This is a genomic window from Mogibacterium timidum ATCC 33093 (genome assembly GCF_000525775.1).
Lineage (GTDB): Bacteria > Bacillota > Clostridia > Peptostreptococcales > Anaerovoracaceae > Mogibacterium > Mogibacterium timidum.
The window spans coordinates 1-57,671 of sequence record NZ_JALU01000003.1; the positions used below are offsets into that span (position 1 = coordinate 1).

At 47.6% G+C, this 57,671-nt stretch carries 44 protein-coding genes and 1 tRNA gene; 9 read left to right on the plus strand and 36 right to left on the minus strand.

What is annotated here, in order from left to right; all coding sequences use genetic code 11:
* Positions 1-201: 201 nt before the first annotated feature.
* From ahpC to HMPREF0581_RS00605, 3 genes are all read right to left on the minus strand, one after another.
* Positions 202-765 carry an alkyl hydroperoxide reductase subunit C gene (gene ahpC / locus HMPREF0581_RS00595; protein ID WP_009643793.1) on the minus strand — a complete coding sequence of 188 codons (564 nt, stop codon included), beginning with the start codon at positions 763-765 and terminating at the stop codon, positions 202-204.
* A 478-nt stretch (positions 766-1,243) separates the two neighbouring features.
* Positions 1,244-2,419 (minus strand): hypothetical protein, encoded by a 1,176-nt coding sequence (locus HMPREF0581_RS00600; RefSeq protein WP_009643815.1) that lies wholly within the window; start codon positions 2,417-2,419, stop codon positions 1,244-1,246.
* A 44-nt stretch (positions 2,420-2,463) separates the two neighbouring features.
* Positions 2,464-3,039: a peptidylprolyl isomerase gene (locus HMPREF0581_RS00605; protein WP_009643832.1), complete on the minus strand. Its 576-nt coding sequence runs from the start codon at positions 3,037-3,039 to the stop codon at positions 2,464-2,466.
* Positions 3,040-3,537: 498 nt separating this feature from the next.
* On the opposite strand from HMPREF0581_RS00605, the gene HMPREF0581_RS00610 reads away from it, so the two are divergent.
* From HMPREF0581_RS00610 to HMPREF0581_RS00620, 3 genes are all read left to right on the plus strand, one after another.
* Entirely contained in the window at positions 3,538-4,278 is a 741-nt protein-coding gene (locus HMPREF0581_RS00610; protein ID WP_009643830.1) for a helix-turn-helix domain-containing protein, read from the plus strand.
* Between the two features lie 500 nt (positions 4,279-4,778).
* Positions 4,779-5,840 (plus strand): NAD(P)-dependent alcohol dehydrogenase, encoded by a 1,062-nt coding sequence (locus HMPREF0581_RS00615; RefSeq protein ID WP_009643837.1) that lies wholly within the window; start codon positions 4,779-4,781, stop codon positions 5,838-5,840.
* Positions 5,841-5,926: 86 nt separating this feature from the next.
* Entirely contained in the window at positions 5,927-6,877 is a 951-nt protein-coding gene (locus HMPREF0581_RS00620; RefSeq protein ID WP_051426858.1) for a GTP-binding protein, read from the plus strand.
* Positions 6,878-7,160: 283 nt separating this feature from the next.
* Here HMPREF0581_RS00620 and thiC read toward each other — a convergent pair whose 3' ends face one another.
* The 24 genes from thiC to pdxR all read right to left on the minus strand — a co-directional run bounded on the left by thiC (position 7,161) and on the right by pdxR (position 37,891).
* Positions 7,161-8,474 (minus strand): phosphomethylpyrimidine synthase ThiC, encoded by a 1,314-nt coding sequence (gene thiC, locus HMPREF0581_RS00625; protein WP_036379407.1) that lies wholly within the window; start codon positions 8,472-8,474, stop codon positions 7,161-7,163.
* 35 nt (positions 8,475-8,509) lie between these two features.
* Entirely contained in the window at positions 8,510-9,400 is an 891-nt protein-coding gene (gene thiD / locus HMPREF0581_RS00630; protein ID WP_036379409.1) for a bifunctional hydroxymethylpyrimidine kinase/phosphomethylpyrimidine kinase, read from the minus strand.
* Entirely contained in the window at positions 9,393-10,169 is a 777-nt protein-coding gene (gene thiE, locus HMPREF0581_RS00635) for a thiamine phosphate synthase (protein WP_051426859.1), read from the minus strand. Before thiE ends, thiD begins: the two co-directional genes overlap by 8 nt.
* Before the next feature lie 225 nt (positions 10,170-10,394).
* Entirely contained in the window at positions 10,395-12,284 is a 1,890-nt protein-coding gene (gene trmB, locus HMPREF0581_RS00640; protein ID WP_084645289.1) for a tRNA (guanosine(46)-N7)-methyltransferase TrmB, read from the minus strand.
* 23 nt (positions 12,285-12,307) lie between these two features.
* Positions 12,308-13,105 (minus strand): energy-coupling factor transporter transmembrane component T family protein, encoded by a 798-nt coding sequence (locus HMPREF0581_RS00645; protein ID WP_009643835.1) that lies wholly within the window; start codon positions 13,103-13,105, stop codon positions 12,308-12,310.
* Position 13,106: 1 nt separating this feature from the next.
* Positions 13,107-13,967, minus strand: a complete 861-nt coding sequence (locus HMPREF0581_RS00650; protein ID WP_036379411.1) for an energy-coupling factor transporter ATPase — start codon at positions 13,965-13,967, stop codon at positions 13,107-13,109.
* Positions 13,958-14,794 carry an energy-coupling factor transporter ATPase gene (locus tag HMPREF0581_RS00655; protein WP_036379414.1) on the minus strand — a complete coding sequence of 279 codons (837 nt, stop codon included), beginning with the start codon at positions 14,792-14,794 and terminating at the stop codon, positions 13,958-13,960. The genes HMPREF0581_RS00650 and HMPREF0581_RS00655 overlap by 10 nt, the downstream gene beginning before the upstream one ends.
* A gap of 366 nt (positions 14,795-15,160) precedes the next feature.
* Complete coding sequence (locus HMPREF0581_RS00660; protein WP_036379416.1) at positions 15,161-16,147, minus strand: ornithine cyclodeaminase; 987 nt, start codon at positions 16,145-16,147, stop codon at positions 15,161-15,163.
* Positions 16,148-16,259: 112 nt separating this feature from the next.
* Complete coding sequence (locus HMPREF0581_RS00665) at positions 16,260-17,450, minus strand: endonuclease/exonuclease/phosphatase family protein (protein WP_051426860.1); 1,191 nt, start codon at positions 17,448-17,450, stop codon at positions 16,260-16,262.
* Positions 17,451-17,643: 193 nt separating this feature from the next.
* Entirely contained in the window at positions 17,644-18,837 is a 1,194-nt protein-coding gene (gene tuf, locus HMPREF0581_RS00670) for an elongation factor Tu (protein ID WP_036379418.1), read from the minus strand.
* A 37-nt stretch (positions 18,838-18,874) separates the two neighbouring features.
* Positions 18,875-18,951 (minus strand) — tRNA-Thr (locus tag HMPREF0581_RS00675).
* 269 nt (positions 18,952-19,220) lie between these two features.
* Positions 19,221-20,366 (minus strand): butyrate kinase, encoded by a 1,146-nt coding sequence (gene buk / locus HMPREF0581_RS00680; RefSeq protein WP_009643366.1) that lies wholly within the window; start codon positions 20,364-20,366, stop codon positions 19,221-19,223.
* Between the two features lie 269 nt (positions 20,367-20,635).
* Positions 20,636-24,343, minus strand: a complete 3,708-nt coding sequence (locus tag HMPREF0581_RS00685; RefSeq protein ID WP_036379422.1) for a phosphoribosylformylglycinamidine synthase — start codon at positions 24,341-24,343, stop codon at positions 20,636-20,638.
* A gap of 255 nt (positions 24,344-24,598) precedes the next feature.
* Positions 24,599-25,924, minus strand: a complete 1,326-nt coding sequence (gene purD, locus HMPREF0581_RS00690; RefSeq protein ID WP_330371633.1) for a phosphoribosylamine--glycine ligase — start codon at positions 25,922-25,924, stop codon at positions 24,599-24,601.
* On the minus strand, positions 25,861-26,457 hold the full coding sequence (gene purN / locus HMPREF0581_RS00695) for a phosphoribosylglycinamide formyltransferase (RefSeq protein WP_036379424.1): 597 nt from the start codon (positions 26,455-26,457) through the stop codon (positions 25,861-25,863). The genes purD and purN overlap by 64 nt, the downstream gene beginning before the upstream one ends.
* A gap of 197 nt (positions 26,458-26,654) precedes the next feature.
* The gene (gene purM, locus HMPREF0581_RS00700; protein WP_009643396.1) at positions 26,655-27,704 is read right to left on the minus strand and encodes a phosphoribosylformylglycinamidine cyclo-ligase; all 1,050 of its coding nucleotides are present in this window, start codon (positions 27,702-27,704) and stop codon (positions 26,655-26,657) included.
* Position 27,705: 1 nt separating this feature from the next.
* The gene (purF, locus tag HMPREF0581_RS00705; RefSeq protein WP_084645290.1) at positions 27,706-29,172 is read right to left on the minus strand and encodes an amidophosphoribosyltransferase; all 1,467 of its coding nucleotides are present in this window, start codon (positions 29,170-29,172) and stop codon (positions 27,706-27,708) included.
* Between the two features lie 35 nt (positions 29,173-29,207).
* The gene (gene purE, locus HMPREF0581_RS00710) at positions 29,208-29,699 is read right to left on the minus strand and encodes a 5-(carboxyamino)imidazole ribonucleotide mutase (protein WP_009643355.1); all 492 of its coding nucleotides are present in this window, start codon (positions 29,697-29,699) and stop codon (positions 29,208-29,210) included.
* Positions 29,700-30,190: 491 nt separating this feature from the next.
* Positions 30,191-31,819 (minus strand): sensor histidine kinase, encoded by a 1,629-nt coding sequence (locus tag HMPREF0581_RS00715; protein WP_009643365.1) that lies wholly within the window; start codon positions 31,817-31,819, stop codon positions 30,191-30,193.
* Positions 31,819-32,514, minus strand: a complete 696-nt coding sequence (locus HMPREF0581_RS00720) for a response regulator transcription factor (protein ID WP_009643471.1) — start codon at positions 32,512-32,514, stop codon at positions 31,819-31,821. The genes HMPREF0581_RS00715 and HMPREF0581_RS00720 overlap by 1 nt, the downstream gene beginning before the upstream one ends.
* A gap of 406 nt (positions 32,515-32,920) precedes the next feature.
* On the minus strand, positions 32,921-33,343 hold the full coding sequence (locus HMPREF0581_RS00725; protein ID WP_009643383.1) for a potassium channel family protein: 423 nt from the start codon (positions 33,341-33,343) through the stop codon (positions 32,921-32,923).
* Between the two features lie 369 nt (positions 33,344-33,712).
* A complete protein-coding gene (locus HMPREF0581_RS00730) occupies positions 33,713-34,939 on the minus strand; it encodes an MFS transporter (RefSeq protein WP_036379428.1) in 1,227 nt (408 codons plus the stop codon).
* A 161-nt stretch (positions 34,940-35,100) separates the two neighbouring features.
* On the minus strand, positions 35,101-36,477 hold the full coding sequence (gene surE / locus HMPREF0581_RS08165; protein ID WP_051426861.1) for a 5'/3'-nucleotidase SurE: 1,377 nt from the start codon (positions 36,475-36,477) through the stop codon (positions 35,101-35,103).
* Positions 36,470-37,891 (minus strand): MocR-like pyridoxine biosynthesis transcription factor PdxR, encoded by a 1,422-nt coding sequence (pdxR, locus tag HMPREF0581_RS00740; protein WP_009643349.1) that lies wholly within the window; start codon positions 37,889-37,891, stop codon positions 36,470-36,472. The genes surE and pdxR overlap by 8 nt, the downstream gene beginning before the upstream one ends.
* A 139-nt stretch (positions 37,892-38,030) precedes the next feature.
* On the opposite strand from pdxR, the gene HMPREF0581_RS00745 reads away from it, so the two are divergent.
* From HMPREF0581_RS00745 to HMPREF0581_RS00765, 5 genes are all read left to right on the plus strand, one after another.
* A complete protein-coding gene (locus HMPREF0581_RS00745) occupies positions 38,031-38,633 on the plus strand; it encodes an ECF transporter S component (RefSeq protein ID WP_036379430.1) in 603 nt (200 codons plus the stop codon).
* A gap of 284 nt (positions 38,634-38,917) precedes the next feature.
* Positions 38,918-39,751: a pyridoxamine kinase gene (locus HMPREF0581_RS00750; protein WP_036379432.1), complete on the plus strand. Its 834-nt coding sequence runs from the start codon at positions 38,918-38,920 to the stop codon at positions 39,749-39,751.
* A gap of 48 nt (positions 39,752-39,799) precedes the next feature.
* The gene (locus HMPREF0581_RS00755) at positions 39,800-41,296 is read left to right on the plus strand and encodes an MFS transporter (protein WP_036379434.1); all 1,497 of its coding nucleotides are present in this window, start codon (positions 39,800-39,802) and stop codon (positions 41,294-41,296) included.
* 86 nt (positions 41,297-41,382) lie between these two features.
* The gene (locus HMPREF0581_RS00760) at positions 41,383-42,159 is read left to right on the plus strand and encodes a glycerophosphodiester phosphodiesterase (RefSeq protein ID WP_009643494.1); all 777 of its coding nucleotides are present in this window, start codon (positions 41,383-41,385) and stop codon (positions 42,157-42,159) included.
* Complete coding sequence (locus HMPREF0581_RS00765; RefSeq protein ID WP_009643459.1) at positions 42,149-43,237, plus strand: alpha/beta fold hydrolase; 1,089 nt, start codon at positions 42,149-42,151, stop codon at positions 43,235-43,237. The genes HMPREF0581_RS00760 and HMPREF0581_RS00765 overlap by 11 nt, the downstream gene beginning before the upstream one ends.
* Before the next feature lie 268 nt (positions 43,238-43,505).
* Here the strand turns inward: HMPREF0581_RS00765 and HMPREF0581_RS00770 are convergent, their stop codons facing one another.
* Both HMPREF0581_RS00770 and HMPREF0581_RS00775 read right to left on the minus strand, forming a co-directional pair.
* Complete coding sequence (locus HMPREF0581_RS00770) at positions 43,506-44,876, minus strand: MATE family efflux transporter (protein WP_009643416.1); 1,371 nt, start codon at positions 44,874-44,876, stop codon at positions 43,506-43,508.
* Positions 44,877-44,959: 83 nt separating this feature from the next.
* Positions 44,960-45,529 carry a TetR/AcrR family transcriptional regulator gene (locus HMPREF0581_RS00775; protein ID WP_009643512.1) on the minus strand — a complete coding sequence of 190 codons (570 nt, stop codon included), beginning with the start codon at positions 45,527-45,529 and terminating at the stop codon, positions 44,960-44,962.
* Between the two features lie 469 nt (positions 45,530-45,998).
* Here HMPREF0581_RS00775 and HMPREF0581_RS00780 point away from each other — a divergent pair, with 469 nt between their 5' ends.
* The gene (locus tag HMPREF0581_RS00780) at positions 45,999-47,771 is read left to right on the plus strand and encodes a hypothetical protein (protein ID WP_036379436.1); all 1,773 of its coding nucleotides are present in this window, start codon (positions 45,999-46,001) and stop codon (positions 47,769-47,771) included.
* Positions 47,772-48,080: 309 nt separating this feature from the next.
* On the opposite strand, the gene HMPREF0581_RS00785 is transcribed toward HMPREF0581_RS00780, so the two are convergent.
* The 7 genes from HMPREF0581_RS00785 to HMPREF0581_RS00815 form a co-directional block, all read right to left on the minus strand.
* Complete coding sequence (locus HMPREF0581_RS00785; protein WP_036379438.1) at positions 48,081-48,860, minus strand: basic amino acid ABC transporter substrate-binding protein; 780 nt, start codon at positions 48,858-48,860, stop codon at positions 48,081-48,083.
* A gap of 378 nt (positions 48,861-49,238) precedes the next feature.
* A complete protein-coding gene (locus HMPREF0581_RS00790; protein WP_036379442.1) occupies positions 49,239-50,180 on the minus strand; it encodes an AEC family transporter in 942 nt (313 codons plus the stop codon).
* Entirely contained in the window at positions 50,180-51,376 is a 1,197-nt protein-coding gene (locus HMPREF0581_RS00795; protein ID WP_036379443.1) for an isocitrate/isopropylmalate family dehydrogenase, read from the minus strand. The genes HMPREF0581_RS00790 and HMPREF0581_RS00795 overlap by 1 nt, the downstream gene beginning before the upstream one ends.
* Positions 51,377-51,390: 14 nt before the next feature.
* Entirely contained in the window at positions 51,391-53,313 is a 1,923-nt protein-coding gene (locus HMPREF0581_RS00800) for an aconitate hydratase (RefSeq protein ID WP_036379445.1), read from the minus strand.
* Positions 53,314-53,413: 100 nt separating this feature from the next.
* Positions 53,414-54,802, minus strand: coding sequence for a beta/alpha barrel domain-containing protein (locus tag HMPREF0581_RS00805; RefSeq protein ID WP_036379447.1), 1,389 nt, complete (start codon positions 54,800-54,802; stop codon positions 53,414-53,416).
* Between the two features lie 318 nt (positions 54,803-55,120).
* Positions 55,121-55,903: a LytR/AlgR family response regulator transcription factor gene (locus tag HMPREF0581_RS00810; RefSeq protein WP_051426862.1), complete on the minus strand. Its 783-nt coding sequence runs from the start codon at positions 55,901-55,903 to the stop codon at positions 55,121-55,123.
* Positions 55,884-57,590, minus strand: a complete 1,707-nt coding sequence (locus HMPREF0581_RS00815; RefSeq protein ID WP_036379450.1) for a histidine kinase — start codon at positions 57,588-57,590, stop codon at positions 55,884-55,886. The genes HMPREF0581_RS00810 and HMPREF0581_RS00815 overlap by 20 nt, the downstream gene beginning before the upstream one ends.
* Between the last annotated feature and the right edge of the window lie 81 nt (positions 57,591-57,671).

A 57,671-nucleotide genomic window follows, 5' to 3' on the forward strand; every position in this document is an offset into this window, starting at 1 on the left:
AAAAAGATAAAACCGCTATAGCCATTGAAATTTCAATGGCTATAGCGGTTTTGTAACACGTTTTTTGTCCTATAAGCCCGTTTTACATCTATCCGTAGGATGAATTGTTTATACAGGTTAACTCTTTCTCAATTCACCTTTCTCAAAATGAGTTGCAATCAGTAATTAAAGCATTCACTGAATTCTGCTTTCACTATAAAGTTATAAAGCGCCTACCAGTTCTACTCCCGGTTTCAGCGTAGCTGCGCCCGGGGCCCATCTTGCCGGGCACACCTGATCGCCGTGTTCAGCTACAAACTGACTTGCCTGCAAACGACGGAAAAGCTCATCAGCATTCCTACCGACATTTCCTGCATTTACCTCGTATACCACGATTTTCCCCTCAGGGTTTACTATGAAGCTACCTCTTTCCGCAATCCCCTCAGCTTCAATGAGAACATCAAAGTCTCGTGCAAGAGCCTGAGTCGGGTCAGCAATCATAGGAAACGTAATCTTCCCTATGATCTCGGAATTATCATGCCACGCCTTGTGCACAAAGTGCGTATCGCACGAAACCGAATAAATCTCGCAGCCGGCAGCTTTAAAATCCGCATATTTGTTTTGTAAATCCTCAAGCTCTGTCGGGCACACAAATGTGAAGTCGGCCGGATAGAAAAAAAACACGCTCCACTTGCCCATGATATCTTCTTTTGTAACGGTTTGAAAATCATCATCTACGTATGCTTGGACAGAAAAATCCGCAACTTCCTTATTAATCAATGACATGTCAACCTCCTCTTTGTGTTAGATTCGTCTAACCACTGCAGCCTTTAAAAGGCAGGTACGAAACATACATATACGACCTGCCTCCTTCAATACAGAAAAACATCTTCGACGAGAGCTCACAACTCTCTTACGTGTAATATAACCCGAGATAATGAGGTTGTCAATCATTTTTTCGATGACGCAATTATATATCATGCTATCAATATTGAATTGTACTATTGCCTATTTCATAAAACATCCTCATTTTGATGCTGAGCTTACTCATCCTCTATGATCTATCAAGATAGATCATAGAAGGTATTAATCCGGATATGTGCTCATGAAATTGGTTAATTATAATCTCCTGATTTCAAGCAACTATATTTTATTCATAATCCTTTCATTTGACTTTGTTGCAACAAGCGGAGACGAGAACCTTTGGTCACACTGTAAACCGACCTGATGAGCTCCGTCTATTCTTATTGGGTACAGAAGTTTCCTACAGCATTCCTCCAAAGGCTCCGGCAAGAACAGTCGCAAAGCTTCCGGTTACAAATCCTGCAATATTCATCTTTGGCAGCAAATAGTTTTCGACAATCTTCTTTTCCTCAGGTGTATCTCCCGTAACTTCCGCAACTTCCTTTGACAGATACATGGTTGCAGGAAATCCATACATACATGTAAGGCACATTACGATTGCCAGATTTGGTTCAACTTTGAATATTTTTCCGCAAATATATCCTGTTATACATCCGAAGAATGTACCCACTATCAGTATGAACGCCATAGGCTTCAGCAAAGCCAGAACATCCGACGGCGAGCACGTCGAAAAGTCTGAAAATAGAATTATGACACAGGCGAAGAGAATAAACCCTGATGCATCAGTCTTACTTAAAGTGTCCTTATCCAGAAATCCTATTTCAGTGAAAATAGTTCCCATAATTAAGGCTACGATTATGTAACTTATATTTAACCCTGTCAGTTTCAATAATACTACTGAAAAATAATAACTTACAACACCGACAACGCCCAATTTCATAAGATGAAAAGAAGGCCTGTTTAAAGATTCAGGGAAGCTGATTAACCTCTTCCTTTCAAGATTTGCATCTAGAGAAACAGTTTTCTCGTATAGAGCAAACGCATCTTTATTCTTCTTGAATGCAACCCCTGCCCTTTTTAGGAACTGAGAGGACACGGGAATTCCAACCAGCCCCTGCATTCCGAGCAAAAGCGTAATATAGACAGACAGATAACTCTTGCCTTTGTCTGCCAGAATAGTTTTCATCGCAATTGTTGCAGCTGTTCCGCCACTAAATATAGGTGTCCCGGCTAGAGTATAATCACGACCGATCACAAATCGACCAATGAACACTAATGCGCAACAGGCGGTTGTCAAGGCAATTATCGAAACGCATACTGTTTTCCATTGTCTCTTCAGTTCGGCAAAATCAATCATATTGCCCATACCCACGATAAGCAGTGTAATAATTATTCCTGCTATAGGCATAATTCCCGAGCGCTCATAAATTGATCCGGGTAAACCGATCCAAAACGCTACCAGTAATGCTGCTGATACGAATAGGACAACATCAACATTTGCCTTTGTCTTTGCGGCAACATATTCACCTATGGTGAATATCAGTACAAATATAGTGAACGCTAATATATCAGGCATAACGCACCTCCATAATATATAAAAAATAGCTTTCGTTAAAACAATTAAGCAAATACAGGCCAGTTGCTAGGTATCGGATCCGGAATAATCTTGTCTGGTTCCGGATATTCCTCACCAAATGTTTCAACCTCAGTGCTAACAATTATTTCAGGTGTTTTAGGAACATTAATTTCAACAGCTTCGCACGGATTGGGGTATGTTTCGACTCTCTCTATACGACGCAGCTCTTCAACTCCCTCTATCACTTGGGCAATTACCGGAGCTTTTCCTGCCAGTTCTTCCAGTCTTCTCAGGGGGAAGAAAAATTCAGCTCCGGATATTTCAGTATCGGAGAAGAAGCCCAGACAAACATCTCCGAGCTCAGGGACTTTGATCTCCCCTTTACTCTCTTCTCTTATTTTGTTTGGAAGAAAATACTGGCACTCGCTGCGAAAAAAAGCATTGTAGCTTGCATCAATCCATGAACCCGGAACTATTCTCTGTATGGCAAAATTATCGTAGTATCCGTGTCTTATAGCGCTGATAAAACTGCACACCTCATTGTATGCATAGTCCGGTCTAAGTTCAAGAACAATCTTTCTTCCATTATTAAGTATTAGTTTTGCAATCGGATTTCTCATGTCCTCCCTCCATTCATTCGATATGTCATTCTGCTTCTTACTCTTTTAGTTCTGTTCCGTCAGGCCGGTGGTGGGGATCTGCTACATTAACGCCATATGAAATGCATTGTACATATAGTGTTAGCTCTGAGTCGTTTTCAACGAAGAGCGCCTCCTTTCACAAGCAGCTTATGCGAAATATTCCACACAAACTTCAAACAAGAACATCTCTCATATGTAAAAAATCAATATCTGTTCTATTATTAACAATATATATCCGTGTATTCAGGCTGTCAAAAGCATGAAATTATCCTTATACTACCATGTATTAAATTATTCACATGTTTGACGTAATTAAAATACACTCTTGAATAAAAATTATCAAATGCTAAGAAAAAGAAACGATTATCATCTGAAGTTTGTATTTTAAAGAAAACTCTTTACTAAAAGATAGTATTAAAGTTAGAATTGATTAAAAGAGATATTGCTTTTTATACTGAAAATAAGAAATAAAGTGATATGAAGAATATATGTCGCCATGTTGGCAGCCAAATAAGGTTCTTTCGCAAATTAAGAGGATTCACACTTAAAGAATTTGCAGCACAATTAAACAAGAGCGTTTCGACGTTATCAAAATATGAAAGCGGTGATATTTCGATCGATATTTTCACCTTAAGCGAAATTGCTAGAACCCTTGAAGTTACAATAGAACAGCTGCTTCCAACCGATTATATTGACACTTCCGATCAAGCGGACGACTCCCTATTTTCATTAGATAATCGACATTTTTTTGCTCAAAAAGATATATTTTACATGTATTACTCCTTTTCATCCAACCGCAAAGCTCCTAACAAGGGAATAACTGTAAACGTAATTGAAATAAAACGCAACAAAGATGCTCCTGATGAAATATATTTATACAGTGATTGTGAAATGCCTGAATCAAATTACCGAAAAAGCAAGTATGTGTATCACGGGAATGTATTCTACTATGATTTCGTTGTATATTTTTTACTTGAAAATGTGTATCATGCAGGTTGCTGGGATTACATTTGTGCTAAAGTTCCATTTAAGCACACATATACCACTACTGGGCTGTATACGGGTCTCTCAGAGAGTTTACGCAACCCAAGTGTTACCAAAGTAATAATTTCAACGACCTTGCTTGAACCGACAGATGAATTGTACAGAGAACTGGATATTGCGGATAAAGACACTTTTTATGATTTAAAGCACAGAAATTCATTGATTATCAGATGATGTTGCTTGTCGCAATAGAAAAGATGTGAGGTTTGCTGTAAATTGATCTTCTAATGCAGCTAAGAGTCTCGCCGAAATTGACCGATCCGTGTGTAAGACTATAGGATATATCACAAGCTGTGTAAAAGCTCGCTCACATACAGTGTGCCCACAATTATGAATAACATCAAAAAATCATTGTATAGATAAGCAGTCGAATTGATATTGCTTGGCCTCTAATACAATAAGAGAGCTTGATCGACCATCAACCTCATCCTCGAAAAACACATATATCTGCCTTCCAAAATTTTAACCACTCGCTATGAATGTGAAAGCATTTTCGAATAACCTCCACATTCCCATAATATTTTTCTATTGCGTTACCAATCTTTATATGTCAGTATATTGGTAACAGTATGAATCCTGCTATCTGACAAACTGTCGTGCTGTCAGCGATCAGCAAGGCGTGCCACCATCGGGATTCAGGGAAATATATAGAAGGTAAGATAGGAGGTAACAGAATGAAAGGATTTGCAATGTTAGAGATCGGCAAGACCGGCTGGATTGAAAAGGATCGTCCTAAATGCGGACCTCTTGATGCTATTATAAAGCCTCTCGCTTTATCCCCTTGTACTTCTGACATCCACACTGTATGGGAAGGGGCACTGGGGAACAGACACAACATGATTCTCGGACATGAAGGGTGCGGAATCGTCGAAGAAGTCGGTGAGCTTGTCAAGGACTTTAAGGTAGGGGATCGCATAATGGTTGCAGCAATTACTCCCGACTGGTCTTCCCTTGAAGCTCAAGGCGGATACCCGATGCATTCAAACGGGATGCTTGCCGGATGGAAGTTTTCGAATTTCAAGGACGGTGTATTTGGCGAGTATTTCCATGTTAATGACGCGGACGCCAATCTGGCACATCTGCCTGATTCTATTACACCTGAGGAAGCATGCATGCTTTCCGATATGGTTCCGACCGGATTCCACGGTGTAGAACTCGCAGATATAAGCTTTGGTGATACTGTTCTTGTAAACGGGATCGGCCCTGTCGGCCTGATGGGCGTAGCAGGTGCAAGTCTCAAAGGGGCTTCCAGGATAATCTGTGTAGGAACAAGACCTGCATGCAGAGAAGCAGCTAAGAAATACGGTGCAACAGATTTTATCAGCTACAAGGAAGGTCCCATCGACGAACAGGTTTTGGAATTAACTGATGGAAAGGGTGTTGACAGAGCTATTGTAGCCGGTGGCGGAGTTGAGTCCTTTGATCCAATCATCAAGGTTCTCAAGCCGGGCGGTAAAATCGGCAATGTCAATTATCTCGGCTCCGGAACATACGTAACGATACCGCGTGTTGAGTGGGGCTGCGGAATGGGTCACAAACAGATTGTCGGCGGATTGATGCCGGGCGGCAGGCTCAGACTTGAAAAGCTCGCAAGCCTGATAGAGGTAGGAAAGCTAAACGTCAAGCACCTTATAACGCACAGATTTGAGGGCTTTGAGAAGGTTGAAGATGCTCTCATGCTGATGAAGGATAAGCCGGCAGATCTCATTAAACCGGTTGTGAGCATAGGCAAATAGATAATAAAATCCCCGGCTTTTCGAGCGTTGATATCACTGCTCTCCAAGCCGGGGATTTTAACTTACTTGTAAAAAGGGGCATATTCATGAAAGTATTAATTGTTTCCGGATTCCTCGGAGCCGGAAAGACCACATTTATCAGGACATTATCAAACAGATTGAATAAGGACTTTGTAATTCTTGAAAATGAATATGCCTCAATAAATATTGACAAGGATATCATTAAGGACGATACAGGTCTGAACGTATGGGAATTTACGGAAAAATGCATCTGCTGCAGCGGCAAAGCTGACTTTGCAATGAATATCCTCACTATTGCAAACACTATTTCCCCTGAATATCTGATAGTGGAACCTACGGGTGTCGGCTTCCTGTCAAATGTCATTAATAATATTTCAAGGATTGAATATGAACAGATTGAATTACTCGCCCCCGTCACGATTATAGATCCAAACAGCTTTTTTCAGTACATTGAGCAGTACAACGAGCTGCTTACCGACCAAATAAGCTGCGCCGGCACCGTCATATTATCCAAAAGCGATAGGGCTGTTGATGTTGATGTGGATACAGTAATTGATAAAATCCAAGCCATAAATGCTAATGCAAATATAATCAGCAGGCACTACAGCGGTCTTTCGGATACAGCATTGGAAGAATTATTGCTGAGAAAGCGAGACGGTACTGTTGAGGCTAAACCGTTTGAAGCAGAAACTGTCTTTGACAGCATTAGTATTTCAAATGCTGTGCTGTCCTCCGTCGGCGAGCTTATCATCTTTCTGGAAGCATTAATCAGGAAGAAATACGGTAATATCATTCGCTCAAAAGGCACGATTCTGATAGGGAATACACCTATCAGATTCGATGTCTCGAATAACAATTACATAATTGAACAGGCAGATGCCGATTCCAAAATTGGCTGCGTGTTTATTGGCGACGGTATCATGACCGGTGATTTGAGGATAAAGCTGCTCCCTGTTAATCTGAAGCACAATGTCAATAATGCTACTCGAAATTCAGCAGATAATATATATGATTAAATACAATTTAAAACGCAGACTGCAGAGCGGGATAGGGCGTGATTATCGTCCTCTGCTTTTGCTGCAGCTATACGGTTTCAATTAAATCAAGCTCTAATTATAAATTGCATCGATTATGGGTTCGCTTTCCTCAGCTGTTTCAACAAGTTTCGTTTAAATCCCCTAATTATAAATTGCAGGCAGAAATCGAATTTAGATAATCACAACAGAGAGGAAATCAGATATTGATGCACCCTCTCTGCTGCTTTTATCAAAACATATCATCCTATGATAGATATCCCATCTATAGGATATCTATTACTTCTCCCGAAAGTGCCTTGTTCATGCTTCTTACCGCGCAGAACTTTCCACACATACTGCATGTGTCCGAGTGATCCTCTTCAGGCATTCTCGATTCTCTTATCGCCTTGGCTGCAGCCGGATCCAGCGCCTCCAGCCATTGTGCATCCCAATCCAGCTCCTTTCGAGCTTTTGCCATCCTGTCGTCTCTATCACGAGCACCCGGAACTCCCTTCGCGATGTCGGCAGCATGCGCAGCAATTTTGCTGGCGATGATACCGGCGTGGACGTCATCTACATTTGGAAGAGCGAGATGTTCAGCCGGCGTCACATAGCATAGGAAGGCTGCCCCCGTCCATGCTGCAATAGCTCCACCGATTGCAGCTGTTATATGATCATACCCCGGCGCGATATCCGTGACAAGCGGCCCCAGCACATAGAAAGGCGCGCCCTTGCACAGAGTCTGCTGTACCTTCATGTTGGCTTCAATCTGATCCATCGGTACGTGTCCCGGGCCCTCAATCATGACCTGCACATCACGCGCCCACGCTCTATCCGTAAGCTCGCCCAACCTGATCAGCTCCTCAATCTGACAGTTATCCGTAGCATCTGCAAGACATCCGGGCCTGCACGCATCGCCAAGGCTGATTGTCACATCGTGCTCACGGCATATTTCAACTATCTCATCGAAATATTCATAAAACGGATTTTCCTCTCCCGTCATAGACATCCACGCAAATACGAGACTGCCGCCTCTGCTAACTATGTTCATCTCGCGGCTGCCGTTTCTAATCTGTTCGATGGTCTTACGGGTAATTCCGCAATGGAGCGTGACGAAATCCACCCCATCCTCAGCATGCAGCCTTATGACATCCAGAAAATCTTTAGCCGTCAAAGTGTTCAGGTCACGCTGATAATGAATTACAGAATCATACACCGGAACTGTTCCTATCATAGCAGGGCATTCTGCGCACAGCTTCCGGCGAAACGGCTGCGTGTCACCGTGACTCGACAGGTCCATAATCGATTCCGCACCGAGCTCGACTGCACTCATCAACTTTTCCATCTCTATGTCATAATCCTTGCAATCTCTGCTGATTCCAAGATTTACGTTCACCTTGGTCTTGAGCATCCCTCCGACGCCGTTCGGGTCTATAGACTCGTGATGAATGTTTGCGGGAATTACCATTTTGCCGGCCGCCATCAACGGCATCAGCTCAGCTACCTCGCGCTGTTCCTTCGCAGCGACCTTTTCCATCTCGGGAGTCACAATTCCCATTCTCGCCGCTTCCATCTGGGTTGAATGTTTTCTAGCCATATTTCCTCATTTCTGCCTGTCCTCAGGCTTTCTTTCTAAATATTAATTGTATCCTGTTGTATCCTCTGCTGCTGCAAAATTGCCTCATGGTCTATTGACCCGTTTCCGCTTCCGATGCTCATGTTGCCGGCAATAGCGGCTGTTACGTGGGCTTTGGCTATTTGAACAGCTACTGCAAGACTCTCGCCTTTTGCTAAATTTGAAGCTATAGAGCTCGACAGCGCACAACCTGTACCATGAGAGCTCATCGCAGCAATTCGTCGTCCTCTAAATATGCTAAGCTCCCCTTTATGCCACATACAGTCTGTTGCTTCTCCGTCTGCAGAATGCCCACCCTTAACCAAAACGCTGCAGTCACAATGACAGCCTATCAGTTCAGCCATTTCTGAAGGTGTTAGCTCTGAAGCCGGTAGTTCTCCCTTATGTGCGCTAACCGGCTCTCCGGCAGCCCGGCTGCGCTTATCAAGTATCGCTCTCGCGATCGTCTGTGCCTCGGGTATATTGGGAGTCACCAAGGTCGATGCGGAAAACAGGTAATCTATCATATTTACCAGCACTTCATCATGCGCAAACCTAACACCCGAAGTCGGAGCAATAACGGGGTCCGTTATGACATTTCGCAGCTTGTACTTGTCTATCATATCAACGATTATTTTGACGTGAGACGGTTCTGATATCATGCCGATTTTGACCGCATCAGGAATTATGTCGCATATAACTGCATCAAGCTGCATACGCAGAAAATCGTCAGGAACAGCTATCACTGCCTTCACCCCCAGTGTGTTCTGCGCTGTCATTCCTGTGATGGCAGCCATTCCATAACAGCTCTCCGCAAATATTGTCTTGATATCTCCCTGGATGCCTGCGCCGCCGCTAGGATCACTGCCGGCGATGGATAGAACCTTTGGTATCTTTGAACTAACCATCTGTCTCTGTACCCTCCTCTGAATTGTCCTCTGCGCAAGGTGAGCTTGTAAGCGCCTGAGCTGCGGCTCTCAATTCATGCGCACTCGCCGCGATGTCTCTTGATCCGAATATCGCGGATATCACTGCTATGCCGGAGAGCCCGAGACCGGCAAGTTCTCCGACATTGCCGGCATTGATTCCGCCAATCGCTATTACAGGGATGTCTACGGCTGAAGTTATATCCCTGTATGCCTTGAGGTTAGCCAGCCTCACTGCATTACCTTTGGACTTGGATCCGAAGGCTGCCCCAACACCGATATAGTCTGCTCCTGCAGCTTGGGCAGCAAGTGCTTCATCGAGGTTGTGAGCCGTTGCTCCGATGATTTTATCTGATCCAAGCAGCTTTCCGGCAGCTCTGATCGATCCGTCTCCAAGACCGATATGGACTCCCGCTGCTCCCGAGAGCTTGCACACCAGTGCATCATCATTGACTATCAGAGGTACTCCGGCAGCATCGCATAGAGGCTTGACCTTACGAATTATGGCGAGCAGCTCCGCCTGAGTCATGTCCTTTTCCCTCACCTGCAAGCAGGTTATCCCACCTTGAATCGCCTGCGCAACAGCCTTGCCATATTCAACATCACCAAGATTGCAGCTACCGATGATACCATATAGCAGCAGCTTGTTCTTATCTAACCTTTCCCGACTACGCATATCGCTCATACCTATTCCGTTCCTATCAACAGTTGCACCACTCTGCGCATTAAAAAATGTGTAACGCCCAAGCACGGGTATTACACATAGTAAATCAGCACTCTCCCTCCGTTGGCATTATCCAAATCAGGTTCAGAGTCGTAACGTATCTCAACATTACCTCTCAGCGATACCGCTCCCCTTGCTTGTTGTATTCATTTGTATTTCCGGTTCATTATATATCAGTCGTGTACCGACTTCAATATATTCTTCGGATTTATCAGTATTCCCCCTTGAGTATAGCGAAATTCCGCCTCTCAGCTACTTGAAGCTATCCAGTGCCTGCTTAATAATCGCCGGCACCTTTCCGCACTTAGCCGCCGAAATAGATGCAATGGAGACTCTGACACCCTTGTCCATAGGCACGCAATACACGTCGTTTTCCTCCAGCCTCTTGCACACAGCATCCGGATCCTCACACGGGATAGAGACAAAGAAGCCTGCTCTAAACGGTACAATCTTGAGCCCTGCCTTCCCGGCAGCATCTTCAAAAGCTCTTCCACGCGACAAGAGCATCTCACGGAAGCCCTTGCGTTCTTCATCCACCTTGGCAAGAAGTTCGGCGTCACTGTAAATTTCAGCTATTACTTCCTGAGGTCCGCGCGGCGAGTTTGACCAGCTCGACCTGCTGGAATACGAGCACACCCTGACGAATTCATCTGCAGTCTCTTCATCATCTGCCAGGCATAGCATGGCTGCACATCTAAATCCGTAGAATGTAAATGTTTTGGAAGCGCTATATGCCAGTATCGGCAGCACATTGCTTCTGAGTTCCTCGAGTTCAGGTAGGAATGCTCTGACTTCCTTTTCATCTCCTGCAAAATCGATATATGCTATGTCCACCAGCAGTGCCACGATTCTATCGTCGGGCACTCTGTTCAGGATCGCAACTACCTGTTGCCACTCATATACGGATAAGGAATAGCCAGTAGGGTTATTTGCAGGAGTGTTGAGAATCAGCACGAGTCTGTCCTGAATACGCAGCAGCTTATTGATCTTGTATTCCAGGTCAGCGAAGTTAAATTTTCCCGCTTCATCGAACATCTCGAATGTCTCGAAGCCACGGCCCTGTTCGGCAGCAATGTTCTGGTAGTTAGGCCAGCACCAGTCATGTGTGAGAATCTTGTCGCCCGGACAAGAGTAGTTAGCAATCGTATTTCTGAGCGCACCCGTGCCACCCGGTGTAGCAACGACACCGATGTGCCTGTCAGTCTTAAAGTCGCCAAGCGCGGCCTTGGTTGCTGCTTCCTTGAAGCCCGGGATACCGGCGATGGGAGCATACTCTGCATACTGAACCGGCTTCAGATTCTTGACCGCCTCATCTACAGATGATAAAACGATAAGCCGACCGTCGTCGTCCAGGAGCGCTCCGATTGTCGCGTTTGCGACATTTTCATGACCCTTTGCCTTGATCGCGTCTTTAGCCCTACCGCTGATTCCAAACACCTTGTCCTGCGCAGGAATTACTCTGCCGTTAAGTGCTGCCAAACCCATTGTCTCCCCCTTCTTACGAATACGGCTTATCTCCATCATCTTGATGTTGAAGCCCTTGCCGCTAAATTTCCCCTCGTATTCTGTCATAATATTATCATCATTGTACGGAGATGCATGCAAATCTCTTGTAAACTTCGTGATTCTTAAATCCGAAGCAATTACCTCGTTTATGGAATAGTTGAACAGATTCGTGTTGTCGGTCTTAAATCTGACAACACCGGATTCATTGAGTACATCGAAATATTGTCTTAGCTTGCCACGATACGTCAGTCTCTTTTTTGCTGAGCAGTTCTTGGGAAGCGGATCGCTGAAATTAAGGTAGATTCCGTCAATTTCGCCATCCTCGAACCAGTCGTGCAGGTCAACAATAAAGTTCGGAACGAACACAACATTGCTAAGCCCCAGCTCTCGTACCTTCTCCAGTGCACGCAGCATAACACTTCTGTTGCCTTCCACTGCTATAAAAAAATTATCCGGCTCACGTTCTGCCAGCTGCGAGATAAATCTGCCTTTGCCGCAGCCTACCTCAAGGTATATACCCTTGCTGTGACCCGAGCGCTCCGCCCAATTGCCGCGAACCTCCTCCGGCTTATATACCAATATGTCCTCAAATCCAGCGTATTTTTCTTCCAGATTCTTGACCTTCCTCTGCCTCATCTATGCTCCTTTTATCTGTGATTCTATATGTATCTCGTTGCAAACAGTGCACATAGGAATACCATGAGCACGATCCCCCAGACAGCATCCCTCTTCGCAAAGCGGCTTTCATTGAGCTTCGTCCTGCCGTTGCCACCTCGGTAGCATCTCGCTTCCATCGCAAGAGCGAGGTCCCCGGCAATCCTGAACGAACTGACAAACAGCGGCACAATTATAGGGATGAGGCTCTTGGCCCTCTGAAATATATTTCCCGACTCAAAATCCGCCCCTCGCGATTGCTGTGCCTTCATAATCTTGTCCGCTTCATCCATAAGAACCGGGATAAACCTGAGCGCTATGGTCATCATAAGAGCAATCTCATGTGCCGGCAGTCCTACCCTTGCAAAAGGGCTTAACAGCTTCTCGAGTCCGTCCGTCAGCTCGGTAGGCTTCGTGCAGAAGGTCAGCAGCGACGTGCCAATTATGAGCAGCACCAGCCTTATTCCCATAAATGCAGCCCTATACAGCCCTTCGTATGTAATCTTGAGGAACTTCCACTGCCACAGTATAGTTCCGTCCATCATAAACACGTTGAGCACCATAGTGAACAGCAATATCAGCAGTATTGCCTTAAGTCCTCTCATCATGTATGAAAAAGGAACTCCCGACAGCTTTATCACCGTTCCGACTGCTACAGCAGCAATCACGAAGCCCCAAAAGTTATTTACAACAAAAAGCCCGACCAAATACGCCAGTACTCCCAACACCTTGCTTCGCGCCTCAAGCCTGTGCACGAGAGACTCCACAGGATAATACTGGCCAAGCGTAATATCTTTGATCATATTATCCCTGCCTTCCCATCATGTGTGCCGCTATGTATTCTGCAGCCTCTCGTTCTTCAAAAATCGCCTTAAATGGCAACTGCAGCTTCTCCGACAGCTCATATATTATCTCAGTCACCGGAGGCACGCTAAGTCCCATGCCTTTAAGCTCCGAGGCTCTTGCAAATACCTCCTCCGGAGTGCCGATCATCACCAGCTTGCCTCCGTTCATAACTAGTACGCGGTCAGACAGTTCAGCGATATCCTTCATATTGTGAGAGACAAATACGACTATAAGCTCCCTGTCACACCTGAGCTTTTTGATAACATCCAACATCTCTCTCTTGGATGCCGGGTCCAGTCCGGCCGTCGGCTCATCCAAAATCAACACCCTGGGTTTCATCGCCAGTACGCCGGCGATAGCAACCCTTCTCTTCTGACCGCCGGACAGCTCGAACGGCGACTTGTCTGCGAGCTCATCGCAGTCAAGCCCCAGCAGCTCGAGTGATTCCCTCACTATAGTCGGGAGCTCTTGGTCGGGCACCCCCAGGTTACGAGGTCCGAACGCAACGTCTTTTTCGACGGTTTCCTCAAACAGCTGATATTCCGGGTACTGAAACACCAGGCCGACGCTTCTGCTGATATCCGCCTTCTTGACCGAATCATCGCCGATATTCATGTCAGCGACAAATATCTCGCCGGAATGTGGCCTAAGCAGGCCGTTCATGTGCTGCAGCAGTGTGGATTTGCCGGAGCCGGTATGTCCGATTACTCCCACGCACTCACCGTCTGCAATCTCAAACGAAATATCGTCGATAGCAATCGTCTCCCCGGGCAGCCCCTTGGAATATATGTATTTCAGATGTCTTGTAATTATTGACATAATGCTTCCACCAAATCACCCTTGCTGATAATATCGCTTGACAAAGCTACACCGCACTCCCTGAGCCGGTCTCGCACCAGAACGACCGCCGGAATCTCCAGCCCCGCCTCCACAACCAGCTCTTTGTCTGCAAAAATCTCCTCCGGAGCTTCATCTGCCAGCAGCTTGCCCGACTTCATGACGAGCACGCGCTTTGCCTCTGCGACTTCTTCCATAAAATGTGTAATGAGTATTATAGTTATCCCTTGCTCATTGAGACTTCTGATTGCTTTCATCACCTGCTTGCGTCCTTCCGGATCAAGCATCGCGGTCGGTTCATCAAAAACTATGCAGTCGGGGCGCATCGCAACCGCACCGGCTATGGCAATGCGCTGCTTCTGCCCACCTGACAGCTTGTGCGTCTCGCGCTTGCGATACTCATACATGCCTACAGCCTTAAGGGCATACTCGACGCGCGTACGAAGCTCGGGATTTCCTACCCCGAGGTTCTCGGGTCCAAATGCGACCTCATCTTCAACGATCGATGACACAATCTGGTTATCGGGATTCTGAAACACCATGCCGACAGTCTTTCTTATATCCCAAATCAAATTATCGTCCCTCGTATCCATTCCATCGACAAAAATCTCTCCTTCTGTCGGGATAAGCAACCCGTTGAGACATCTGGCCAACGTGGATTTACCGGAACCGTTGGAGCCGGCGATAGCTACGAACTCTCCACGCCTAATCTCAGCAGACACATGATCAACAGCAGGGCACCGCGTCTCCGCGCCCTGCTCGAGAGCATATTCATAAACCAAATCTTGTATTTTTATAAACTCTGCCATAACGCCTCCGAAGTTCAATTATATATTAGCACATTGGCTATATCAACGGCATAAGTGAATTGCGGCAAATAATGAGTGAATTGCAAGCAAATTGCAAGCAAATAAATAAGCCGAAGGTCACGCCTCCGGCTATTGTTCGCAATGGCTATAACGAACGCACTGAGGTACCAGGAATTCCCCTATTCCCGGTGACATCGATCTGTATTTCAACCCTTTTCACTTATCGATACCAAAATTATAGTCGACCAATTTTCAATTGTCAATGGGATTCTTTGTACAATTTCACAAACTTATCGTGAACCTCTTGCTTATTATTGTAAAATTTCTACTATCTTCATCTAATACTGGCACAGCGGCACCGATCGCTTAACCCCATCGCAGCCCTACATTCTTACCATCCGCCTTGTCGTAAATCAGCTTTGCAATCACGAGATCAAGGATACCGAGCCCGACATTCTTAAAGATAATGATCTCATCATCGTTCTCCCTGCCGACAATATCTCCAAGCGCATATTCACCGATATCTCCTGTAAGCTCCGACTCGGTTATGATTCCCCCCCGCAGAGGAATCTGAATATCAGCTGACTCTGCAATGCACGCATCCTTTGAATCGAAGTAGATCTTGTCAGCCCTGCCGAACAGTTCCGGATCAATCTCGTTCATCTCGGCGGTGTATGAACCGACACCGCTTACAACTGCCCCCTGCTTGACTTTTCCGGCATCAAATACAGGCTCTGTTGCAACTGTCACCACTACAATTACATCTGCTCCGTCTACAGCCTCATCTGTATCATTATACGCGATCAGCTCTGTCTCGCAAGCCTTGAACCTCGCCTTCATATCAGCGACAAACCTCTCCGTCTTGGCAAAATCTCTGGCGACGATTCTAACCTCATCCAGATCGCATGCCGCAAGCATAGCCTCCAGTTGACAATCCGCCTGTCCACCAGTGCCGATCAGACAGCCGACCTTAGCATCCTTTCTCGCAAAAAGCTTAAATGCCGCACCCGAAGCCGCTCCTGTACGGAATTTAGTGATAAAACTTCCGTCCATCAGTGCTACGATTTCTCCGTTTCTATCATCCATGAGCAGTACCTGACCCTTGGTTGTAGCCTCTCCCAGCTCTCTATTTCCCGGAAATATATTTACTATCTTGATCCCGGCCGCCCCCAGCTTGGAGCTGTAAGCAGGCATGAATGCGAAATTGCCTCTATCTCCGTCTGCTGCCAAAACCTGGCGCAGCGGAACTACGGCATTACCGCTCGAGAAGATCTTATACGCCTCAATATTTGACTCAATTGCATCTTCCATCGTAAATACAGCTCTGATATCCTTTTCATTTAATAAAAGCATGATTACTCCCCCCGTTAAGTTCGTTTATAAATTTTTCATCTAAACTGCCATTTGAACCGCAGCTATTCAAATTCCCCAAAGTAGATTCTCGGCTTCTATCAGTGATCGCTCTCTACTTTAGCCTTATCTCTGCAACAACCGGATTATGGTCGCTGTGCTTAAAGCCCAGATCCTGAGTCTTACACGACTTCATCTCTATATTCGACGAATAGATCATTCCGTCTATCACATAGAACTGGAACTTCGACTTGTCCGCCCCCTTGAGCGGCTTGTCCAGCGACCTACACGTAGGATGAGTGCCATCCATCACGAAATTCAATGACGAATCATACTCGCTGATATCTATTTTCCCGGGCTTCCACAGCCCCTTATGCACGGGATAGTGTCCAATGTATACGTTGTTGAACGTCTGGTTAAAATCTCCACACGCTATCACGTAATTTCCTTTGTCCGATTCCTCCTTGAGCAGCTTGTTGAGAGCCTCAGTCTGGGCCTTCTTACCCTCGCCGTTGTCATATGCCTCCAGATGCAAATTGATGTACACAAGCTCCTTGTCACTACCATTGACTTTCGCACGGTTCACAAGCAAGCAGCGCTTGAGGTTGATTGTGCGCACCGGCCATTTGAAAGACACAGGCAGGCTAACCCTCGAGGCACCGCCGGCCTTGAACTTGGACAGAGTCATAACTCCGCTATCCACCTTACCTATCGGTGGTAGCGGATAAGGCACTATCGCCGCCTTGAAATTTCTTGCAAATGAATTTTCATAGTCACCCGCAGCTGCCCCGATCCTCGACACTTGGTCTATGTGCTCAGAGCGAGTTGAATCCTTGTCTACCTCCTGCAGCATCGCAATGTCCGGCGATACCTCATCTATCTCCCGCGAGACGGCTTTGATGTTTTCCTTTATTCTTTGCTTGCCGGACGTCTTGACGTGTGTGCCTCCGTCCATAAAAAAGTCTGCATTATCCCCGAGTGCTCCATACCCTATATTCCATGTCATAACCTTGAGTGCTTTCCCTCGTGAGACTTCATATGCAGCCTTGCCGTTGATAGCTACGCGCTCAACTGTTTCGGGCTTATATTCGGTCAGTGATATAAACGCTATCAGCCCGGCAAAGGCAATCGCTATTATAAGTATGATGATTGCTATGGCCTTCAGTATCTTCTTAATAACGGATCTGCCATTCCCTCCGTTATTATTAGAGCTGCCATCATTTCCGTTATGAGAGCTGCTGCCGAATTCGTTAGTGCCTTTGTTGTTCAATCCACTATTAGAAATATTTGCTAAATTATCTGTCATTTTTTATCTCCTCGAAGCAGATATATTGCCATCCACGTGTATACTTGTAAGATACAACGTCTGTTAGGCTTATCATAAAATGTTAATCATATCCCTAATAGGATACCACATATCAAATATGTTTGAACATAAAAACAGGGGCGCATCCGCGCCCCTGCCTTATTTCTCTGGTGGTATTCCTTCTATATCGGGATTACTCGATGATCTCCGTTACTACGCCGGAGCCTACTGTTCTTCCGCCTTCTCTGATAGCAAAACGCAGTCCCTCTTCGATAGCGATTGGTGTAATTAGAGAAATCTCCATTACTACGTTATCTCCCGGCATGCACATCTCTGTTCCTTCAGGCAGCTGCAGATCTCCTGTTACGTCTGTTGTTCTCAGGTAGAACTGTGGTCTGTATCCGTTGAAGAATGGTGTGTGTCTTCCACCCTCTTCCTTCTTGAGTACGTATACCTGTCCCTTGAACTTTGTGTGCGGGTGAATCGTTCCCGGCTTCGAGAGTACCTGTCCTCTTTCGATTTCGTCTCTCTGTACACCTCTCAGCAGTGCTCCGATGTTGTCTCCCGTCTCAGCCTGATCAAGAGTCTTCTTGAACATCTCTACTCCGGTTACTACTACCTTTCTCTTCTCTTCTGTCAGTCCTACGAGCTCTACCTCGTCGCCAACCTTGAGCATTCCTCTCTCTACTCTTCCTGTTGCTACCGTTCCACGTCCCGTGATCGAGAATACGTCCTCGATCGGCATCAGGAATGCCTGGTCGTTTGCTCTCTGTGGCTCAGGAATGTATGTATCTACTGCCTCCATAAGCTCGAGAATCTTATCTCCCCACTCGCCTTCCGGATCCTCCAGTGCCTTGAGTGCCGATCCTCTTACGATCGGTGTGTCATCTCCGGGGAACTCATACTCGTCAAGAAGCTCTCTTACCTCCATCTCTACGAGATCCAGCAGTTCCTCGTCGTCTACCATATCGCACTTGTTCAGGAATACGATGATATATGGTACGCCTACCTGTCTCGACAGAAGGATGTGCTCTCTTGTCTGAGGCATCGGTCCATCTGTTGCCGCCACTACCAGGATAGCTCCGTCCATCTGTGCTGCTCCTGTGATCATGTTCTTAACGTAGTCGGCGTGTCCCGGGCAGTCTACGTGTGCGTAGTGTCTGTTTGGTGTCTCATACTCTACGTGTGCAGATGAAATCGTGATTCCTCTTGCCTTCTCCTCCGGCGCCTTATCGATCTGGTCGAATGCTACGTCTGCTCCGAGTCCATATCTTGCGTGAAGAGTCTTTGTGATTGCCGCTGTCAGAGTTGTCTTGCCGTGGTCAACGTGGCCGATTGTACCAATGTTGATATGTGGCTTGGTTCTCTCATACTTCTGCTTTGCCATGATAGCCTCCTTAGAATGTGTTTACTTTAAAAATTGTTGGAGCTGTTGAGCAGACTCGAACTGCCGAACCTCTTCCTTACCAAGGAAGTGCTCTACCACCTGAGCTACAACAGCACGTATACATGAATAGTACACGAAATAGCGCAGCCTGTCAATATTTCGAGACCTCTGTCACCTTTATCGTTCGAGTATCGTTTGAGGCTTATGTCGTCTTTATCGCTTTCATAAATCGCAGTGCTCCGAGCACTCGCGAAGAGTCGGAACGCACGCAAAATAAGGCACGGGGATTCAGCGGGATGGTCGTGCGATTTTTACAATAGAAAACTGCCACGATACGGTGGCAGTTTGAGCTTGTTTGAGCTTATAAGTAAGAACCGAAATAACTATTTCGCCGGTGTTGTGTATGGGTCAACCCCCTTGCAGATGCGGATTCTGTCAACTGCTGCAGCCTTGATCTCGCCGAAATTCTGTAGCTGCTCCTCGCCTCTGAGCACTCTGAGCGCACCTCCTGCAAGAGCTTCCATCTCGAACTCGCCCGGCATCATCTCAATCGGCGCAATCCAGCTTACCATCTCATCAATCCTGCCTGTGAGGAACTTGGAGTAAGCAACTCCGCCTGTGAGGATGATTCTATCAACCTTGCCGGATACCGGAGCTGCGAGCTTAGCTATATCCTTAGCTATGCCGTAAGCCATCCCTTCGTATACCGCCTTGGCATACTCGTTACCCGCGTCGATCATATTCTCGACCTCGATAGCATCTGTAGTACCGAGGTGTGCCTTGAGTCCGCCTGCGCCGTGGAACTTCTTCATTACAGTCTTGGCATCCTCATCTGTTGTAAAGCAGTAGTTAACAAGATCCTTGCAGCTAACTCCGCCGCCGCGCTCAGGCGAGAAGTTGCCCTCGTCATCGTTAACGCAATCGATGTTAACACCGTTGTGGTACAGTCTAATTGAGCTTCCGCCACCCATGTGAGCGACAATGAATGTGCACTCGTCAAAAGGCTTTTTGAGCACCTCGTTAGCGCACTTGATAGCCATTGCTCTAGTGTTCAGAGTATGTCCAACCGTATATCTGGGAATCTCCGGAACGCCGGAAACTCTGGCGATTGGCTGCATCTCGTCTGTTCCGATTGCGTCGTAGATGCAAGCGGGGATTCCGAACTCCTGCTTGAGATTGAATGCGATCATGCTACCTAGCAGGGATGCGTGCTTAGCTGTGTCATCCGGTCTAGTCAGATAGTCGATCATCTCCTGATCGATACCGATAGCTCCGTGCGGGCACGCGATGATATTGCCGCCTCTTGAGCATACTGCAGTCAGCGTGTTAACCCCGATGCCGTTGTTCTCGAGAGTGTTTCTAACCTTCTCATTGCGAAAATCGAACTGATCGAGGATATCGTCAAATTGAGCCATCTCCTCCTGAGTGTGCCTGATTGTCTCTTTGAAAACTTCCTGCGTATCGTCATAGACGGCAATCTTGCTTGATGTCGATCCTAGATTAAGTACAAGAATTCTCTCTTTACTCATGTATCCATCTCCCTTTCAAAATCATAATAAATACATTACCTGATGTTACGTAATGTAGTATATCACATTCGCATACCTTAATGTCAGTAACGATTGCGCTATGCAATTGGTAAAGACTCATATATTATAGCAAGCTGCGTCTTATTTAGAGCAGCATATCACCAATCGGTCAGCCTGCTATGTTTCGCCGTCATACTACTCTGCTCTTCACATCAATATTACCGATTTCAAGGTGGACGGATGTGATTATTTCTCGTCGCAGCACAGTTCTACTCTTCACAGCTGAAATAAGAAACTGCCGACTCGAACATACCGAGCTCGAACTCGCCGGGTACGTTCTTGTACAGGCCCTTCCCTATTCTCTCGGAGTGTCCCATCTTGCCGAGAATCCTGCCATCCGGAGAAAGGATTCCTTCGATAGCCATGGTCGAACCGTTAGGATTGAACCGGATATCCATAGTTGGATTTCCTTCAAAATCCACGTACTGTGTCAGTATCTGCCCATTCTCGAGCATGGTGTCTATGTCGTTATCGTTAGCTATGAACCTGCCCTCCCCGTGTGAGATAGGAACAGTCAGAACCTGCCCGACGCTTGCCCTTCTGAGCCAAGGAGATTTGGTCGAGCACACCTTAGTTCTAACGAGCTTGGACTGGTGTCTGCCGATATTGTTGAATGTCAGCGTTGGACTGTCTGACTGCTGCACTCCGATCTCTCCATATGGGAGCAGCCCCAGCTTGATCAATGCCTGGAACCCGTTGCAGATGCCGGCAACTAGACCGTCTCTCTCGTCGAGAAGCTTCATCAGTTCCTCGGAAATCTCCTCGTTGCGAAGGAACGAAGTGATAAATTTGCCGGAGCCGTCCGGCTCATCTGCACCCGAGAATCCGCCCGGCAGGAATAGCACCTGTGACTCGGAGAGCGATTTCGCGAAGTCCTTAACCGACTTCTTGAGGTGCTCACTTGTGAGATTGTTTACTACAAAAGTCTCTGCTTCTCCGCCGGCCTTCTCGACTGCTCCGGCTGTATCATATTCGCAGTTGGTACCCGGGAATACAGGGATGAGGAATTTAGGCTTAGCAACAGCATTGCGTGGTGCCGCATCGCTTCTGGTCCTGTATATCATGTCCGGAATGCTGACCTTCGGTGTCTCGATGTTACAGCTGTATACAGGTTCAAGCTTGCCCTCGTACAGATCGCACAGCGAGACAAGCCTTACGCGCCCCTTCTTGCTGCCGATTGATTCGCGAGCAACAGTCTTACCCAGCAGCTTCATGTCAGCCGTAAGCTCGATGTTTTGACCTGTCTCGATAATGAAGCTGCCGTAAGCATAACCGAACATCTCTCGCATCGAGATGTCCGCGTCAAACTCAAAACCGATATTATTGCCCATAGCCATCTTGAATACTGCCTCTGCAGGCCCGCCGAATCCGGGCGTATAGCATGCCGCAACCAGTCCGTTGTCTACGAGCTTCCTGACCATATTGAAGTTTCTGATGAGCGACTCTGCAGTTGGCAGCCCGTCCTCACCAAGCTCCGGTCTCAGCCATACGACCTCATGTCCTCGCCTCTTGAACTCCGGAGACACCACCTTGTCCAGCTCATCTGTGGTCACGGCAAATGAAATCAGCGTTGGCGGCACGTGGATATCCTCGAAGGTTCCGCTCATGGAATCCTTGCCTCCGATAGCTCCGATGCCCAGCTCCATCTGAGCTCTAAACGCCCCCAGGACTGCGCCGAAAGCCTTGCCCCATGCTTTGTCATTGTCTCCGAGCTTCTCGAAGTATTCCTGCAAGCTGAGATAGATGTGATCATAGCTTGCACCCGTCGCAATCAGCTTGGCCACGCTTTCAACAATTGCCAAATATGCGCCGTGATAAGGGCTTTGCTCTAAGATGTATGGGTTAAAGCCGTATGCCATCATGGACACAGTGCTGCACTCACCCTCAAGCATCGGAATCTTGTGTACCATCGCCTGAATAGGGGTTCTCTGGTTGATCCCACCGAAAGGCATCAGGACTGTGTTGGCTCCGATTGTAGAGTCAAACCTCTCGGACAGGCCTCTTTTAGAGCACACATTGAGGTCGGAGACGAGATCCTTCATGCCCTTCTCAAAGTCCCTCGGAATCTCCTTATCGTATCTGCGAGCACCCTCGATAACAGCGTCAGCCTCCTTCTCGGCGCCGTTAGTATCGAGGAACTCACGAGAAATATTCACAAGCTGTTGGCCTCTGAACGACATCGTGAGGTATGCCTCCTCAGTCACCCTTGCAACCTCTGTCGCCTCGAGGTTCTCACTCTCTGCCAGCTGTTTGAACTTCTCAGCATCCTCAGCAGCAACGACTACAGCCATTCTCTCCTGCGACTCGCTGATAGCGAGCTCCGTGCCGTCCAGCCCATCGTACTTCTTAGGAATGTTGTCAAGATTTACATCCAGTCCGTCTGCCAATTCTCCGACAGCGACGGATACACCGCCTGCGCCGAAGTCATTGCAGCGCTTTACGAGGGTAGTCGCTTCCGGATTTCTGAACAGTCTCTGAATCTTTCGCTCCTCGGGAGCGTTGCCCTTCTGCACCTCGGCTCCGCACGTCTCCAGCGACTCCAAGCTGTGCGATTTGGACGAGCCGGTCGCTCCGCCGATTCCGTCTCTGCCGGTTCTGCCGCCTAGCAGAATAACCACATCGCCGGCAGCCGGTCTCTCGCGTCTGATGTTAGAAGCCGGAGCAGCGGCAACAACTGCACCTACCTCCATTCTTTTAGCCACATATCCCTCGTGGTACACTTCGTCCACGAGACCGGTCGTAAGTCCGATCTGGTTGCCGTATGAGCTATATCCGTTGGCAGCAGTAGTTGTAATCTTCTTTTGCGAGAGCTTGCCCTCTCTGGTCTCCGACACAGGGGTGAGCGGATTGCCTGAACCTGTCACGCGCATAGCAGCGTATACATAGCCTCTGCCCGAAAGCGGATCGCGGATAGCTCCGCCGATGCAGGTTGCGGCTCCTCCAAAAGGCTCGATCTCAGTCGGATGATTATGTGTCTCATTCTTGAACAGCAGCACCCAATCCTGATCCTCACCATCAATATTCGCCTTAAAATCAACTGTGCATGCGTTAATCTCTTCCGACTCCACGACATCCACCAGCTTGCCGTTCTCCTTGAGTGCCTTGACCGCGATGGTTGCAACATTCATAAGGCTGATTGGCTTGTGCACGCCCAGCTGCTTGCGCAGCTCCTGATACTCACTGAAGGTCTTGTTGATAGTCTCGTCCTTAAATACAACGCCTCTGATAGTCGTGTTGAAGGTCGTGTGACGGCAGTGGTCTGACCAATACGTATCTATAACCTTGATTTCTGCCACGCTTGGATCTCTGTCCAGTCCCTTGAAGTACTCGCGACACATCTTGAGGTCCTCGATATCCATAGCGAGCGAATTTGCCACTAGATATGTCTCGAGGTCTGCGTCTGTGAAATTGATGAAGTTCTTGACTGTAGCCACCGGCGCCGGATCCGGATATTTGGATCGGAGTGTTGCCGGCACGCCAAGCGCAGCCTCTCTCGACTCAACCGGGTTAATCAGATACTCCTTGATCTTCTCGAGCTCATCGTTAGACAGCTCGCCCTCGAGGATGTAGATGACAGCAGACTTTACAGTCGGTGTCTCGTCGGGTGCTATGAACTGCAAGCACTCCTCAGCTGAGCTTGCCCTCTGGTCGAACTGTCCGGGCAGATACTCAACTGCGATTACCTGCTGCTTACGGAAATCCATATCTGTACAGCTGGTGTCCGTAGGCGGCTCCGAGAAAATCGTCTCCCCGGCCTCGAGGAATGCTTCGTCTGATAGATCCTCGATCAGGTACCTGTTGATTACTCTAATGTCAGTCAGATTCACAATCTGCAGGCTCTCCTTAAACTCCTTGATGAGCTCCTTCGCCCTGTTCGCGAATTCCGGCTTCTTCTCTACGTATAAAGCTTTGACCATGCCATTACTCCTCGTATAATATGTTTTACCGACACATCTTCTTATGAAATGTGTCATACAATAACTTGTTCAACCTTGGATGTCCTGATGGTAAAATGTCTTTAGCGGACATCTTACAAAAGGTATGTCTATTACTGTCTAATGATTGTCTGAAATATACGATTGCTGCGCTGATTACCGCCACGCCGCGGAGGCCGGGAACGCTCAGGCCACTGCGATCGATGTGGCGATATGCAGTCTGCTGAATTTATGATTTCACTTAAGCGCCTCGAGAGCTTTGGTTCCGATATCCTTCCTGAAATACATGTTATCGAAGTGAACTTCCTCGAGCTTTGCATATGCCTTATCTATGGCCTCTCCCAGAGTTTCCGCAGTCTCGACCACGCCGAGGACTCTGCCGCCGCTGGTCACCTGCTTGCCGTCTACGAGCTTACTGCCTGCGATGTAGATGTGCTCGCGCTCATCCGGAAGAGTGATTTCAAACCCTTTTTCATAAGCAACCGGATATCCGTCGGACGCTGCCACAACGCAGCAAGCTGCTTCATCTCTGAATGTGAAATCGACATCTGCGAGCGTTCCGTCTGTAGTCGCTCTCATTATCTCCAGCAGATCACCGTCCAACAGAGGCAGCACTACCTGAGTTTCCGGATCGCCGAATCTGCTGTTATACTCAATTACCTTAGGCCCATCCTCGGTAATCATCAGGCCGAAATACAGGCAGCCCTTGAACACTCTGCCTTCCTCAGCCATAGCTTTGATCGTAGGCAGGAATATCTTGGTCATACACTCCTCAGCAATCTCCGGTGTGTAATACGGATTAGGTGCTACAGTGCCCATTCCCCCGGTATTGAGCCCCTTGTCACCATCCTGTGCACGCTTGTGATCCATGGATGAAACCATCGGCCTTACTACCTTGCCGTCTGTGAACGATAGGACACTTACCTCAGGTCCATCCAGGAATTCCTCGATAACGACCGTGTCGCCGCTGGCACCGAATTTTTTATCTTCCATGATTGTGCGAAGTCCGACTCTAGCCTCATCACGAGTTTCGGCGATTATCACGCCCTTGCCGAGTGCCAGCCCATCCGCTTTGATAACAGTCGGGATCGGGCAAGTCTCAATGTATTTCAGAGCTGCATCCATATCGTCGAAAATCTCATACGATGCAGTCGGAATTCCATATTTCTTCATGAGCCGTTTGGAAAAAGCCTTGCTCCCCTCTATGATAGCCGCCGCCTTGTCAGGCCCAAAGCAAGGTATGCCCTTCTCATCGAGCATGTCAACCAGACCGAGCACCAGCGGATCGTCGGGAGCAACCACGACATAGTTGATTTTTTTCTCAACCGCAAAGTCAACAATAGCGTCAAGCTCCTTTGCTCCGATGGCTATACACTCCGCATCCTCCGCGATTCCGCCGTTACCCGGCAGCGCGTAGATATGCGATACCCCCTTGCTGTGCTTGAGAGCCTTGATAATAGCGTGCTCTCTGCCTCCTCCGCCAATTACTGCAATATCCATTATCCTCTCCTTGCAACTATCTCTGCCGCAACCTTCTCGACTGCCGCCGGCAGCAGCTTCCATTCAGCATCCTCCATGACCCTGCGCTGCAGAATTTCCGGAGTGTCGCCTTCTTGGACCTCAACCGCGCGCTGAGCGATTATCTTGCCGCCATCCGTAATCTCGTTTACAAAATGAACTGTCGCCCCGGTGACCTTTACGCCATAATCGAGTGCCGCTTCGTGCACGTGCAGCCCGTAAAATCCTTCTCCGCAGAACGAAGGGATGAGTGATGGATGCACATTGATGATTCTATCAGGGTATCTGCTGACAAAATCCTCGCTAAGTATACGCAGGAAGCCCGCGAGTACGATGATATCTATCTCGTTCTCTTCAAGCAGTGATATCAGCTTCTGTTCGAAATTGTCCTTCTCGATATATGTATGCTTAATTCCCGCTCTCTCCGCCCTGGCCAGTCCGCCGGCGCTCCCGCACGACGACACTACCAGCGCGAGCTCAGCATGTGGCAGCTCGCCGGCCTGTGACCTGTCTATGATAGCCTGCAGGTTGGTGCCACCGCCCGATATTAGAACTGCAACTTTTGCGCACTTGCTCATTCTCTCGTCTCCGTCTGTGTAAATTGTTAAATCTAATATTTCTATCCAGGTATTTGCTAATATGCTTTTATGCGGTTAGAAGTCTTTACATCCCCTATATGGCCATATCGAGCGCATTAGCATTAAGCGTCGCTTAATCTTCGATTCCGTCGATGATCTCGCGCGATAACTCCGTCTACTTCGTTATCGGTGCCGGACTAACCTTCGATTCCGTCGATGATCACGCCTTCGTCGCCCTTAACAATCTCCCCGATGACATAAGCCTTATCTCCGGCACCACGTATGATCTCGAGAGCCCTCTCGCTGTCCTCGCGAGACACAACTACCGTCATGCCGATGCCCATGTTGTAGGTGTTGAACATGTCACGCTCCGGGATGCTGCCTGTCTCAGCCAGAACCTTGAAGATCTCCGGTGTCTCCAGCTTGCTCTTATCTATCCTGGCCGTCATTCCCTTCGGAAGCGCTCTGGGGATATTCTCGTAGAAGCCGCCGCCGGTGATGTGCATTACAGCATGCGGTACCATCTCCTTGAACAGCTCTGTCATAGACCTTACATAAATCCTTGTAGGCTCCAGCAGCGCTTCACCGAGAGATCTGCCGCCCAGATCACCCCTCTTCACGGAGAGATCGATGTTCTCGACGTCGAAAACCTTCCTGACGAGCGAATATCCATTTGAATGAATGCCCGACGATGCAATTCCGATGACAACATCGCCCTCACCCACCTTCTCGATGTCGATAACCTTACTTTTATCCACGATTCCTACTGCAAATCCGGCCAGGTCGTACTCATCCTCCGGATAGAAGCCCGGCATCTCCGCAGTCTCGCCGCCAATCAGACAACACTTTGATTGAACGCAGCCGTCCGCAACACCCTTAACTATGGATGCGATTTTCTCCGGCACGTTTTTGCCGCAAGCAATGTAGTCCAGGAAGAACAGCGGCTTTGCACCGACGCAGATGATGTCGTTGACACACATCGCCACGCAGTCGATACCTACAGTGTCATGCTTATCCTGCAGGAATGCAAGCTTGAGCTTGGTTCCCACTCCGTCAGTTCCGCTGACTAGAATAGGTTCGGACATGCCTGTCAGATCAGGCTGCAGCAACCCGCCAAATCCTCCAACCGGTGCTGTATTACCGAACTTCATGGTCTTGCCCACGTGCTCCTTCATCAGCTCAACAGCTCTATATCCGCTAGTGATATCTACTCCCGCTTCCTTGTAGCTCTCGCTCCGGCTCTTCATCTCAGTTCTCCTCTTTCTTCCTATCGCTTAGCTTAATCTCGAACTTAAACTTTCCTGTGACAGCTCTCCCTGCCGGGTACTCACCCCCAAAGCAAGCGCTGCAATACCCCTTGCCCGGCTCGCTGCCAATCATCTCGTGCAATCTGTCCATCTTGAGGAATCCAATCGAGTCGCATCCGATGAGCGTGCAAATCTCATTCTCGGTGTGATTAGCTGCTATGAGCTGTGACTTATCCGACACGTCGGTTCCGTAGTAGCATTCGTCAACAAACGGTGGAGCTGTAAGCATCAGATGAACCTCCTTGGCTCCTGCATTTCTTAGTTTCTCGACTATGTTTCTCGAAGTCGTACCTCTTACGATAGAATCGTCAATCATGACAACTCTCTTCCCTCGGACAGATTCCTCTATGACGTTAAGCTTGATATTTACAAGCTTCTCGCGCTGCGCCTGTCCAGGTGCAATAAACGTACGACCGATGTACTTGTTCTTGACAAAGCCCATGCCGTAAGGGATACCCGCCTGTTTCGAATATCCAACTGCGGCGTCGAGACCCGAATCAGGAACTCCTATCACAATGTCGGCCTCTACCGGGTAGTCGATTGCGAGCGCACGGCCGGCCTCAACTCTAGCGCGATGAACGCTGATCCCGTCAATCTTGGAGTCCGGTCTCGCGAAGTAGATGTACTCGAATATGCAGATTGACTTTGGCTTTTGGTTGCAGTGCTCCTTGATGCTGCGGATACCGTCATGATTAAAAATCACAATCTCCCCCGGCTCGATATCTCTTACGAACTTCGCTCCCACAGCATCCAGCGCACATGACTCTGAAGCGATTACATATCTGCCGTCCTCTGTCAGCCCATAGCAGAGAGGTCTGAAGCCTCTGTCGTCGCGAACTGCGATGAGCTTGTTGGGCGACATAACGCAAAGGGAATATGCTCCCTTAAGCTTATTCATAGCTGCATTAATCGCCTCCTCTACGCTGTTTGAACGCAGTCTCTCCTTGGTGATGAGATAAGCGATTACCTCCGTGTCGCTCGTGGTCTGAAAGATAGAGCCCTTGAGTTCCAGCTCCTGTCTCAGCTCTGCGGAATTTACTATGTTGCCGTTATGTGCGACGGCCATGCTTCCCTTGATGTGATTAACAACGATTGGCTGAGCATTTGCACGCTCATTCTTGCCTGTAGTTCCGTAGCGCACATGACCGATAGCCATGCCGCCCTGCCCGAGAGCCTCAAGCTCACGAGTGCTGAACACGTCATTGACTAAACCGAGATCCTTGTGGCTCGAAAACACACCATCATCATTGACCACTATTCCGCAGCTCTCCTGTCCGCGGTGCTGCAGTGAATATAGGCCGTAGTACACTGTCCTGCCTATCTCATATGCCTCCCTGGGAGAGAAAACACCTACAACTCCGCATTCTTCTCTTAACTCACTCATACTGTTCCTAACCTTAATATCCATCTGTGCAGTATCTGCTGATTAGAATAACTACATACTTAATTGAACTTAGCGCTTACTGCTGCATCCTTCTCGATTACGTCATTGCGAGCCTTGTTTCTCTCTTCCCAAAGACTTGCCCTCAGTTTCTCATCTGAAACCGCCAGGATCTCGGCGGCAAAGATCGCCGCATTCCTGGCGCCGTCAATTGCAATCGACGCAACCGGTATTCCCGGCGGCATTTGAACCGTGGACAGGAGCGCATCCATGCCGTCCAGTGAGGATGCCTTGATCGGGATCCCCACTACCGGCAGAACTGTGTTCGCTGCGAGCACTCCACCGAGATGTGCCGCCTTACCTGCAGCCGAAATGATAACGCCAAAGCCATTTCTTTCTGCAGCCTTTGCAAATCCAATAGCTTCATCCGGTGTTCTATGTGCCGAGTACACGTGAACCTCAGTTGGAATCTCATATTTCTTCAGCTCTTCAATGCATTTTTCAACGATTGGCAGATCGCTGTCGCTACCCATTATTACTGCAACTTTCTTCATAATTATCTATCGGCCTCCGTCCTTAAACACTGTACAAATACACGCGCATCAACACGTAATTGTTGTCAAAAGCTTGTAATTTAAATTTATCATATGAGCTGCTATTGTCAACAAAAAGGGTTATCAAAACCCGTATTTTAATGCGGCATTTATATAAATTTATGCGGATTTCGGAGATTTTTCCGAAGTATACTTTGACCTGATCTTATACGTGTTCGGTTTTTGTGCACTTTTAAGTATTTTCATTATGATCAACTTTTCCCTCGTTTGTGTACATGCTACATGCGTTTTTATATCGGTCCCACTTGGTGAGTATCTCGCCGCTCTGATGCAACTGTAATAGGCTGACTCAACAATCACTTGTTGTGTCAGCCTATTCATATCCGATATTTTTGCTGCGATATTGCAGCTGCCGCTATTACATCCTGCCATCGGTAAGCAAACGGCTATGAACAACGTGAAAATGCGTTCATCATGTAATACCTCTGTGATCACTGACCGACTCTGGGGACGAGCACTCTTGCCTTGAACAGATCCCCGTCAATTCCCAGTCTGATATCTCCATTCATCATATGCATGAGGTCGCGTGCAATGGCGAGACCAAGCCCGCTGCCCTCAGTGTTTCGGGATTTATCTCCGCGCTTGAATCTTTCCATCAGTTCGTCCGGATCGATATCCAGCGCATCCTTTGACACATTGCTGATCTCCAGAGCCGCGAATTTGCCCATCTCGCGCACCTTGACATAAGCTCTGGTGCCGGGGAGGCTGTATTTGCTGACGTTTGTCAACAGGTTCTCGATTACGCGCCACAGCATCTTACCGTCGGCGTTGACAAATACGTGCTCCTGATTATTTTCAAAATGCACCTCGATATTGCTCGACACGAGCAGGTCGCTGAGCTCACCGATAGCCTGCTGTGCAACTCCGTTGAGATCGATTACTTCTATGTTGATAGGCATCGCTCCGCTGGAAGCCTTGGTGGCTTCAAAGAGGTCTCCGCTGAGTTTCTGCAGTCTCTTGGTCTTCTGTTCGATAATCTCAAGATATGACATAGCATCAGGGCTGTCGAGTCCCTGCAGCTTGAGCAGGTCGATGTAGGTCACCATAGAGGTGAGCGGAGTCTTGAGGTCATGCGACACGTTGGATATGAGTTCGTTGCGGAGACGCTGGCTGCGAAGCTCATTTTCAAGAGCGATTTCCTCGGCCTTAGCTATATCGTTGATGTCTCCGGCTAGCCTCTCAAACTCTCCCTTATGTCTGACCACCACCTTCTGATTGAAATCACCGTCCTTGATAGCGCGTATCCCGCTGCGCACCATGGCATAGTCATTGTAACACCTCGGAACATAGACTATAGCAATCAACAGAGCGATTATTGCCCACCAGTGCCATATGAGCGTAGGCAGAAGCAGCAATGCAAATCCCAGATAGAGCTTCTTGATGGTTACGTCCTTAGATATAATTGCGTTGTGAATTGAGATGAGAATCTTGCCAACAATTGAACGCTCGAATAAATCGTTGTTTTTAATATTCTTAACAAGCGACTGAAGCAGTATAATCGCGCAGAATATGAACAACGTCATGGCAGCTATGGTTGCAAAGCCCTCCACCCACTCGGGTTTGAACTCGTAGCCTCTGCCCATTACCTCAAAGGTCTTGTCTCTGAATTCCTGAGTTACTACTTGTCCTTTGGCGATAGTCTTAAGTATCCGCTCCAGTGTTGCACCCGAGGACAGATATCTGAAATACATGTTCTCCGCCATGATGATTCCGACACCTAGCGCAAATATCGCCAGCAGTCGAAGCTCGGGAAATACACGATCGAGGAGGTTAAGCTTGACCTTGCCCTTCTCAGTGTATTTGCCGGAAAAATACACCACAAATACGAGCCCCGCCAGTGCCAGCGCAACAAACACGAGCAGCAATATAAAATTCGTCGTGAGGATGCTGACTATCCTCTTCTTATCGACGAGTCCGTTGAAGTCGTCGCTCGTATATGCCTCATATACGAGGATTCGATTTGCAGCCATGATGAGCAGCACGGTGCTGACCGTAGCTAATACCACGGCAACTTTTGACTTAAGTCCGCGGAACTCATCCGTCACGACCTGTTGCTTCATTAGTTATCTCCTTCAAGCTTATATCCGGTACCCCAGACAACCTTGATGTATCTGGGATCCTTGGGATTGATTTCTATCTTCTCTCTTATATGCCTTATATGTACGGCCACAGTATTTTCCGGATTATACGCCGGTTCATCCCACACAGCTTCGTAAATTTGTCCCATCGAAAACACTCTGTTTGGATTTTCCGCAAAAAGCTTCAGTATTCCAAATTCTGTAGCTGTAAGCATAACATCTCTCCCGTCAACTGTTACCTTCTTGCTGTTGTCATCAATTACAAGTCCTCCCACTCTGTAAATACCCTCTTCTGAAGGTTCCGCAGCACTTCCGAACTGAGTGTATCTGCGGAGCTGTGACTTGACACGCGCGATGAGTTCCATGGGATTGAACGGCTTTGTCACATAATCATCTGCTCCGATATTCAGCCCGATAATCTTATCGTAGTCTTCAGACTTGGCAGACAGCATGATAATCGGAATATCCTTCTCATTTCTAATCATCTGTGTAGCCTGTATCCCGTCGAGCTTAGGCATCATCACATCCATGATGGCGAGCTTCACATCCTCACTGCGAACAATGCTCAGAGCCTCAAAACCGTCATATGCCTTGATTACCTCAAAGCCTTCATTATTCAAATATATCTCTATCGCTCTTGCAATCTCTTTATCGTCATCGCAAACCAGAATTTTCACTGCAACTCCTCCTTAATATAGTGTCCTTACGAATAGAAGTATATATCATTTAACAAAAGAAATTCGATGATATTTATTATAATTTCTTTAACGAGTAAATACTTTCTCCTTCATTTGATGTTCATATTACCGTAGACCATCACATATGAAAGAACTGTCATCATAAAAAACAAAAAGTTTTGCCCAAAAATCGAGTTTGATTATCATCTTAACGCTCCTTCATATCACCTTATGATTTTTTGGTGTTCACCTTTATCGTGATTTTTCTGCACGTCTTCCCTGCAGTGGGAAGAGAAACGAAGCGACGATCAAAACGGGTAGGAAAGCGCTCGCCGCGGCGCCCATGATGAAACTCAATATTCCGAATAAAGCAACTTTTGCTTTTCTGTTATTCATGCTATACTGCCTATGAATTTTTTCTGAATTCCCGCACTTTATCTGACAGTTCCTGCAGCTCGTTCTTGTCAAGCTCAGTCAGATGTTCCAACTTGTCCAGAAATTCCGTTGCGGTTATTTTTTCCCTGCGGGTGATGACTTCCAAATAGTGGCTGACGATGACTCCGGAGAGAATGGCAATCCAGATGATTTCATACAAGGTCATGTAGACGGTCAGCAGCCTACTCAACGCGGTGCTTACCGTGATATCGCCAAAACCGATGGTCGTGCATGATACGAAGGTGTACCACATGGCCTGACCATATGTGCATATGCCCGGTTCGCGGATCATGATGATCAGCGAGACGATAAAAAAGCTGACGAAAAAGCCGAAGGTTATCTTCTCGGCACGACATCTTTTAACGATAGACCAGAATAGTCTGAATTTCTTCATTCTCTATCCTCCCTGAAATCAAAAATAATTTACTGCAATTATATCAGATTTTCGCGGAAGCGCTCTGCAATAATACTGCTGAAAAGAATGTAATCGGTGCTTTATACTAAGCTGTAGAACTCACTTCAGAAGCTGTGAAGAATTAAAAACGGAAATGGAAAAATTTATTAAATACTGCAATGAGCATATGATAAAAGAAGGGTCGGAATGAATGAGTCCGCCCCGAGACAGACTCCATCTTCCGGCCGCATAAAAAACGAGACGACCGGCGTCGCCTCGTAAAAAAATTCCGGAATGGCAGGCTCTCATGCACCACCGCCATTTGCATACATATTGTCGCAGTATTCCGATTCTCCTGCGATTCTCCGCCTACTTGTAATCCTCGTTGTCGCTCTTCTTGCTGGCGATGTTGAGCCCAATCCACAGAGCAAGGGCAACTAAGGTGAATACAATAAGGGCGCGGAAGTTTGAATCATACTTGCCGCCTGCTGCCTCGAGCAGCTTGGCTGAAATTATCGGTCCGATAATAGCCGCCGGAATCAGCGAGAAGTTGGCAATACTGAAGTTAGTGGCAAAATACTTCGCTCCAAAGGCCTTATTGACGTACGCTGATGTGATCGTTGGAGTTCCTCCGTACGACAATCCTACGAAGATAAGTCCGATCACAACAAGGATGAGCGAGTGGCTCACTCCCCCTGCAATGAGCAAGGCACCTGCGATAATCATGAAGATGTTGTTTACAATAGATGAAGTCTTACGTCCAAACCTATCAAAGTTGTTGCCTGCAACAATTCTGCCTGCTCCGTTAAATAGCGAAACGATCATACCGAGAACTGCCGAACCGCCGTAAGCAACTGAGATATTCGCAGCACTGTTGATTACCATAAGGCCGGCCGAGTTGAGGGCGATAGCCCAGAGGAAAAAGATCCAAAATCTCGAAGTCTTCATCATTTCCGCCGAGGTATAGTGATGTGTGTTGTCATCAGCTGCGGCAGTCTTGCTCGCACCTGCTGTCGGTGCTTCCGGAGTCTTGATGATAATCGCAGCTACGAGCAGCACAACGAAGATTGCGATTGCGAGCAGCTTAAATGTAGAGAATATACCAATGCCGGCGATGAACTTGGTTACAACGCTTCCGAGAGCCAGCCCGCCCAGGCCGAAGCCCATAAGCATGATTCCTGAGGCGAGACCGACCTTATCCGGGAACCACTTGGTGATAGTAGTGATTACAGCATTATACCCTATACCTACGCCGCCTCCGCCAAATATACCGTAGAATATGTAGAGCTTCATAAGGCTGCCGGATGCATCTGCCGGGTTAAGAGTAGATACCATGAAGAATCCTACAAGCAACAGCACTGCTGCGATGAGTATTCTCACCTTAACTCCAAACTTCTTGCCAAGCTGTCCGCCGATGAGTCCGCCCAAGCAAAACATAATCATCGAGATTGTGAAGGTCATAGACATCTGCGCAACTGTCCATGTCTTGAACACCTCGCTGAAAGGTGCTCTGAATAGCGACCATGCGTAAATCAGACCGAGGAATAGCGTCGAAATAGTAGCCATCCCGAGATACAACCATCTTTTGTTGTTCATTTCTTAAACCACCTGTCCTTACCTAGTAACGCCGTCATTACACCGTCGCGACGCATAAAATCATGATAATACTCCAATTCGAGCACTAATGCACTAAATGATAACACTTTTTGAGTCTATTTTCTAGCAGCATTTCTCATATTCAGCATATAACTACAGCACTATATCTCCAGCGCTGCCCTGATATGCCTGTATGCGAAGTCCACTGTACTGCCGACTTCTTCGTAGGCAAACGCTTCAAGAGTGGTAATTGTGCACCCCTCATCAGCAAGCGTCTGCATAGCCGCCTCCATGGGCTCCTTCTGTTTAGACGCACAGCAATCCTTGATTACCTGTACATCGTACCCCTTGGCCATAAGACTCTTGGCAGTCTGCATTATGCTTATGTGCGCTTCCAGTCCGGCCAGCACAATCCTGTTGCCCTTGTGCGATTGAAGCAGAGCCTCCAGGTCAGGCGAAGTCGTGCAATCGAAGTCAACCTTATCTATCTTCTCATAGCTACGCAGCTCGTTTTTGAGTTCTCCTGCAACCGGCTCCGAATCGTATCCGTACTGCTCAGTTAACAGCGTTGGCAGTTCAAGTATATTCAAGCATCTTGCCAGCTTCAGCACATTGTTCATGAACCTCTCACTTTTCCTCATCTCCGGAATCATGTGTTTTTGCACATCCATGATTATACACAAGGTTCTGTCGGAGCTGAGTCCGCGGAGCTTGGCCAGCATACCGCTGTCTACGCGGTTCACTCTGTATGGCGTAACTGTTGTGTAGCCATCCGCAAGAGCGTAGAGATCTGTATAAGCAGGTGCAGCACTTCCGTCTGTGACGTCGGCCCTGTACCTATATTCACCGTTAATGTGCGAGGGATCTACTGCATTCGATGAAAGCTCAATGACACCTGCATTAGTCGCCGGAGAATTGCTGCCATTAGCTTCGTTCATGCCGTCCGTTTCATGAACGGCCTTCACAAAGGTGTTATCGAATCCGATTCCACCTGCCTCAGTGTACCTTGTCCCCTTAATCTGCCATTTGGGCAGGTCAGGCGAGTTCACGTTGAGGATTATTCCTTGAGGCAGCTGCTTGGCTACCTCAAGCAGCTCCGGCAGCATCTCGCAGATGTATTCAAAATGTGTCGCGCTGTGACTGGTCACCGATAGTGCAAGTGCTTTATATCCATTCAAAGCACCCTCGTTGGCAATTGCAAAGGTACCCGAATAATTGATATCTGTGCCTGCATTCCCACCGTGATTGATGCCGCCGATTACATAATCCGGCTCAATTCCTTCAGCTCTCAGCATATCTATACCGAATTTTGCACAGTCCGCAGGCGTACCTGTGAGAGCAATCGCCCTTTCAGCTCCCTCCAGCTCAATCTCGCGCGCAGTCACTAGACCGCTCAGAGTTATAGCCTGCCCGTGTCCACTGCACTGCGAAGCAGGCGCTACAACATACACCTCCGCCATGTGAGACAGAAAGCGTACCAGCGTACGAAGTCCAAACGATTCTATTCCGTCGTCGTTGCCAACTAATATTCTATTCATTGAGATACCTCATTCCCTTCTTTATATTTCCTACATACATCTTGATAAGCAGCCTCAGCAGCGGTTCCGAAACCCTATAGAAATAGAAATACAGAACCTGCTCCTCCTCCGTGCAGAGATCCGAAACGGGATTCATCATGAGTCCCACGTTTTTTGCCAGCTGACAGAGCTGCTCCGCCGGCACAGGAAGCATAATCCTAAGCATGACCGCCAGTCCCGACTTGGAATCTATGGCTTCAATCAAACCATCGCCATATTCCTTGAACATCTCCATCGTGGTATGGAGCTTCTCGGCGTTACGCTTCCTGCATTTCTTGATGTGCCTGTGATAGTACCCATCCTCCATGTAGAGAGCAAGGCAGATCTGCTCCGCCTTGGAACATGTCTGTGCGTAACGACTCTTGATTCTGTTAAACACCTCCACAAGCTCATGCGGCAGCACCATATAGCTAATCTTGATTGATGCAAAAAGCGTTGATGAGAAGGAGCCGAGGTACACGACTCTTCCCGACCTGTCGAGGCCCTGCAAAGCCGGAATAGGCTTACCGAAATATCTGAGCTCGCTGTCGTAGTCATCTTCCAATATATAGCTGTCGTTGTCCTCCGCCCATTTTATCAGCTCATATCTCCTGCCTATCGGCATTACTGCACCTGACGGGAACTGATTTGAAGGATTGACGTACACGAGACTTCTCATATTGACGGGCAAACGCTCAATCGTGATGCCGTTCTCACGAACGGGAATATTGGAAAGGCTTACCCCTTCATCCTTAAATATCTCGCGAACCGGTCCATATCCCGGAAATTCCATCGCTGCGTTGCTGATGCCGAGATCTCTCAGTATTCGAATGAGATGCGTGGCAAGCTGCTGCGAGCCGGCGCCTATCACTACCTGCTCCGGCGAGCATTTTACACCGCGGCCTGCGTAAAGGTATTTGGCAATCTCATAGCGGAGAGCCGCTTCTCCCTGTACGTCCGCTTCAGTCTGCAGCGCATACGCATACTCGTTAAACACCTTGCTCATGCACTTCTTCCACTTGGAGAACTCAAAGCTCTCCTCATCATATATGAGCGATCTCTCCTTGGCAGTCTTGCTGCTCTCCGGCGGCAGCAGTTCATCCAACGTGAGCTCATCCCCGGCCTCGCCGGCGCCTACGGCACCCGAAATGTCGTCGCTCACATAGTAGCCTGACTTGGGGCGACTCTCAATGTAGCCCTCGACCAACAGCTGGTTATATGCGGTCTCAACCGTTGTCACGCTGATATCGTTGGCCTTTGCAAGACCGCGTAGCGAGGGCAGCTTCATGCCGGCCTCAAACTCCCCGGAAAGAATTCTCGCCTTAATCTGATCAAAAATCTGTATATATAGATTTTGGCTATTATTATCTTCAAAATCGAAAATAATGCTTCTCATCGTGCAATTTCCCCTATCTGTATTCTAAAAATTTACAGTAATTGTATATTTTCATGGCTGCAATATATTGTTATTATAATACTCGCCAGTTTGCTACACAATGATTAAATTTAAATCACATCGGATTATGGAGGCAGAAATGATAGACAGCAAAACGGAATCCGGCAGGGTTAACAAGCTTGATAGATCCAGCAAGACCATGCTTTTAGTCACTACAGCGATGATGACAGCAATGGTCATGATTGCTACCACTTTTTTTAAACTTCCCAACGCCATGGGTTACATCCACCTAGGTGACGGGTTAGTGTTACTTTCAGCCATCGTGCTGCCCAGAAAGTGCGCCTGCTTCGCCGGAGGTGTTGGCGCAGCGCTTGCTGACATTTATGGCGGGTACGCTGTCTGGGCACCTTGGACGCTTGTCATCAAGGCTATAATGGTTATAATCGTACAGATCGCATTTGGATATGCGATGAATAAGATGCTGCAAGGCAGGCGCTTAGCCGGAGTTGCAGGTTTGCCGCTTGTCGAGCTCTTCGCCTACGCGATTTCAGTCGTTTGGACCGTTGCCGGCTACTATGTAGCGCAAGGCGTAATTTACGGCAACTGGGTAGCTCCAATTGCCGACATGCCGGGCAATGTTCTACAAGCGGTGGTCGGAGCAGTCATAGCAATTGCCGTATCAACCGCGCTAAGCCGGACATCCTGGGGCAAGCGCTTTTTCTACAGGCGATCTATGCAGTAGGGGCAAGCTCCAAGCTATTAATACAAGCTCGGGATTATTGATGCAGACTCAAAATTATTAACATTAACGCAAAATGAGATTGTTGACGCAGGGTCGCAGCTAAAAAAATCAATTGGCGACATATGCAGAATGCGTATTTCGGCATCATACAGTTCTCTGTATTTTCAGATCCTGTGTCTATATGCCCGTGCCTGCTCTACGCTTACACTAAGCTATAGGTTGCAAATATCAGATAAATAGCCTGCGTCAGATTGCACACATCAGAAAATATAAGGGAGATTTCAATGGACTACAAGAGAATACTTTCAATTCAGGATATATCGTGCGTCGGACAGTGCTCGCTCACTGTAGCGCTGCCGATCCTGTCGGCCTGCGGTCATGAGACCGCAATCCTGCCGGCAGCCGTGCTATCCAATCACACCGGAGGATTCAAAGGGTTCACGTGCCACGACCTTACGAGCGACATTCCGGGAATTCTCGAACAGTGGGAGACCGAAGGGATTGCATTTGACGGAGCCTACACGGGATATCTGGGCAGCAGCGAGCAGATTGCCTATGTAAAGGATATATTTGACAGGCTCGTATCACCGGACGGATTGCGCGTTGTCGATCCGGCTATGGCCGACTCAGGGGCTCTGTATCCCGCCTTCGACATGGACTTTGTAGAAGTCATGAAGTCTCTCGTCGCAGCAGCTGATATTGCGCTGCCTAATATAACGGAAGCTTCGTTGCTCACCGGCATCGAATACAGAAAACATTACGACAGGTCTTATGCAAATGCGCTTATCGACGGCATCCACGCGCTCGGCACAGGGACGGTAATCATGACAGGTGTCAGCTACGATGACACAACTACCGGCATCCTAGTCTCCGACGAAAAAGGATGTCAATATATAATGCATGAAAAGCTGCCGGTTTCTTGCCACGGCACCGGCGATGTGTTCGCATCCGCTTTTGTAGGCGCATATCTGGCGGGAAAGGGCAAGCCCGAGGCCGCAAAAATCGCCGGAGAATACGTACTCAGCTGCATCAGGAACACAATTGATGACCAGGAACACTGGTACGGTGTCAAGTTCGAGCCAATGCTCGGCGAACTCATTACGGCTATCCGCAGATAGATATATATGATAATATGACAGAGACAACAACTATGAAGGAGTCTCTAAATGAACGACAAGATAGCGGGTAAGTTCCGCGGCACCGGAATCAAGGCCGGACTTATGTACGGTATGGCCGAGTTCTACGGCGGAGGTGCTTTTGTTATTATCAACACCTTCTTTCTGGTGTTCCTGACAAAAGCTCTTGGAATCCCGGCTGCACTGGCCGGCGCTATTCCGATGGTCGGCAAGGTATGGGATGCAGTTACCGACCCGATGATGGGTAACATTACAGACCGGACGGTGTCGCGTTTCGGGGCAAAACGTCTCTATATATTGGTAGGCGGTGTCGTTTCGGCTATTTCGTTTGTGATGCTGTGGACAACCATCCCTTCCGGGAACACAACCATGCTGTTCATCTATTACATAGTGATGTACTGCTTGTTTTCCACAGGCTTCACGATTATCATGGTACCTTACAACGGGTTGCTGCCTGATATGATCGACAGCTATACTGTCCGAGCAAAATTCTCCAGCATAAGGATGATCTGGTCGACAATCGGCGCTATCGCTGCCGGCATGATTCCAACTCTGCTTATCAAGGACACACTGAATACCGGCATGTACCTCAAGGTCGCTATCCTGTTTGGATTTATGTTCGGATTTTCGGCGATTGTGACATTTGCGGGCACGTGGGAAAAGCTCAAGAATCCGGTTCGCACAAGGCTTGCGGATAGCTTCTCCGAGGCTGCTTCGGTCTTCAAGAGCCGCTCATTTAGAATATTTATCGGAATATACCTGTCGGGACAGTGTGCGATGGACTTCGTGTCCGGTATGGCTATTTATTATGTGGATGAAGTGCTTAACGGCTATGGCAGCGGATATCTGATCATGCTCATGGGCGTGCTGATGGTATCACAGCTGCTCGGAATGTTAGTGTTCACACCTATAATGACCAGGACATCCAAGCGCACCACCATCCTAATCGGTGCACCCATCAGAATTGTTTCAACACTGGGATTACTCGCCTTCTCCTACGAGGGCGCGCCTATCATCCCTATTCTGGCGCTCGCCGCAGGCATCGGTATTGGCAACGCGGCAACGCTCACGAGCATCTTCGCTATCCTCGCTGATATGGCGGATGTCGATGAGCTCATCACCTCGACCAGCCGCCCGGGCATAGTGTCAGGCATGGCGACATTCGCAAGGAAGATTTCCGCAGGACTTTCGGTCTGGATTATCGGTATACTGCTGTCTCTGGTCGGTTATGACGCTAAGCTCGCGCAGAGCGGCATCAGACAGGCACTATTCACGCAGCGGGGAATTGCGATGATTTTCATAATTATTCCGGTCGTACTCGTAGCATTTCTGCTACTATTTGGTTACATCTTCCCTATCACAAACAAAGAATTCACTGTAGTCAAGCAGGACATCGCCAGAAGGCGCGGTGAGGATGACAGCGTGGCAACAGATGAGGAGAAGCGCATACTCGAGAGGGCTACGGGCTTTGCATACGAGGATTTGTGGAAGAAATCCAACGAACACAGGATTCATAATCATAAATAAACGCGTTTAAGAGAGCGCAAATTCAAGGCAGCTTGAATTTGTGCCTTTGCTGTATATGTGGTGTAATATATCACATGGAGGATATCATGAATAAATTAGCTGAAGCATTAAATATCTCGGACAAAACACGTCCGCAGGTATGGGCCCACCGCGGCGCAAGCGGTTACTGCCCCGAGAACACGCTGCCTGCATTCCTGAAGGCGCACGAGCTCGGTGCTGACGGCATAGAGCTTGATGTGCAGATGAGCAGCGACGGCGAGCTCGTAGTCTGCCATGATGAAAAGGTGGATAGGACATCGAGCGGCAGCGGCTGGATCAAGGACATGACGCTTGCAGAGCTCAGGTCTCTGGATTTCTCCGGCGGCCGTGCGGAATTCGCCGGAGTCACTATTCCTACTATGCGTGAAGTATTTGAACTGATTGCCACTACCGATATGATTATCAATGTTGAGCTCAAGACAGGCATCATTTTCTACCCGGACATGGCTGAAAAGCTGTTGCAGCTCGCCGCGGAATGTGGTTGTGAAGACCGGGTTCTGTACTCTTCGTTCAACCATTATACAATCACTCACATGCGCGAGCTGAATCCGGATGCCAAGCTCGGTTTCCTGTATGCGGACGGCACGATAGGCATGCCCGACTATGCTGTGAGATATGGAGTGCAAGCATTACATCCTGCACTCTACAACATTCAGTTTCCCGGCTTCATAGAGGAGTGCAAGCGCAAGGGTCTTGCGGTCAACGTCTGGACCGTTAATGAGGAGGAGCACATGAAGCTGGCCGTTAGCGCCGGCGTCGACGCTATAATAACCAATTATCCGGATAAGGCACTGGCAGTAATTGAGAAGCAATATGAGCATTAAAAAGAAAAATAAAGATATGCATAATTCCCCACTCATACTGAAGCCGGACTCAATGAAGCAATTTGATTTCCCTCCCGGAGTCAGGATGCTGGGCGAAGACGACTATGCGGATCACATGGCAGGTGCCAACAAGGAGTGGCGTGACAAATACGTACAATCGGGAGATTTTGCTGCTGCAGACGGATTGAAGCTCCGGTATTATCACGCAGTTCGGCCATCAGGGGAGCACCCGAAGGGATGTGTCGTAATTCTGCATGGCTACTGCGGATTCTGGGGCAAATTCCACGAGATGTCGGAATACTATTGGCAGGGCGGATACGAGGTATTCTTCCTCGAGCAGCGAGGGCATGGATATTCCGGAAGAGAGATTGATGTGGTGGACATGGTTCATGTACGCGATTTTGCCGACTATGTCAGCGACCTGCTTATATTCATGGATGAGATAGTTAACCCTGTCACAGCTGATCTGAAGCACATTATGTACGCTCATTCTATGGGCGGAGCTGTCGGCGCGCTCTTTCTGGAGCAGCATCCGGGATATTTTGATGCAGCTGTGCTCAGCACCCCGATGTTTGCAATTGACACAGGCACTACACCCAAGCTGCTGCTCTATCTGCTGAGAGCCAAGAGCAGGCTGCTTCACCAAGTCGAAGAGCCATTCCCCGGCGGCAAGCCCTGGACCGGCAGGAACGTATTCAATACAAGCAGCACCATGTCGCAAGCCCGCTACCTCTACATATTCAATCAGCGATTGGCGGACACCCACTATCAGACGAATCGTCTTTCGAACGGATGGGGTGCTGCGAGCCTCCGAGCTATGTCACAGCTGCATAGGCAGGCGAGCAATATCAACATACCAATCCTGATGTTCAATGCCGGCAATGACTCATTACTATCACCTGCGGGCCATTACAGCTTTGCGAAGAAGGTCTCACACATTGAGTTCTATATCTACGAGGATTCGAAGCACGAGATATTTAATGCTGCCGACAATATCAGGTGTGACTACTATTCCAGAATATTCAAATTTATTGATGATAATGGGAAAGTGCACACTGAAGGCTGCTCAAATCAGTAATTTTAATTCCCGAGGGATATCGACAGAGTCCGTAGAAATCCAGCTATTCCGATTTTTCATTTATGGCGACATATCGTCTAATCTATACGACCACAAAATAGCCGCAAAAACACCGATCGCAATAAAAGCTCTGCCTGCAGTCTATTTTGCTGCATTAACTGCACCTGCCTTAAGTTTAATAATTTTAATTCGCCACGTCCGAAAGTAAATTCCGGACACACATTAATGTTAGCACAGATTAACTTGAGGATATATCGATTCAATATTTTTATTCCAAACAGCATCGTGTTTCCTTGACCTCAAGCTCACGCAACTCCTTGAAATTTTGGGCCAGCATAAATATTACAATTATCGAAAGAAACACATCTATTGCAAGAGAACCTACATAGATTGACTGTATACCGAAAATCCTCGGCAGTATAATCATAAGGGGAATATATAAAAACAACTGCCGGCCGAGTCCTATAAGCGTTGCCGGCTTTCCTTTTTTGATGGAAGGCCAAAATGTCATAGCTGTCATCGTAACTGAAAGCAGAGGTGCTATGGTCATAAATACTCTGAAGCAGAATATATATTCTGCACCGAAACTTACCTGCGGCAACATGCTTCCCAGTACAAGCGAAGGGCTTATCATTGACAGAATCCAGAACGGCAGCATAACAATCAGCGCCACAAAAGAGAATATTTTAAATGAGCTTATACTTCTTTCATATTGTTTAGCTCCGTAATTAATTCCGGCTACAGGCTGTAAAGCTCTCATAAGTCCGTAAATAGGTGTGAGTGAAAAGTTGAATATCCTGAATACCGCTCCATAAAAAGTTATGTCCAGTTCGGTTCCGAAGGCTTTCAATGCCCTGAGAATTATTATGCCCTGTATGATCCCCATCACACTCATTATTAATGACGGCATACCCAAAGAAATGATTTCTTTTATCACATCCCTATCCGTATTTATCGTAAATACATTGGCATTGAAGCTTACCTTTCCGCTTTTGCAATATATTACGAACAGCAGAGCATAGACAAACATACCTATGTTGGTTCCCCACGCCGCTCCTGCAACCCCCAGCTTAAGAATAGCCATAAGTACGTAGTTTGAGATAATATTGACTATAAGACCTATACCCATCATAATTGCCGCGGTCTTCATCTTGCCTTCGGCTCTTACTATCATATTGTAGGCAAGCCCTATAATCCAGAATACACTACCTATCAGGGTTACTCTATAGTAACTTACCGCATAAGATAAAACCTCCCCCTCTGCTCCAAGTGCCCGAAGCATGGGATTCATGAATATAAAACCGAACAGTATCATGACAACTGTCGCCACAATAGAAATTAAATTGGCATTTCCAAGAAGCTTGCCCTGCATCTCCTTGTCATCGTTCCCCAATAAAATACTCAGATATGAGCCTGCGCCCACCCCCACCAACGAGCCCAATCCAAGACTCAACTGGGTAAGCGGATACACTATGGACAAACCTGCAAATGCTGTCTCATTCACCAGTCTGCCTACAAATATCCCGTCAAAAATTACATTTAAGCCGTATAAAATCATCGCAATAATAGCCGGCAGAGAAAGCCTGCAACAAACTTTCCACAAATTATCGTTCAATATCAATTCTTTTTCTTTGTTCATGGTTTTAAGCCTCAATATACTTTCTTAATTTATTTTGCACCAAAAACTTATATTTCAGTCTGTTGTGCAATAATTAAATCCTTCTAACATTTTAAATATGCTTTGAACATAATCGTAAGCATCTCTCTAAGCTTTTCCTTATCTATATCAAACAGATACATTCCCACATAAAGAGAATTCATCAAAAAAACAAATTCCCGATTATTTATCGTAATATATTCGTCCAAGCCCTCCGCCTTGCAGAATTCAAGAAAATCTTCAATTCCCTTATCGTATAGCTTTGCAAATAATTTTTTAAAATTCTCGTTGTTCTGCATTTCTATAAGAAATACGGTATACAGTTTCTTGTACGGATTGACATCGAGAATTTTATCCAGCAAACTGTCAATAAGCTTTTCGCTGCGGTTTTTTCGACTTTCCCTCATATATTTCACTACAATATTTTTTCTGTATTCATTTCCGTCATCTAAAAGCTCCAAGAAGATCTCTTCTTTGCCTGAAAAATGATGATACATCCCTCCCTTAGATATTCCGACAGCCTGTATGATTTCATCCATTGTAGTATTTGCATAACCGTTTGTTATAAAAAGCTCCAATGCTATGTCTTTAATCTGCCTCCTCCTTTGTTCTCTGCTTAACCTTTTATTTCCCATCAGCTCCTCCTTGCTTACCGACGACATCGTCGGTAAGCAAATAATACCACCCGTTGCTTTTTCTGTCAAGCATTTGCAGTATTAGCGATAAAAGAATTTAAAAAATCAAACCGCCTGGAAAGTTTGCGGTATTAACGATAAAAGAAAAACAGCAAACCTTATTGATCTGCCGTTTCGTATTTCTAAAAGATTTTGTTTACTGACGGTATTTTTAAGCTTAGCATCCGCTTGCGGAAGTCGGGATGTGGACAAATAGGCATAAAATTAATACTGCACATTAAAGAAAGATCATAAGAGAATCCTGATAGCACATAGCGTACTGTGTCTCAGTGCGGGGGCTTTAAAAATTGCCCTTCCTTTATGTCTCAAAACATGTTAATATACTGACATAATGTATAAATAATAATACAAATCTATATTCATCTAATTAAGTAGCTTAAAAAACAATCTTAGAGAAAGGACATTTCACATGAAGAATCTGACAAGATACGTGTTAAGTATCGCATTGAGTGCAATTCTGGTCTTATCTGCAATACCGTCGGCAGCAGTAGTACATGCTGATGATAATCAGGCATTACCCGGAGCCGGCAAACACGCTGTGAGCAAAACACCTGAAGGATGGTACGACTTAAGAGAAGTACTTGCAGTGCTTTTAAGCGGTTCCTTCGATAGTGAAGAGAAAGCTAAGGAGGAGTATGAGAAACTCACCAGACTGGATGGGGATATTCTGCTCGGCACAGATACGCAGCATAAAGAAATCAAGGCTGTAAACATCAATGATACTATGAATTTCACAGGAACCCTAAGGGTCGATGTCATTAAAAAGGCGGTAGGGATGATAACTCCGGGCGTTGGTGCCTTTGCAAAACTCGATGGAGTGAGCAGTCAGTTCGTGGCAGAATTTGTTATTCCGGATGGAATGATTTATAGCAAAAAACTTACCAAGGCTAATGTGAAATTAAAAAATGCAAAAGACATATTTGAAGTAACAGATGTAAAGGTGGATGGTCAGAAGGTTACAGTAACTATGGACTTTGTTGATCCGGCACTTAAAAAAGCGCATAAAGAAAATAAGCCGTATATTGCCAGGGATCTAAACAATGCGCTAAACAAGGTTGGAAGCCATCTGGAGGTTACCATTCCGGGGGTTAAGTTTGACAAAACAAAGGTGAAGGCCGGAGATGTTCTGACTGTTAAAGGAGCACTGTCCGGGAATTATAAAATGGGAAAACTTGTTACTGCTCATTATGACCCTAGAATGAAAACATTACGAGATGAATATTTAAAGACTCCGTCAAAGGTCGAGAAGTTTAAAAACATTATGCCTGCTGAATACCAAGATTACCAAACTCAAGTAACAAAACTTGGTCAAGCCGTAGAAGATATTCAAAAACTTGCAGATGAAGTAAAGGCATTAAGGGATGAATTTAATAAGTTTGTTGCTGATAACAAAGCGGTAATTGACCGATACCTCAATAACGATCCTTATGATAAAACTCTCTACGAAAATTATTCTGACGACAAGAATTTTGAATTTCCTACAGGTGAACCCTTTAAGATGATGACAGAGAGGCTCTATAATAGGACTTATCAGCATGACGGGCATTCTGACATAGATTACGGCAACAAGGCAGCAAACAGACCTGCAAAGGCGTATTCTCTGTATGGTGAGATTAATTTATTAAGAAATAATATCGCTAAAGTTCCAAAATTATATAATCATTGGAGCAGAAATATAAGCGATGAACAAAAGGCTAAAGATAAACCCGTAATAGACAAACTCGAAGAGATGTTAGAGAAATCATCTACATTCGGAGACAATGAAAAGGGAAGATTACATGAACTTGCATCGCGAGAATTCGAAGCACGCGACGCTATAGTCGATATGTACATTGACAGTTTTGCATTGCAAGAGCTTCTGACAAATCCTCAATATGGCGGGATAAGATATGATAATGTCGGTGCTTCAGAATATTCTAAAATGTTTATAGGCTGGGATGCTGTTCAATCGGAAGCCGGAAGAGATTCCGTTCTTGAAAATGATGCGAATGCAGATAAAAGAGCTATACAGCTTACAGTAAAGGTAACCGAGGATAAAACAAAAGCTCCGGGCAAAGTTACAAAAAAGAAATCTCCGGTAACAGGCGATGGAACAAATATAACCCTATACACATTAGGTATATTGATTGCATTAGGAAGCATAGTCGTTTTAACGGTCATCAGGAAAAGAAAAGTAAGATAGACATAATGATAGAGCTGTGCGTTAGACTCACACAATCTCGTTGAGTCCGACGCGCAGCTCGTTTTTTCGGTCCGCGTGTGAATCTTTTTCTGTAAATTATCCTTCTGCGGTAGATAGTGAATGTATCCCTCCATTTGTAAGGAATACGCCTTTAGGACAATATAGGTAAATTTGCTTAGACATATCAAGAGAAGCCGGCTCACATGGCTTCTCTTGCTGCTTAATAAGTTAAATTGCTTCAGTCACTCTCCGGTATGGTCTTAAACCCTATTCTACGGATTGGAGTTGCTGCTCAATGGCCGGATCTCGCTACTGTTCGATCTTCCATTTCTTGGCCATCTTGTCATAAGTACCGTTCTCCTTGACGTGCTTGAGCCCGGTGTTAATCTTCTTGAGAAGTTCCTTGTTGCCCTTCTTGACTGCAATGCCGTTATCTGTGATGCTGTCCGGCTTGATGTCTCCAACCATCTTGAACTTGTCACCCTGACTTGCAGAGATATCCACTGCTACCGGCTTATCTACCAATACTGCGTCTACATCGCCGTTCTCGAGCTGCTGCAGAGCTGTTGTGTTCTGGTTGAGGACGGATACGCTTGACACCTTGCCCTCGTCCTTGAGCTTGTTAGCGATGTCCGCCTGCAGAGTACCTGTTTGAGCTGCAACCTTGAGGCCGTTGCCACTAGTAAAGCTGTCCCAACCGGTAATCTTGGTGCTATTCTTCTTGACTAGCAGCACGACTCCTGTCTTGTAATAGGAATCGGAAAAGTCTACCTGTTTGGCACGCTCCGGTGTGATGTTCATACCGGCGATTACGATGTCAGCGCTATCTGACTTGAGCGCCGGGATGAGCGCGTCAAAATCAAATGAAGCGAACTCAACCTCGAAGCCCTGATCCTTGGCAATAGCCTTCATCAGATCCATATCAAAGCCTATGATATCGCCATCCTCGTTTGTTGTATCAAAAGGCGGATAAGTAGGCTCTGTCCCGACCTTGTATGTCTTACCCTTGCTGCCTGAGCAAGCTGCAAGTGCGCCTGCCATGATAAGGCACATCATAAGTGCCATGATTTTCCCAATTGTCTTTTTCATTTCTGTGTCCTTTCCCTAAAATAATGTTAATTATGATTTGACTGTTTGATTGACTATGTGGTTACACACCGTTATGCCGTTTGCATAATTTATAGTTGGTATGTATAAATATACTCGTGCAGACCCAAGCTGTCAAGAGGTATTTGAATTTTATTTCATTATCTTGAAATTTTATGCAGAAGAAGGCGTGCAATATACGGTCTCTGGTATTTATCTGCTGTCTGTTTTTATCCGCTTGTTGTTATAAAGCGGACATGTCTTGGCCAGAAATTTCCCGAAGGGCATAGAATAGCTTATTCTCTTCAATGCAAAGAAGAGCTTGTCAATAAAAGAAAGGCTTGTCCTGTTTGCGGTCAAGGCTTATACGTTTTGCCTTAACTAGAAAATCCCCATATTCTTGAACAGAAACAGCCACCCGAATATCGTCAGTATTGAAAACCCGGTTGTAAATATAACCGCATTGCCTGCCAGATCTCCGTCGCTGCCCATGGACTTTGCCATCGTAAACGAAGACACTGCGCATGGTGCAGACATCATGACGATCAGCGATACGAATTCCACGCCGCGGAAACCGAACAGCACAGCCAACGAGAGGCCTATCGCGGGCTGTATAAGCAGCTTTGTAATTGTTACAATGCTGAGATTACGCCTGTCGGTATTGATGCTCTTGATGTTGAAGGATGCACCGAGCATAATCATAGCCATCGGAGTGGTGCATTCGGACATGGTATAGATTACGTTATCTACGGATTTTGGAACCCTGATGTCGAGTACAATTGCGACAGCTGCCGCCAGAGCACCAAGGATAATCGGGTTCATGATAATCTTGCTGAACATTTTGGAGATGTCGGCATGCCCGCCGCGATAGTACTCAAGGATGATAACCGCTATTATATTGTAAATAGGTACGATGACAGCCACGAGGACGGCTGTCGTCGAGACGTTGCCTCGACCGCAAATATTCAAAGCAATCGGCAGTCCCATCAGCACAAAGTTGCTGCGGTACATTGCCTGAATCATGGCGCCGCGGGTCTCCGGACGTTTCTCTATCCTGTGCACGATCGGTACGCTCGCTGCGATGAAGGCAAACAGGAATACTATGGCAAATATTGTGAGTCCGAGATTGAAAGCCGTGCCCAGCTTTGCCCCATAAAGGTTCTCGAACATCATCGGCGGAAATAGCACAATAAAGACGAGGTGATTGAATCTGCTCACCTCGTCGTCATTTATCAGTCCTGCTCGCTTGACGAGCATCCCGATCAGTAGATAAATCATCAGCGGAATAACCGCATTTATACAAATCCAGAAATTCTGTACCATTATAACCTCGACATGACTTCATTTGCGTACTCGCGGCAAGTTGCGCCGCCTGCCAGTCCGGTCATGCGTGCGCCGAGCTTCTCATCGGCTGCTGCCAGCGCTGTCTCAAGCTTGTCTGACTCCGCTGCGTATCCGACGTGGGACAGCATCATAGCCGCGGCCTTGAGCAGACTCGCCGGATTGGCGTACTCGCCCAGCCCTTCTTCAATCATGCGCGGTGCACTGCCATGAATAGCTTCAAATATAGCGTAGTTCCTGCCGATATTTGCGCTGCCTGCCGTGCCGACACCGCCTTGGATCTGAGCTGCTTCGTCAGTTATTATATCACCATACAGGTTAGGAAGCACGAAAACCTCAAAATCGCTTCTGATGTCCGCGTTGACCAGGTTGGCAGCCATAATGTCGATGAACCATGAGTCTGTCTCGATTTCCGGATAATCCTCGGCAACTTCGCGGCAGATGTTGAGGAAGTTGCCGTCAGTCTTTTTCATGATATTGGCTTTGGTAATAATCGATACACGCTTCTTACCGTTGGCTCTAGCATACTCGTAGGCCGCACGAGCTATTCGCCTCGTCCCTTCGTCCGTCGTAACCTTGAAATCCACCGCGAACTCGCCTCTGATATACTCACCTCTGCTGCCGAGGGCATACTCACCCTCGGTATTCTCGCGGAAGAAGGTCCAATCTATACCCTCTTCAGGAATCACCACCGGTCTGACGTTGGCGAACAGATCGAAGGCCTTGCGCAGATAGACGTTGGCGCTTTCGATATTGGCTGCATTCATGGCTGCGTTAGGTGTCGTCGTCGGCCCCTTGAGGAGGACGTCGCACTCCTGCATCGCTGCCATGATGTTGTCCGGGACTGTCTTGCCTGCGGCCAGTCTGTTCTCCAGAGTGAATCCGCCGATCGGACGCAGCGCGACTTCACCGCCGGCAAGTCTGTCCCGGAGCAATGTGTTAAGCACTGCTTCGACTTCTCGCATGATGATCGGTCCGATTCCGTCACCACCTGCGGTGCCGATTATTATCTGCTTTGCCTTATAATTACCGGAGAATTCCGTACTCATCGGCTCCGCAGCTCTCTCGCTTCTCATGCGCTCATTTCTGGCAACCTGCTCGCGCAGCATCGACTCGAAATTCTGAACTGCCGCTGCGATGTCGTGCTCAATTTCAGTGCTGTATGTGCTCTTACTCATTTCAATCTCCAATCCTAGTTACCGAGTGCTGTGTAATCCAGCAATCCGCCGGCCAGCAGAACAGCCTTCTGCCTCTCAGCTAAATCCATGCGCAGCGGAATCTCCTTGTCTCCGGCATGCAACACGATTCTATCATCTGCAAGAGCAGCTCTGACATTATCCAGTCTGAGTTCATCGCTCTGCTCTATCCTGTCATAATCCTCGGGCTTCTCAAATATCAGCGGCAAGATGCCTGCGTTTACCAGATTTGCCGCGTGGATTCTGGCAAAGCTCTTGGCTATTACCGCCTTTATTCCGAGATGCAGCGGCGCTAGCGCTGCGTGCTCCCTTGACGAGCCCTGACCGTAATTGGATCCTCCTACAATGAAGCCCTTGCCGGCTGCCTTTGCTCTGGATGCGAAGGTCTCATCCACTACGTTGAAGCAGAACTCCGAGATCTTAGGCACGTTGGATCTGTATGGCAGCACCTTGGCTCCTGCCGGCATGATGTGATCTGTGGTGATGTTATCACCTACCTTGAGGATGACCGCGGCCTCGATCCGGTCATCCAGCGGGCCGGTCTCCGGGAACGGCTTGATGTTAGGGCCGCGGAGCACCTCTGCCGTCTCGGCCTCACAGGTCGGCAGCGGTGCGATGATTCCGTCATCGTTGATGCGGAATCTGTCCGGCTGCTGCGGCCGCTCGATCGGCGGCATGGTTGTCGGATCGGTGATGGTACCTGTAAGCGCAGACGCTGCAGCTGTCTCAGGACTCACCAGGTATACCTGACCGTCCTTAGTTCCTGAACGTCCGAGGAAATTGCGGTTGAATGTCCGAAGACTTACTCCCCCGGAATTTGGAGCAAACCCCATACCGATACAAGGTCCGCAAGCGCACTCTAGGATTCTGGCGCCGGCATCTATCATGGCGGTGAGAGCTCCACTCTCTGCCATCATCGAGAACACCTGCCTCGACCCCGGGGAGATGCCCAGGCTGACTCCGTCTGCAATCTTGTGACCTTTCAGCACAGATGCCGCCTTAGTCATGTCGGCAAACGAGGAGTTGGTGCAGGAGCCGATTGCAACCTGATCAACCTTGATACCGGTCAGCTCGCGAACCGGCTTGACGTTGTCAGGGCTGTGAGGACATGCTGCCATAGGCTCCAGCTCGCTGAGATTGATAGTATAGCGTTCGGCATATTCAGCGTCTGAATCGCCGGTCAGAGGAGACCAGTCAGCCTCCCTGCCCTGAGCCGCCATGAACTGCCTGGTCACCTCATCCGACGGAAAAATCGAGGTGGTAGCGCCCAGCTCAGCGCCCATATTGGTGATAGTAGCCCTCTCAGGTACGCTGAGCGTCGCTACACCCTCGCCGCCGTATTCTACAATCGCACCGACTCCGCCTTTGACAGACAGCATCCGCAGAACCTCCAAAATAATATCCTTGGCGCTGACATTAGGGCGGAGCTGTCCGATTAGCTCCACAAAGGTCATCCTTGGCATAGGTATATGGTAAGCTCCGCCCGCCATGGCAACGGCCACATCCATACCGCCGGCGCCCATCGCCAGCATGCCGAGTCCGCCGCCGGTCGGCGTATGCGAATCCGAACCAATCAGAGTCTTGCCCGGAATTCCAAATCTCTCATAATGAACCTGGTGGCAGATGCCGTTGCCGGGCCTGGAAAAATAGATACCGTGCTTGGCAGCAACACTCTGAATATATCTGTGGTCATCTGCATTCTCAAACCCGGACTGCAGAGTGTTGTGATCGATGTACGCGACTGAACGCTCAGTCTTGACCTGTGGAATCCCCATCGCCTCAAACTCCAGATACGCCATAGTTCCCGTCGCATCCTGAGTCAGAGTCTGGTCTATCCTTAGCCCAATCTCCTCTCCCGTCTTCATCTCGCCGCTCACCAGATGAGCCCTAATGATTTTCTCTGCTATTGTATAACCCATTTTAACGTTACTCCCCTTCAGTCCTCTACCATTCTATGCTTGATATTCAATGTACCCTTGTGCATCTCATTGCCGGACACAAGCTGTAATACGCTCGCCATTACCAGTTCTTGCCGTCAGTCTCGCCGCTTACGTATTCATTAACCAGGTGGTCGATCTCATCAGCTCCGATTACCGATACTCTGCCATTGTTGTACTGGTCATCAATCCATCTCTTGATGTAGCTTACAACCTCGCTATGCTTATCAACTCTGCGATCGCCCTCGAGATGATACTTCTCATTCAGCCATACCGCAACGCCTGCAGCGCCGCTATTCTGGTTAATCGAAACCAGTGGCGGTCTGTTTAGGAACTTCTTGGTGTCAAATATATTGTATATCTCTTCATTCTTGAGCAAACCGTCTGCGTGAATTCCCGCCTTGGTGACATTGAAATTCTTGCCGACGAAAGGAGTCTGCTCAGGAATCTTATATCCGATTATATTCTCGTAGTATTCCGCCAGCTCGGTGATTACCGTCGTATCCATGCCGTCAAGCGTGCCGCGCAGCTGCGCGTATTCGAAGACCATCGCCTCCAGCGGAACATTCCCGGTTCTCTCCCCTATGCCAAAAAGCGTAGTATTTACCGCAGATGCCCCGTACAGCCATGCGGTAGCGGCATTTGTAACCGCTTTGTAGAAATCGTTGTGACCGTGCCACTCTATCATATCACTGGGAACACCGGCATAGTGCTGCAACCCGTAAATGATGCCCGGAACCGAGCGAGGCATAGCGACGCCGCCGTAAGGAATCCCATAGCCGAGGGTGTCGCATGCGCGAATCCTAACCGACATGTTTGCCTGCTCTGCGAGCTCCTGTATAGCCTTGACGAAAGGAACTACAAATCCGTAGAAATCCGCCCTCGTGATATCCTCGAGATGACAGCGCGGCATAACACCTGCCTCAAACGCATCCGAAATCACCGACAGATAGTGCTCCATCGCCTGTCTTCTGTTCATGCCCAGCTTGGTGAAGATGTGATAGTCCGAGCAGCTGACCAAAATGCCGGTCTCCTTGACGCCGATATCGTGAACCAGCTTGAAGTCCTCCTTCTTGGCCCTTATCCACGTTGTTATCTCCGGAAAATCCAAACCCAGCTCTCTGCACTTCTCGATTGCCCGTCTATCCCTCTCGCTATAGACGAAGAACTCCGTCTGACGAATCTTGCCGTTTGGTCCGGACAGCCTTGACAGCATCCTGTAGATGTCCACTATCTGATCTACTGTGTATGGTTCGCGCGACTGCTGACCATCGCGAAACGTCGTGTCTGTAATCCATATCTCCTTAGGCATGCCCAATGGATTTCTCCTAAAGTTAAAGGATACCTTTGGAATCTCCGTATACTCGAAGAATTCACGCATCAAGTTAGGCTCTTCAACATCCTGCAGCCGGTAGTTATATGGATCCTGTTCCAGCAGATTTGATTGCTTGTTGATCTTGATGTCATTCATTTATTTCACGCATAATCCGATTATCATAGATGATATTGGATGTTTCCTTTCTCCCGTTATTGCCAGGGTAATTAAAATCTAATATACAATTTGTTTATTCACTGTAGACTTGTTTCTACGTAAAATCGGAGTCTCTTGATCTTATCTCTTGATCTCCGGTCAAACTATCCGTCATATATAGCCCTGCGTTAATCTGCGTTAAATTGTATACATGTATATTAATATGCAATATTTATTATGTCAAGTGACCGTCGTCACATGGCCAACCCCGCTCATAAAAAATTCCCTCGCCGACAGCCCGGCGAGAGGGTTCGCATATTACCTATCCAGTATCTCTCTGAGCCGCTTCACCTTATCTCTGCTGATTGGCAGAATGGTTTCGGGATAGCCCTCCATCTTGAGACAGTAATTATTCTTACCCCACGGAAACACTTCGCTGACCTTGACCGGATTAACCATATAACTCTTGTGTATTCGAAACAGGTCCGGCAGCCTGCGCTCCATAATTCCAATTGAATCCGGATCAAAGTATTTATTTCCGGTCATATACACGTTGCAGCCTCGTCCGTAGGTTTCAATATACACAATTTTATCCATGTCCACATATATTGTCCTGTCCCTGCCGTGGATCGGCAGCCTGCGTATCGACTGCTCTTCTTCAGCCCCTGCCTTCGCAAGCCCTTCTGCTATCTGCGCGGGCTCGCCCTCATTGCGCTGAGCTAATTGCTCTCGCACCTTAGCCACAACTCGTTCGATGCGTTCCGGCTCAAATGGCTTCATTATGTAGTCGTCAACCTCCAGCTGAAAGGCCTCCACCGCATAATCGGAATACGCCGTGACGAAACATATCATCATATCAGGCTGCAGCCTTTGAAAGGTCGGCACAAGCGCTGTGCTCTTCACATCTCCGAGGTTAATATCCAAAAACAGCAGGTCTATGTCGGTATCAGTCAGCAGCCGAACCGCCGCAACTCCCGAATCAGCATATACAATATGCGCCTCAGGCAGGATATTCTCAAGCTCATAGCGGAGGCCTTCTCTAGCCGGGCGTTCGTCATCTACAATCGCAATGCTAATCACACTATCTGTCTCCCTGTTCATCTTGTCGCTCCCCATAGAAATCAATCTCAATCACCGTACCGTCGCCATCACTCGTAATCTGCAGGCCACCCTCATCGCCATAGATGGCTTTGAGCCTGCGATTTACGTTAGTAAGCCCGATATGATCGTCTATATCGTTATCGGCTGCGATATCCGCCAACACCTCCTCGGGAATTCCCGGCCCCCTATCGCGAATCCTGACGCTTACACCGCCTTCAAGACGGCTGACCCTCACTGTTACATGCCTATACCCGTCTGCTGATATTCCGTACCTGACGGCATTCTCGATTATTGGCTGCAGTATCAATATCGGCACCGGTATATCAGATTCTGTATCCTCGTAAAATCTGATATCCAGCTTCTCCTCAAAACGCGCTTCCTCAATCCTGAGATAGTCCTTCACATGCTGAATTTCATCAGCCAACGGCGCCATGAAATTGCGCTGCTTCAGGCTATACCTGAAATACGAAGCCAGTACGCGCAGCAGCTTGACCGCTCGCTCGGAATCCTCGCGACATACGAAGGAAATGGTATTTAGCGCATTGAACAGAAAATGCGGATTGACTTGAAACTGCAGCGCCTTGAGCTCTGCCTGCGATGTCAGCTCCAGCTGCTTGCTCAGCTCACGCTTGGATAGCTGAAACAATATCAGATTGTGAACTATCCGGATGAATTCCAGCTCAATGGTCTTTTGGAACCACGTGCGCTTCACCCACACGACGAGACTGCCTCGTACCTGTCCGTTTACCGCGAACGGCACTGCTGCCGAATAGTTGTCGTTGAGAGCAGCTTCCCAAACGCTCCCTTCAGGCGGAGTTTCCATCGTCTCAAGCTGACCCGAATTCATAGCATGCACGGCTATCAGCGGCAGCTCCGTCATCTCGTCCACGGTCAAGCGTATGTCAGGATGGCGCCAGTGCAGGATCTTACTCCTGTCGGTAATCATCACCCCGCTGTAATCGAAGTTATCCATCAGTATGTCTATAAATGTCGACAGGTTATCCGCATAACTCCTGTCGTTTTCAAATAAATCCATCAGCTCACCTGTCACTGTCCCGATGCGCTGCAGCTGACGCGTAGTCTCGGCATCCTGCTGTATGAACACATAGTTGAAGTTCGCGATGAATACCATGAGACCGACTACGTTTATTAACATCATCGGAATGCTCATCTCTATGATGGCCTCTATGGCTACCTTCATTGATACGGTAAGTCTGAGCAGCGAGAATATCTCAAACAGCTCTGCAAAGACAGCCAGCAGTATGAGATCGCGATATTTCCACTTACCACGCTGAAAGTATGGATAGAAGCCTGCTCCGAGTAAACCGAAGCAGACTGTTGAGAACGCCTCGGAATGGGCAAGCACAGCTGGCGATGCCGTCAGCAGCACGTAGAGGCCGCCGAGCATAGAGGCAAAAAAGCCGACAAGCGGACCTCCCAACAGACCTGCCGACATCGCGCCTATCATCCTGGTGTTAAATCCGTAGAGCCCCATATTCACCTCAAGCGATGTCGAGCCGACGATGAGCGCTACGAATACCAGAGACAACACAAAATCCTGCTTCACGCTTCTGTGTTCTTGCAGTATGGTCTTCCGGAACACGTGAATATGCGAAAGCAGGTTAGCAATTATTATTAATGCGGCAAGGTTGATGATCAGATGATCGGCAAGTTCCCCAGTCAGCATTTCAGCCCCCTTTTTGGGCGTATGAAACCTTTTCTGTAAATTAGTCTTCTGTGGCGGATTAGTGGGCGTATCCCCCTATTT

Coding starts and splice junctions, on each gene's coding strand:
- HMPREF0581_RS00795 (WP_036379443.1), bottom strand. CDS start 51,376: ATGAGTAAGAGCACATACAGCACTGAAATTGAGCACGACATCGCAGCG.
- HMPREF0581_RS00745 (WP_036379430.1), top strand. CDS start 38,031: ATGATAGACAGCAAAACGGAATCCGGCAGGGTTAACAAGCTTGATAGA.
- HMPREF0581_RS00800 (WP_036379445.1), bottom strand. CDS start 53,313: ATGGGTTATACAATAGCAGAGAAAATCATTAGGGCTCATCTGGTGAGC.
- HMPREF0581_RS00665 (WP_051426860.1), bottom strand. CDS start 17,450: ATGACAGATAATTTAGCAAATATTTCTAATAGTGGATTGAACAACAAA.
- HMPREF0581_RS00655 (WP_036379414.1), bottom strand. CDS start 14,794: ATGGCAGAGTTTATAAAAATACAAGATTTGGTTTATGAATATGCTCTC.
- pdxR (WP_009643349.1), bottom strand. CDS start 37,891: ATGAGAAGCATTATTTTCGATTTTGAAGATAATAATAGCCAAAATCTA.
- HMPREF0581_RS00765 (WP_009643459.1), top strand. CDS start 42,149: ATGAGCATTAAAAAGAAAAATAAAGATATGCATAATTCCCCACTCATA.
- HMPREF0581_RS00615 (WP_009643837.1), top strand. CDS start 4,779: ATGAAAGGATTTGCAATGTTAGAGATCGGCAAGACCGGCTGGATTGAA.
- HMPREF0581_RS00730 (WP_036379428.1), bottom strand. CDS start 34,939: ATGAACAACAAAAGATGGTTGTATCTCGGGATGGCTACTATTTCGACG.
- tuf (WP_036379418.1), bottom strand. CDS start 18,837: ATGGCAAAGCAGAAGTATGAGAGAACCAAGCCACATATCAACATTGGT.
- HMPREF0581_RS00685 (WP_036379422.1), bottom strand. CDS start 24,343: ATGGTCAAAGCTTTATACGTAGAGAAGAAGCCGGAATTCGCGAACAGG.
- HMPREF0581_RS00815 (WP_036379450.1), bottom strand. CDS start 57,590: ATGCTGACTGGGGAACTTGCCGATCATCTGATCATCAACCTTGCCGCA.
- purM (WP_009643396.1), bottom strand. CDS start 27,704: ATGAAGAGCCGGAGCGAGAGCTACAAGGAAGCGGGAGTAGATATCACT.
- HMPREF0581_RS00790 (WP_036379442.1), bottom strand. CDS start 50,180: ATGGTACAGAATTTCTGGATTTGTATAAATGCGGTTATTCCGCTGATG.
- HMPREF0581_RS00600 (WP_009643815.1), bottom strand. CDS start 2,419: ATGCCTGATATATTAGCGTTCACTATATTTGTACTGATATTCACCATA.
- HMPREF0581_RS00760 (WP_009643494.1), top strand. CDS start 41,383: ATGAATAAATTAGCTGAAGCATTAAATATCTCGGACAAAACACGTCCG.
- HMPREF0581_RS00780 (WP_036379436.1), top strand. CDS start 45,999: ATGAAGAATCTGACAAGATACGTGTTAAGTATCGCATTGAGTGCAATT.
- thiC (WP_036379407.1), bottom strand. CDS start 8,474: ATGGCTAGAAAACATTCAACCCAGATGGAAGCGGCGAGAATGGGAATT.
- HMPREF0581_RS00810 (WP_051426862.1), bottom strand. CDS start 55,903: ATGAACAGGGAGACAGATAGTGTGATTAGCATTGCGATTGTAGATGAC.
- HMPREF0581_RS00645 (WP_009643835.1), bottom strand. CDS start 13,105: ATGATCAAAGATATTACGCTTGGCCAGTATTATCCTGTGGAGTCTCTC.
- HMPREF0581_RS00605 (WP_009643832.1), bottom strand. CDS start 3,039: ATGAGAAATCCGATTGCAAAACTAATACTTAATAATGGAAGAAAGATT.
- HMPREF0581_RS00715 (WP_009643365.1), bottom strand. CDS start 31,819: ATGAAGCAACAGGTCGTGACGGATGAGTTCCGCGGACTTAAGTCAAAA.
- HMPREF0581_RS00750 (WP_036379432.1), top strand. CDS start 38,918: ATGGACTACAAGAGAATACTTTCAATTCAGGATATATCGTGCGTCGGA.
- HMPREF0581_RS00785 (WP_036379438.1), bottom strand. CDS start 48,860: ATGAAAAAGACAATTGGGAAAATCATGGCACTTATGATGTGCCTTATC.
- HMPREF0581_RS00610 (WP_009643830.1), top strand. CDS start 3,538: ATGAAGAATATATGTCGCCATGTTGGCAGCCAAATAAGGTTCTTTCGC.
- trmB (WP_084645289.1), bottom strand. CDS start 12,284: ATGAGGCAGAGGAAGGTCAAGAATCTGGAAGAAAAATACGCTGGATTT.
- purE (WP_009643355.1), bottom strand. CDS start 29,699: ATGAAGAAAGTTGCAGTAATAATGGGTAGCGACAGCGATCTGCCAATC.
- purD (WP_330371633.1), bottom strand. CDS start 25,924: ATGGAAGCTGCTGCCGGCGGCAGTCGAGAAGGTTGCGGCAGAGATAGT.
- ahpC (WP_009643793.1), bottom strand. CDS start 765: ATGTCATTGATTAATAAGGAAGTTGCGGATTTTTCTGTCCAAGCATAC.
- HMPREF0581_RS00805 (WP_036379447.1), bottom strand. CDS start 54,802: ATGAATGACATCAAGATCAACAAGCAATCAAATCTGCTGGAACAGGAT.
- buk (WP_009643366.1), bottom strand. CDS start 20,366: ATGAGTAAAGAGAGAATTCTTGTACTTAATCTAGGATCGACATCAAGC.
- purN (WP_036379424.1), bottom strand. CDS start 26,457: ATGAGCAAGTGCGCAAAAGTTGCAGTTCTAATATCGGGCGGTGGCACC.
- HMPREF0581_RS00660 (WP_036379416.1), bottom strand. CDS start 16,147: ATGCTTTTATTAAATGAAAAGGATATCAGAGCTGTATTTACGATGGAA.
- HMPREF0581_RS00650 (WP_036379411.1), bottom strand. CDS start 13,967: ATGTCAATAATTACAAGACATCTGAAATACATATATTCCAAGGGGCTG.
- surE (WP_051426861.1), bottom strand. CDS start 36,477: ATGAATAGAATATTAGTTGGCAACGACGACGGAATAGAATCGTTTGGA.
- purF (WP_084645290.1), bottom strand. CDS start 29,172: ATGGATATTAAGGTTAGGAACAGTATGAGTGAGTTAAGAGAAGAATGC.
- HMPREF0581_RS00755 (WP_036379434.1), top strand. CDS start 39,800: ATGAACGACAAGATAGCGGGTAAGTTCCGCGGCACCGGAATCAAGGCC.
- thiD (WP_036379409.1), bottom strand. CDS start 9,400: ATGGTTAGTTCAAAGATACCAAAGGTTCTATCCATCGCCGGCAGTGAT.
- HMPREF0581_RS00775 (WP_009643512.1), bottom strand. CDS start 45,529: ATGGGAAATAAAAGGTTAAGCAGAGAACAAAGGAGGAGGCAGATTAAA.
- HMPREF0581_RS00770 (WP_009643416.1), bottom strand. CDS start 44,876: ATGAACAAAGAAAAAGAATTGATATTGAACGATAATTTGTGGAAAGTT.
- HMPREF0581_RS00725 (WP_009643383.1), bottom strand. CDS start 33,343: ATGAAGAAATTCAGACTATTCTGGTCTATCGTTAAAAGATGTCGTGCC.
- HMPREF0581_RS00620 (WP_051426858.1), top strand. CDS start 5,927: ATGAAAGTATTAATTGTTTCCGGATTCCTCGGAGCCGGAAAGACCACA.